Source organism: Achromobacter denitrificans NBRC 15125, from assembly GCF_001571365.1.
Classification (GTDB): domain Bacteria; phylum Pseudomonadota; class Gammaproteobacteria; order Burkholderiales; family Burkholderiaceae_B; genus Achromobacter; species Achromobacter denitrificans.
This window is the reverse complement of sequence record NZ_BCTQ01000001.1, coordinates 167,967-225,637: the sequence shown is the minus strand read 5'-3', so window position 1 is coordinate 225,637 and position 57,671 is coordinate 167,967. Positions and strand designations below refer to the sequence as shown.

Below are 57,671 nucleotides of genomic sequence, written 5' to 3'. Positions count from 1 at the left end.
GGCGATGCCGCCGGCGGCGCTGGAGGTCCAGCACTTTTCCGGGGGCGCGCTGGCCTTGCTGGCGGCGTCGGACCTGCTGGCCCTCATGCCGCAGAGCGCCTTGAACGGCGACATCGCGGAACTGCCGGTGTCGCTGGGCCGGCCGCTGCGGCGCTGCATGGCGCTGGTCACGCGCCATGGCGCGACCTGGTCGCCGCTGATGCAGGAATTCCGCGCGGCGGTCCTGGACCGCGCGCGGCAAGGCGCGGAGTCGTCCTGAGGCGCCGGTCCGGCTCTCTTTCGGCCTAGGGGAATTCCCTAGCGGCGGTCCGCGCAGGCCTGGCGGGGATCCAGCCGTGGCAACGCTTTCCAAGACGATTCTAAAAAAGGCAATACTTTTTTAAGAATATTGATATGGTTCGAATCCTCCCCGCTATCTAGAATCCGCCGCAAGTCGCGCTGCGCGCTGCCGCCGCGCGACGTCCGGGAACACGGCCAGGCACCGCACCGGGCCGCGGCACTACTAGACAAGGGGAATCAATGCTCTCGTACACATTGCGACGGCTGCTCATGACGTTGCCCGTCATGCTGTTCGTCGCGCTGTTCGTATTCGGCCTGCTGGACCTGGCGCCGGGCGATCCGGCGGCGCTGCTGGCCGGCGAAGACGCCACGCCGCAGGACATCGCGCGCATCCGCGCCACGCTGGGCCTGGACCAGCCGTTCCTGCACCGCTTCGGCGAATGGGGCTGGAGCGTGCTGCACGGGGACCTGGGCACGTCGCTGTTCACCGGGCTGCCGGTCAGCCACATGATCGGCCAGCGCCTGGTGCCGACTTTCTCGCTGATGGTGATGACGCTGATCGTGTCGGTGGTCGTGGCCATTCCGATCGGTGCGCTGGCGGCCTGGAAGCACAACCGCCTGCAGGACCGCGGCATCATGGTCCTGGCCGTATTCAGCTTCTCCGTGCCTTCCTTCGCGGTGGGCTATCTGCTGGCCTGGATCTTCGGCCTGCAGCTGCGCTGGTTCCCGGTGCAGGGCTACGCGCCGCTATCCGCCGGGTTCTGGGCGTCCGTGCACACCCTGGTGCTGCCGGCCCTGGCGCTGGGCAGCGTCTACGTGGCGCTGATCACTCGCATCACCCGGGCGACGCTGCTGGAAACGCTCAGCCAGGATTACGTGCGCACCGCGCGCGCCAAGGGCGTCGGCAACCGCGGCCTGCTGTTCCGCCATGCGCTGAAGAACGCGGCGGTGCCCATCATCACGGTGATCGGCAGCGGCGTGGCCCTGCTGATCAGCGGCACGGTCGTGACCGAAACCGTGTTCTCCATCCCCGGCCTGGGACGCCTCGTGGTCGACGCCATCCTGCGGCGCGACTACCCCGTCATCCAGGGCGTGATCCTGCTGTTCAGCTTCATGTACGTGCTGGTCAACCTTCTGGTCGATCTGCTTTACCGCGCCTTTGACCCGAGGATCAAGTACTGATGAATACCTATACCGGCTTTCTCAAGCGGCATCCCACCACTGCCGTGGGCGGCGCGCTGCTGCTCCTGCTGTTCCTGGTGGCGCTGTGCGCGCCCTGGCTGGGCACGGTGGATCCGACGGCGCTGTCTCCCATCCACCGCACCCGCTCGCCGAACGCGCAATTCTGGTTCGGCACGGACCTGCTGGGGCGCGACGTGTACTCGCGGGTGATCTACGGCGCGCGCGTTTCGCTGATCGTGGGCTTCACGGTGGCGGCGCTGTCCACGGTCATCGGCGTGCTGATCGGCCTGGCGGCCGGCTTCGTGCGCTGGGTGGACGCGGTGGTGATGCGGATCATGGACGGCTTCATGTCCATCCCGACCATCCTGCTGGCCATCGCGCTGATCGCGCTGACCCGCGCTTCCCTGCAGAACGTGATCATCGCCATCACCATCGCGGAGGTGCCCCGCGTGGTGCGGCTGGTGCGCGGGCTGGTGCTGTCGCTGCGCGAGCAGCCCTACGTGGAGGCGGCGGTGGCCGCGGGGGCCAGCCGCGTGCGCATCGTGCTGCGGCACATTTTCCCGAACACGCTGGCCGCCCTGATGGTGCAGGCCACCTATATCTGCGGCGTGGCGATCCTGGCCGAGGCCAGCCTGTCGTTCATCGGCGCGGGCGTGCCGCCGTCGGTGCCGTCGTGGGGCAACATCATGGCCGAAGGGCGCGCGCTGTGGCAGATCAAGCCGCACCTGATCGCCTTCCCGGCGGTGTTCCTGTCGATCACGATCCTGGCGATCAACATGCTGGGCGACGGACTGCGCGACGCGGTGGATCCGCGCATGGCCAAGAGGATCTGAACCATGGACACGACAATGAAACAGAACCGTCGAGTGCTGGAGGTCGAAGACCTGTCGATCTCCTTCGGCCGCGGCGACAACGCGTTTCGCGCGGTCAAGTCCCTCAGCCTGCACGTGGACCGCGGCGAGACGCTGGCCATCGTGGGCGAATCCGGCTCGGGCAAATCGGTGACCTCGCTGGCCGTCATGCGGCTGGTGGAGTTCGGCGGCGGCCGCATCGAGAGCGGGCGCATGACCTTCCATCGGGGCCCGGGCGAGGCCGTGGACCTGGTCGCGGCCTCCGAGGACAGCATGCGCGCCATGCGCGGCAACGACCTGGGCATGATCTTCCAGGAGCCCATGACCTCGCTCAATCCGGTGTTCACGGTGGGCAGCCAGATCGTCGAGGCGATCCGGCTGCATCAGCCCGGCGACGCGAAGTCGGCGCAGGCCGCCGCCAGGCGCATCCTGGACCAGGTCCGCATCCCGGACGCCGCCGCCATCATGGGGCGCTATCCGCACGAACTCTCGGGCGGCATGCGCCAGCGCGTGATGATCGCCATGGCGCTGTCCTGCAAGCCGGCGCTGCTCATCGCCGACGAACCCACCACGGCGCTGGACGTCACCATCCAGGCGCAGATCCTGCAGCTGATCCGCGAACTGCAGCACGAGATGGACATGGGCGTCATTTTCATCACGCACGATATGGGCGTGGTGGCGGAGGTGGCCGACCGCGTCATGGTCATGCGCAAGGGCGACGTGGTCGAGAACAACGACGTGCAGGGCCTGTTCCAGGCGCCGCAACATCCCTACACCCAGGCCTTGATGGCCGCCGTGCCCCGGCTGGGCGCCATGCGCGGCACCGCGCTGCCGGCGCGCTTTCCGCTGCTGTCGGGCGGCGGGGCGGAGCGGCCGCCCAAGCCGCCCGCCGTCGCCGCCAAGGACGAGGTGGTGCTGAGCGTGCGCGGCCTGGTGACGCGCTTCGACGTGCGCGGCGGCGTGTTTGCCCGCGTCAAGAAGCGGGTGCACGCCGTGGAGCAGGTGAGCTTCGACCTCCACGCGGGCGAGACCCTGTCGCTGGTGGGCGAGTCTGGCTGCGGCAAGACCTCGACGGGGCGTTCGCTGCTGCGGCTGGCCAAGACCACCCGGGGCACCATCGCGTTCCAGGGCAAGCCCGTGAGCCAGGACGATCCCGCCTCGCTGCTGGCCTTGCGCCGGAACATGCAGTTCGTGTTCCAGGACCCCTTCGCGTCGTTGAACCCGCGCATGCGGGTGGGCGATTGCGTGAAGGAGCCGATGCTGATCCACCGGCTGCACAGCGGCGAGCAGGCCGACCGGCGCGCGGCCGAACTGTTCGAGCGCGTGGGGCTGGATCCTTCCATGATGCGGCGCTGGCCGCACGAGTTCTCGGGCGGCCAGCGGCAACGCATCTGCATCGCGCGGGCGCTGTCGGTGGACCCCAAGGTGCTGATCGCCGACGAGTCCGTCTCCGCGCTGGACGTATCGATCCAGGCGCAGATCGTGAACCTGCTGATCGACCTGCAGCGCGACCTGGGCGTGAGCTACCTGTTCATTTCGCACGATATGGCGGTGGTGGAGCGCATCAGCCACCGGGTGGCGGTGATGTACCTGGGCCAGATCGTCGAAATCGGCCCGCGCCAGGCGATTTTCGAGAACCCGCAGCATGCCTATACCAAGAAGCTGATGCAGGCCGTGCCCATCGCGGATCCCGCGGCGCGGCGCCGCGGCCCGCTGGAACTCAGCGAACTTCCCAGCCCGGCGCGGGCGGTGGGCGACGAACCCGTCGTGCAGCCGCTGGTGCAGGTAGGCGAGGGGCATTTCGTGGCGCGGCACCGCATCGGCGGCGCGTACTGATTTTTTCCTTTTTATCCCGGAGATGAAAAATGGATCGTAGGAATTTCCTGTTGGCTTCGTCCGCTTCGGCGGCCGCCTGGGCCTTGCCCGGCCTGTCCTGGGCCGCGCCCGCGAAGACGTCGTTCCGCTGGGTTCCCCAGGCGGACCTGACCTTGCTGGACCCGATGTTCACCACGGTGGCCATGACCCAGGTGCACGCCCAGTTGGTGTTCGACACGCTCTACGGCCTGGACGAGCAGTACCAGCCCAGCCCCCAGATGGCCGCCGGCCACGTCAGCGAGAACGACGGCCTGCTGTGGAAAATCACGCTTCGCGACGGCCTGGCCTTCCACGACGGCGCGCCGGTGCGCGCGCAGGACGCGGTCGCCAGCATCCAGCGCTGGGCCAAGAAGGACCTGATGGGCCGTTCGCTGATGCAGGCGACCGAATCGCTGACCGCGACGGACGACAAGACCATCCAGTTCCAGCTCAAGAAGCCCTTTCCGCTGATCCTGCACGCGCTGGGCCGGCAGTCGGGCAACATGGCCTGCATCATGCCCGAGCGCCTGGCGAAGCTGCCGGAGACCGAGGCCGTCAAGGAAATGGTCGGCAGCGGCCCCTTCACCTTCGCCTCCGGCAAATGGGTCTCCGGCTCGCGCGTGGTGTACGAGAAGTTCGCCGGCTACGTGCCGCGCAAGGACGAGAAGAAGCCCGTGTTCACGGCCGGCCCCAAGCTGGCGCACGTGGACGAAGTGCACTGGCACATCATCCCGGACCGCGCGACCGCGATCGCGGCCCTGCAGGCCAATGAGGTCGACGGCGTGGAAATGGTGGACAGCGACTTCCTGCCCATCCTGAGCCAGGACCCCAACATCCGCCTGGTCAAGCGCAGCCTGCCCACCATCGGCGTGATGCGTTTCAACCACCTGCATGCCCCGTTCAACAACCCGGCGATCCGCCGCGCGGTGCTGAGCGCGGTCAACCAGACCGAGTACATGACGGCGATGAACGGCGCCGACTTTCCCGAATACTGGAGCGACCGTTGCGGCGTGTTCGTCCCGGGCTCGCCCATGGACAGCGACGCCGGCATGGAAACGCTCACCGGCAAGCGGGATATCGACGCGGCCCGCGCCGCGATCAAGGCGGCCGGCTACAACGGCGAGACCGTGGTGCTGCTGGATCCGGTGGATTTCCCGACCTGGCACGCCGCGGCCCTGGTCACCGCCGACCTGTTCAAGCGCCTCGGTTTCAAGGTGGACGTGCAGACCATGGACTGGGGCACCGCCGTGCAGCGCCGCAACAACCAGGAAGCGCCCACCGCGGGCGGCTGGAGCGTGGCGTTCACCGGCAACACCGGCCCCAACAACCTGGACCCGGCCGGCCACCTGGCGCTGCGGGGCAACGGCAAGCAGGCCTGGTTCGGCTGGCCCACCAGCGAACGCCTCGAACAATTGCGGCTGGACTGGTTCAACGCGGCCGACCTGGACGCCCAGAAGAAGATCTGCCGCGAGATCCAGTTGCAGGTATTCGAGGACGTGCCCTACATTCCGCTGGGCGCCAGCTACCCGGTCAGCGCGCTGCGCAGCAACTGGAAGGATTTCCAGCCGCAGATGTCGCTGTTCTACACCCTGCACAAAGCCTGACCGAGGATGTCCGTATGAGCAGCAAGGCTCCGAAAGTAGCCATTCTGGGCTTCCACCTGGAATCCAACGCGTTTTGCCCGCCCTCGGTCGAAGCCGACTTCCTGGCGCAGTGCTGGGAGGAGGGCGATGCGATCAGCGAGTTGGTGCGGGGGCCCAGCCGCCTGCCCAGCGAGGTGGCGGGGTTCTATGACCGCATGAACCAGCTCGGCGACTGGACCCCGGCGCCGCTGATCGTGATCGGCGCGCCGCCGGGCGGCCCGGCCGGCGCCAGCGTGTGGGCCACCTTCCTGGCCGAGGTGGAGCGGCGCCTGCGGGCGGCCCTGCCCGTGGACGCAGTGTACGTGGCCAACCATGGCGCCTCGTCCGCGGTGGGCGAGAACGATACCGAGGGCGTGCTGATGCGCCTGCTGCGAGAGATCGTCGGCCCCGACGTTCCCGTCGTGGCCACGCACGACCTGCACTGCAACGTCTCGGCCGAGACCGTGGCGGCGCTGGACGGCCTGATCGCCTATCGCACCAACCCGCACGTGGATCAGCGGGAGCGGGCGGCGGAAGCCGCGGACATGATCCACGAGATCCTGGGCGGAACCCGCATGGTCACCGCTTACGTGCGCCTGCCGCTGACGCCGCCGTCCGTCACGCTGTCGACGGCCAGCGGGCCCTACGCCGATCTGGTGGCGCTGGGCGCCTCGCTGACGCAGAAGCCGGAAGAAGGGCCGATCGCCAACGTGGCGGTGTGCGCGGGCTTCGTATTCTCCGACCTGCCGAAATGCGGCGTGACCATCACGGTCACCGCCCGCGGCGACCTGCAGGCGGCGCGCAGCAAGGCCTTGCAGGTGGCGCGCGCGGGCTGGGCCGATCGCGGCCGCTATGTGGCCAACACCGTCGAGGTGGCGCGCGCGGTCGAACTGGCGCGCGACGCGTCCCGGCCGCTGCTGTTCGCCGACGTGGCCGACAATCCGGGCGGCGGCGGGCGGGGCAACACCACCTGGTTGCTCAAGGCCTTCGACGAGGCGCGCATCCCGGGCGTGGTGCTGGGCGTGTTCGTCGACCCGCAGCTGGTGGAGCAGGCGACGGCGCTGGGCGCGGGCGCGGAATTCGAGGCGGTGTTCAACCGGGTCGAAACCGAGTACTCGCGGCGCTACGCGGCGCGGGCGCGGGTGCTGAAGCTGACCGACGGCGAAGGCATGGGCCGGCGCGGGATCCTGAAGGGGCGCAAGTTCTCGATGGGCGACACCTGCCTGCTGGAGCTGGTCGATTCGGGCATGAAGATCGTGGTGGGCAGCCTGCGCCGCCAACTGGCCGAACCCGCGATGCTGGAGATGCACGGCATCGACATCGCGCGGGCGGGGCACGTCATCGTCAAAAGCCGCGGCCATTACCGGGCGGGCTTCGACGAGTTCTTCCCGAACGAGTGCATCCACGACGTCGACAGCCCGGGCCTGACCACGCCGAACCTCAAGCAGATCTCGTTCAAGGGCCTGCCCCGGCCCGTCTGGCCGCTGGACGACGCGGCGGCCTGGCGCGAGCCCGACTGGGCGGCCGAACTGCGCGAGTAGCCCGACGGCACGGCTCGCCGCCGCCTGCCTAGCGGGCGGCGTCGGGCCCCACCGCCAGCCAGGCCGGGTCGGCGTAGGCGGCGTCGATGTGCGCCGTCAGCGCCTCGACGAAGCGGGTGACGCTGGGCGGCAGCTGGCGGCCGGCCATCGTCTGGATGTGCATATTGCGCTGGTGCAGATCGGCGTTGGACATGGGGATCGCGATCAGCTCGCCGCGCTCGGTCGAGGTCATGACCGTCAGGTCGCCGGAAAAGCTGATCGCGCCCCACTGCTGGCAACTGGTCTGGATCGCGCCCTGGTTATTGCAGGTCATCGCCACGTTGAGTTCGAACTTCTCGTGCATGCAGCACAGGTCGATGATGAAGCGTATGGTGCTGCCGGGGCCCATCAGCGCCACCGGATACTGGCCGATGTCCCGCATCGAGAGCGTCTTGCTGCCGGCCAGGGGATGATCCGGCGCCATCACGGCGAAGACCGGCATGCGGCGCGCATACTGCACGTGCACCCCCTGCGGCGGAGACAGGTTGTAGCTCATGCCGATATCGTCCTCGCCTTCGCGCACGCGCCGGTTGATTTCCGAGGATTGCAGGATATTGAGCTCGAATCGCAGCGCCGGTTCGAGCGCGCGCATTTCGCCGATCACGCGCGGCAGCAGCTCGCGCCCGAAGGCCTGGTTGGCCGAGATGCGGATGAGCTTCTGGCCGATCTCGCTCAGGTCGCGGATTTCGGCGCGGGCGCGTTCGGCCTCCAGCGAGGCGCGGCGCGCATAGGCCTTCAGCAGCTGGCCGGCTTCGGTCAGCACCATGCCGCGCGCGTGGCGGTCGAACAGCAGGGTCTGGTGTTCTTCTTCCAGCTTGCGCACCATTCGGCTGACCGCCGAGGGCGCCACGTGCAGCTTCTGCGCGGCGACGGTCAGCGAGCCGGAGTCCACGACTTCCAGGAAATAGCGCAGGGCAGTGTTGAGCATGGCGGCGAGTAGGTTTGCGGCGTGCCCATACTAACAGGGCCGCCCGGGCGGCAAGGCGCGTTGCGCCATGCCGGCGGCCCGAGGCGGGCTCAGCCGCCCGGCACCAGCGTTTCCATATGCTTGTTGAAGCGCTCGCCTTCCACCATCAGCCAGTCGCAGAACGTTTTCAAGAGCGGGTCGTGGCGCCGCTCTTCGCGGATGATGATGAAGTAGCCGGGCGACTGGACGGTGAGCGGCCCGAACGGCGCGACCAGCCGCCCGTCCTCGATGTCGCTGGCCACCAGCGATGAATAGCCGATGGTCATGCCCAGGCCGTCCAGCGCGGCTTGCAGCGCGAAGTACAGGTGCTCCAGTTCCAGCGATTCGGCCGGCACGACCCGGCTGTGCTGCACGCTGGCGAGCCAGTCGCTCCACGCGCTGCGCCGCGCATGGCAGTGCAGGAAAGTGTGGCGCGACAGATCGGTGATGCGCGCCAGCGGCAGCCGCTGCAGCAGGCCGGGGGCGCATACCGGAAAGAAACTCTCGTTGAGCACGCGGCGCTTGTAGAGGCCCGGCACCGGCTCGGCCTCGCGGCGTATCACCACGTCCAGGTTCGACGGGAGGCGGCGGTAGGGCTCCAGCCCGGTGGAAATCTCCACCTCCACCTCCGGGTATTGCTCGCGGAATCGCGCCAGGCGTGGGAACAGCCAGCGCATGGTGAACGTGGGCAAGGCGTTGACGCGCAGCACCTCGCGCGAGCGCAGGCTGCGCGAAGCCGAGGCGATGGCGTTGAGCGCGGGGCTGATGGTGTCCAGGTACAGCCGCCCCTGGTCCGTCAGCTCTATCTTCTTGCCCAGGCGCCGGAACAGCTTTACGCCCAGCCAGTCTTCCAGCGCCTTGATCTGGTGGCTGATCGCCCCATGCGTGACCGACAGCTCGTCGGCGGCCTGCGTAAAGCTCAACTGGCGGCCGGCGGATTCGAAGGCGCGGATGGAAGTCAGCGGCGGCAGTCTGGGTTTCATTGTGAAATTACCTCACAACAGTCGCGAGAAATGATGCCTGGCCCTTGCGCGTGCCCCATGCTGGAATACGCCCCATGGTTGCAGACCGGGGAATCGCGGCGACGGACGCCATGCCGCGAGACGCTGTGAATTTAACTCACTGGAGGGGCGCAGGCATGCTGCAGGGCAAGGTCGTACTGGATCTGACTTGGGTGCTGGGCGGGCCGTTTGCCGGCCAGCTGCTGGCCCAGCTGGGCGCCGAGGTCATCAAGGTGGAGCCGGTGGGCGGCGATTACGCGCGCTCGGTGCCGCCGGTATCCGACGCGCTGGATTCGCCGTTCTTTCTGTCGGTGAACCGAGGCAAGCGCAGCGTGGCGCTGGACCTGAAACATCCATTGGGCCGCCAGGCCTTCCAGGACCTGGTGCGCGAGGCCGATGCCGTGATCTATGGGTTCGCCTCGGATGTGCCGGCCCGCCTGGGGCTGGACCACGCTACGCTGGCGGCGATCAATCCGCGCATCGTGGTCGGCCAACTGATCGGGCTGGACGACCGGGGCGCCTATGCGGGCGCGCCGGCCTTCGACTTGATGCTGCAGGCCATGTCGGGCTTGATGAGCATCACGGGCGAGGCGGGCGGCAAGCCGGTGCGCGTGGGCTATCAGGTGGCGGACCTGGCGGGCGGGCTCTACCTGGCCCTGGGCGTGGCGGCGGGGCTGGTGCAGGCGCAGGCTTGCGGCGTGGGCGAGCGCGTCCAGGTGTCCCTGTTCGATGCGCAGGTGGCCATGCTGACGTGGCAGGCGCAAGGCTACCTGCAGGGCGGCCCCGCGCCGCGCGCGAGCGGGGCGCGCCACGCGATGATCGCTCCCAGCGATATCTACCGCAGTTCGGATGGCCGCTGGATCGCGCTGGCGCCCACCGGCGACGCATTCTGGCAGGCCTTGTGCTCGGCCATCGGGAGGCCGGAACTGGCGTCGGACGCCCGTTACGCCACACCGGCGGCGCGGGTGGCGAACGTGGACGCCCTGACCGGCGACCTGGCGGGCGCCATCAGCCGGCGCACTGCGCAGGAATGGCTGGACATCTTCGACGCGCAGCGCGTGCCCGCCGCGCTGGTGCTGGGCGTGGACGAAGCCTTGGCGCATCCCCTGGCGGCGTCTCGCGGCATGGTCGAGGCCGTGGCCCGCCCGCAAGGCGGAGAGTCGGTGCGCATGCTGGGCAACCCCTTCAAATTCGACGGCCAGCCTGTGCTGGGATATCCGCCGGCGCTGGGGCAGGATACCGAGGCGCTATTGCGCGGCATGGCCGGCTACGACGACGCCAGCCTGGCTGCGCTGCGGGAGGCGGGCGCCATACGGACCGGCGTGGAAGTTGCCGGAGCGGCGCGATGAATGCCGCCTTGGACGAGCGCGACGCGGGATTGAGCGACGAGGCGCTCGCGCTGCTGCGCGGCGTGGCGGCATTCGCGCGGGACGAGGTGGCGCCGCTCGCGGCGGCGGGCTGCGGCGCTCAGCCCTGGGCCGGCGGGTTGATCCGCCAGGCGTGCCGGCTGGGCCATGCGGGCATCGAGATCCCGGTCGAGCAAGGCGGGCTGGGCCTGCCTTACCGCATGCGAGCCAGGGTGGCCGAAGTCCTGGGGGCAACGGATTTCGCTTTCGCCTTCGCCTTCATCAACCAGCACAACGTGGCGCTGCGCATTGCGGAGCACGGCAGCGATGCGGCCCGCAAGCGCTACCTGCCGGGGCTGTTGGCCGGCGACCTGATCGGCGGCACCGCGATGTCGGAGCCGCGCGCGGGCAGCGATTTCGCCGCCATCGCCACGCGTGCGCGGCGACGCGACGGGGGCGGCTGGATCCTGGACGGCGAGAAGGCCTGGGTGGCCAACGCCGCTGGCGGCGAACTGGCGCTGGTGTTCGCGCAAACGGAGCCGGCCCGCGGGTCCGCAGGCATCGCCTGCTTCATCGTCGACCTGCGCGCGCCGCAGTGCGAGCGCGTCGCGGGCGAGCCGCTGGAAGGGCTGGGCGCGGCAGGCATCGGCGGCTTCCGCTTGACGGGATATCCGGCCGAAGACAGTGATGTCCTCTATGCGCCCGGACAGGGTTTCTCCATGGCGCTGGCCGGTGTCAACAAGGCGCGCACGCATATCGCGGCGATGGCCACGGGGCTGCTGGACAGCGCGCTGCGGGCGGCGGTGCGCCACGCCTCCTCCCGGCAGGCCTTCGGCCGTCCCATCATCGAGCAGCAGGGGCTGCGCTGGTCGCTGGCGGACGTGGCGTTGCGGCTGCAGGTCCTGCGGATGCTGACCGACCGGGCGGCCGGCCTGATCGACGCGGAGTCCGACGAGGCCGTGCCCGCCGCGGCCATGGCCAAGAAGTACGCCGGCGACGAATGCCTGGACGCGGTGTCCGCCTGCGTGCAGGTCCTGGGCGCGGGCGGGCTGTTGCCGGCCCAGGGCATGGCGCGGCGGCTGTTGGCGGCCAAGGCGCTCTGCTACGCGGATGGCACCACCGAAATGATGAACGAGCGCATCGCGGCCGGCTTGGCGTCGCGCTATGCCTCGGCGCCGTCGGCTGCAACGGCCGCCGGCGCCACCGAGAGGGAGACAGGCATGCCGTATCGGGCATTGAAGTTGGCGAAGGGCGAAGGGGGCGCGACGCTGGTCAGGTTGGAACGCATCGCCGAGGAGGAGTTGCCGGAGGGCGAGGTGCTGGTGGACGTGGCGTACTCGTCGCTCAACTACAAGGACGCGCTGGCGATCACCGGCCGGTCGCCCGTCGTGCGCAGCTTTCCCATGGTGCCGGGCATCGATTTCGCGGGCCGGGTGCGGCGCAGCGCCGACCCGCGCTTCAAGCCGGGCGACGCGGTGCTGCTCAATGGCTGGGGCCTGGGCGAAACGCGTTGGGGCGGCCTGGCGCAGGCCGCGCGAGTGCCCGCCGACTGGCTGCTGCCCCTGCCCGAGGGCATGGATGCGCGGCAGGCCATGGCCATCGGCACGGCGGGCTATACGGCGATGCTCTGCGTAATGGCGCTCGAACGCCACAACGCCACGCCCGACGGCGGCCCGGTGCTCGTCACGGGCGCCAATGGAGGGGTGGGCACCGTCGCCATCGCGTTGCTGGCGGGCAAGGGCTATACGGTAACGGCCAGCACCGGACGGCCGCAGGAAGCGGACTATCTGCGCAGCCTGGGCGCCAGCGGCATCCTGGATCGCGTCGCGCTCTCGGCGCCGGGCAAGCCTCTGCAGAAGGAGGCGTGGGCGGCGGCGGTGGATTGCGTCGGCAGCCACACGCTGGCCAATGTACTGGCCGGCATGCGCTACGGCGCCCCGGTGGCGGCTTGCGGACTGGCCCAGGGCATGGACCTGCCGGCGACAGTGGCGCCTTTCATCCTGCGCGGCGTGACGCTGGTCGGGGTGGATAGCGTCTACGCGCCAATGGCGCTGCGCGCCGAGGCGTGGAACAGACTGGCCCGGGAACTGCCGCGAGGCATGCTGGACGGCAACACCCGCGAACTGGGCTTGTCGGAGATCGAAGCGGCCGCGGCGCCGTTGCTGGAGGGCAGGATACGAGGCCGCATCGTCGTCGATGTGAACCGATAAGGGCCGCAGCATAGCGGCCCGCACACCACCAAAGGAGACTGGGCATGATGAAGCAACGATGGCGGTCCGTCATCGCGGCGGGGGCGCTTTTCGCCGCCGCCGGGGCGGCATGGGGGCAAGGGTATCCGGATAGGCCGTTGCGGTTGATCGTGCCGTTTCCGCCGGGCGGCTCGGTCGACTACGTGGCGCGCAACATCGCGCCGGTGCTGTCGCAGAAACTGGGGCAGACCGTGGTGGTGGACAACAAGGGCGGCGCGTCCGGCACCATCGGCACGGCGGAGCTGGCGCGCGCGCCGGCCGACGGCTACACCCTGATGCTGGCCTTCGACTCGCACGCGGTCAACGGCTCGCTCTACAAGAACCTGCAATACGACACCATCAAGTCGTTCGACTACATCAGCCTGATCGGCACCATGCCCGCCGTGCTGCTCACAGCCAAGAAGACCGGCATCACCACGCTGCAGCAGTTCCTCGACTATGCGCGGGCGCATCCTGGCCAGGTGAATTACGGCTCGTCCGGAGTGGGAGGCTCGAACCACCTCAACCTGGCGGCGCTGGCCGCGCGCACGGACATCAAGGTGACGCACGTGCCTTACCGCGGCGGCGGGCCGATGTTCAATGCGGTGCTGGGCGGCGAGGTGGACGTCGTGATCGCCAGCCTGCCCACGATCGTCGGCTTCGTGCAGGGCGGGCGGCTGAACGCCCTGGCCATCGGCACCGCCCAGCCCTCGCCGGCGCTGCCGGACGTGCCGCCCATCGCCGCGCTCGTGCCCGGCTTCGAGGCCTATTCCTGGGTGGGCATGCTGGCGCCCGCCGGCCTGCCGCCGGCGGTGCGAGAGCGCGTGCAGCAGGCGCTGCGCGACACCCTGGCGACGCCGCAGGTCAAGAACAGCATGGAGCAGGGCGGCTTCAACATCGTGTCCAGTTCCCCCGAGGAATTCCAGGAGCGCGTGCAGGCGGAATCGCAGCGCTGGGGGAAACTGATACGGGATACGGGAATCAAGATCGAGTAGCGGCGCCGCTCATCCCTTCAGGCCGATGCGCCGGGCGAGCTTGTGCAGGTTGCTGGGATCGACTTCCAGCGCTCGCGCCGCATTGGCCCAGTTGCCCTGGTTGGCGTCCAGGGCGCGGCGGATCGCCTGGCGCTGGCAGGCGTCGACGGCCGCGCGCAGCGACGGCGTCGCGCTCGCGGCGTCCGCGCCGGCATCCTCGTCTTCGAGCGGGGCGGACGGCATGTCGCCGTCGGACAAATCCAGCAGCTTGGCGCCCAGCGTCACGATCTCGTTGCGGCTGGCGCCATGGCTGACGGCCTTGATGGCGGCTCGGCTGATGACGTGTTCAAGTTCGCGCACGTTGCCGGGCCAGCGGTAGCGGCGCATCATTTCCTCGGCTTCCGGCGACAGCCTCAGGCTGCGCAATCCCAGGCGGGCCCGGTTCAGCTCCAGGTAGCGGCCGGCCAGCAGCAGCACGTCGTTGCCGCGGTCGCGCAGCGGCGGGATCGGGATCGGATAGACGGACAGGCGGTGATAGAGGTCGGCGCGGAAGTCGCCCGCGCGCACCAGGTCGCGCAGGCTGCGGTTGGTGGCGGCCACGATGCGCACGTCGACCCGGCGCGGGCGGTCGTCGCCCAGCCGCTGGATTTCGCCGTTCTGCAGGGTGCGCAGCAGCTTGGCCTGCACCAGGAGCGGCAGTTCGCCCACTTCGTCCAGGAACAGGGTGCCGCCGTTGGCGGCTTCGAAGCGCCCGGGGCGGTCGGTGACCGCGCCCGAGAACGCGCCCTTGGCATGGCCGAACAATTCGCTTTCGGCCAGGGATTCGGGCAACGCGGCGCAGTTCACGTGGACCAGCGGTTTGTCGCGGCGGCGCGACAGGCGGTGCACGCGATGCGCGAACAGCTCCTTGCCCACGCCGGTCTCGCCCAGCAGCAGGATGGGCAGCTCCGAATCCGCCACCACCTCGATCTCGTGCAGCAGCCGCCCGATGGATTCGCTTTGCCCCAGGATCTCGTTGCTGTCGGGCGCGGCGCTGTCCGCCGGCTCGGCCCCGCGCGCCACGCGCAGCGCGCGGATCTCGGCCTCCAGCCGCGTCGTCCGCAGCGCGGCTTCCAGCAGGACGATGTAGTCGCGCAGGTCGGATTGGGCGTCGCCGTCGAATGTGCCGACTTCCAGCGCGTCCAGCGTCAGCACGCCCCAGGGCCGCCCTTCGATGTGCAGGCTGGTGCCCATGCAGTCGTGCACCGGCAGGGGTTCGCCCGCCATGCCGTTGATCAGCCCGTCGTAGGGGTCCGGCAGGGTGCTGTCGTGATGGAAGCAGGTGACGCCGCGCCGCGCCAGGATGGCCGCCAGCCGGGGATGCTGCTGCACCGCGAAGCGGCGGCCGAGCGCATCCTGCGTCAGGCCGTCCACCGCGATGGGGCGCAGGTGGTCTTCCTCCAGCTGCAGCAGCGCCACGGCGCCGCAACGGAAATGCGTGCGCAGGCTGGAGACCAGCCGCTGCAGGCGGACGGCGGGGGGCAGGTCGACGACCAGATCGGCGAGCAGGAGGTTTTGCATGGGGTGAATTTTACCCTTGCCAGGTGAATATCACCCAGCCAGCGAAGGGTGATATTCACCCTTTAATTTGCAGGTGTTTGATAAATCACAACTTTTTCCTGGCACGGTTTTCGCTCTTATCCAGGTACCCGTCACGATCAATGGAGAAGACGATGAGCATGGTTGAGCAATCCCTGGGCCAACTGGCCCGCAGCATTCCCGGCGCCACCCAGGTGTTTCATGAGTATGAGCTGGACTTCTGCTGTGGCGGCAAGAAAAGCCTGGCCGCGGCCGCCGCCGAGCGCTCGCTGGACGTGGCGCAGATCGAAGCGCGCCTGACCGCGCTGGCGCAGAACCCCGCCCAGGAAACGGACTGGGGCCTGGCCTCGCCGGCGGAACTGATCGACCACATCCTGGAGCGCTACCACGAGGTGCACCGCCAGCAGCTGCCCGAACTGATCCGCCTGGCGCTGAAGGTGGAGCAGGTGCATGCCGACAGCCCGGATTGTCCGACCGGGCTGGCCGACCACCTGCGCGTCATGCAGCAGGAACTGGAAAGCCACATGCAGAAAGAAGAGCAGGTGCTGTTCCCGATGCTGGCCCGCGGGCACGGCGCCATGGCGACCATGCCCATCCGGGTCATGCGCATGGAGCACGACGACCACGGCGTGGCGCTGGAACGCCTGCTGGCGCTGACCAATGGCGTGACGCTGCCGCGCGCCGCCTGCAATACCTGGCGCGCGCTCTATCTGGGCATCCGGACCTTCAAGGAGGACCTGATGGCGCACATCCACCTGGAGAACAACATCCTGTTCGAGAACGCCGGCGGCTCCACCGAGCCCGCGCACGGCCTGCGGGCGGCGGGCTGAAGGCAGCGGGCGGGGCGGGGCGATCGGCCCCGCCGCCCGGGAGAGGAAATCCGGCATGAACATCGATAAATTCAAACAGCAACACGTGGACATCCTGGAGGGCATCGCCTCGCTGCGCCGCCTGGCGCACGCGGGCGTGGCCCGCAACGCCGCGCAGATCGCGCGCGGCATCGTGTCGATCAGCGCCATCATCAAGCTGCACCTGGCCGTCGAAGACCGCGCCCTGTATCCCGCGCTGGCGCGCTGCGCCGACGCGGATCTGGCGAGCACGGGCCGCGCCTTCCAGGACGAAATGGACGAGATCGCGCGCAGCTACGAGGACTTCGCCCGGCGCTGGAACAACGCGGGCAGCCTGGAACGGGACGAGGCCGGCTTCCGGGCCGACGCCAACGTGGTGCTGCGGCGGGTCCACGAGCGCATGCAGCGCGAAAACCGCGATCTCTACCCCCGCATCGAAGCGATGTAGCGCCCAGTTGCGTGGCCAAGCCACGCGGTGGCGACCACGCCTGGCCTGGCGGCCGATTGCCGGCCTGCGCGAGGCTCCTTTTGGGGGGAACAGGCCCTAGCGCGCTTCGGGCGGGATGCCTTCCAGACTGCGGAGCAAGGCCGCGTGGGCGGTCAGGTCGACGGGGCGATGCTTGCGCTCCGCGCTGGCGGGATACCGGCCCAGGAAGTTGCCGCCCTTGCGGTCGCTGGCCGGCCGCACCGGGCGCGGCGCGAAGCCGCCGCCGCAATTGGGGCAGACGTTGCCCAGCAGCCCCTCCGCGCAATCGGCGCAGAACGTGCATTCGAAACTGCATATCCTGGCCTGGGCCGATGCCGGCGGCAGCGCGGCGTCGCAGTGTTCGCAGGTGGGACGCAAGGCGAGCATGGCGGGCTCCTGGGGCGGGAATAGGCCAGAATAGGCGCTCGTGGCGCCGCCGGCCGCGCCGATCCGGACAAAAAAGGAATGAAAACGGCCATGCGCCGCGCGCATCGATGGCCGCGGCCGCCTGTACACTCGGAAAACCTTACGAGGCGACGGGGATTCTTGATGGCCGGAAGCAGCTTTTTCGCATTGTTCGACGACATCGCCACCATACTGGACGACGTATCCGTCATGACCAAGGTGGCCGCCAAGAAAACCGCCGGCGTGCTGGGCGACGACCTGGCGCTCAATGCGCAGCAGGTCACCGGCGTCCCCGTCAACCGCGAGCTGCCGGTGGTCTGGGCGGTTGCCAAGGGCTCCTTCGTCAACAAGCTGATCCTGGTGCCGGCGGCGCTGCTCATCAGCGCCTTCGCGCCCTGGGCCATCACGCCGCTATTGATGCTGGGCGGCGCCTTCCTCTGCTACGAGGGCGTCGAAAAGCTGGCCCACAAATACCTGTCGCACGGCGACTCCGCCGAAAACCACCACGCGGCGCGCGCCGACGCGCTGCAGGACCAGGCGGTCGACATGGTGGCCTTCGAGCGCGGCAAGATCAAAGGCGCGGTGCGCACCGATTTCATCCTGTCGGCGGAAATCATCGTCATCAGCCTGGGGGCGGTGGCGGACGCCGACTTCACCCGCCAGGTCATGGTGCTGTCCATCATCGCCATCGCCATGACGGTCGGCGTCTATGGGCTGGTGGCCGGCATCGTCAAGCTCGACGACCTGGGCCTGTACCTCAGCCGCAAGTCCTCGCAGGCGCTGGCCTGGCTGGGCCGGCGCATCGTGGGCGCCGCGCCCTACCTGATGAAAACGCTGTCCGTGGTGGGGACGGCCGCCATGTTCATGGTCGGCGGCGCCATTCTGACGCACGGCATCGCGCCCTTGTACGCCGCCATCGAAGGCGCCGCCGCGGCGGTGGGCGAGGGCGGCGTGGTGCCTGCACTGGTGTCCACCGTGCTCAACGCGTTGTTCGGCGTGGTGGCCGGGGCCGTGGTGCTGGGCGCGGTCGGCCTGGCCAAGCGGCTGCTGGGCAAGGGCTGAGCCCCGGCCTTCCGCCTGCCGGACCAGCCGCCCTAGGGAATCCCCTGCCTTGTTGTGTCGGATCACTGATGCCTAAAATTGGCGCCAATTTATGTGATCATTGTTTTGACCACCGGCACAGACCATGGCCCGCGACGCGGCCATGGAAACGAGGAAACCATGCAGTCCGACGCAGCACTCGCCATCCAACCCGACGCCGCCCGCGCCCGCGCCATCTACGACCTGGGGCACAGCACCGTCTTCGCCGCGCGCACCGATCCGCGCTTTTCCTATTGCATGTACGTGCCGCCGCACATCGACGCGGCCCGGCACCCGATGGAACTGGTCGTGATCATGCACGGCACGGGCCGGGCCTTCGTGGAGTACCGCGACGCGTTCGCCGAGTTCGCCCGCTGGAACGATTGCATCGTGCTCTGCCCGCTGTTCCCCGTCGGCCCGCTGGGCGACGGCAACCGCGACGGCTTCAAGCAGCTGCGCGAAGGGGAAATCCGCTATGACCATATCCTGCTGGACATGGTGGCGGAAGTGGGCGAGAAGTTCGGCCGCGATTTCGAGCAGTTCGCCCTGTTCGGCTATTCGGGCGGCGGCCAGTTCGTGAACCGCTTCGCATTGCTCCATCCGGAACGCCTGTGGGCGGTATCGATCGGCGCGCCGGGTTCGGTGACGCTGCTGGATCCCGAGCAGGACTGGTGGGTGGGCGTGCGCGACGCCGAAACCCGCTTCGGCAAGGGCATCGACGTGGACGCCCTGCGCCGCGTGGCCGTGCACATGGTGGTCGGCAAGGCCGACCTGGAAACCTGGGAAATCACCCATCGCGAAGGCGGCAAGTTCTTCATGCCGGGCGCCAACTCCGCCGGCCGGAATCGTCCGGAGCGGCTGGAATCGCTGCGCCGCTCGTTCGAGGCGGCGGGCGTGAACGTCACGCTCGACCTGGTGGACAACGTGCCGCACGACGGCCTGAAGTGCGTGGGCGAAGTCCAGGACTTCCTGGCGTCGGCGCTGGCCAGGCTGCGCAATGCGTAACACTGAATTCTTGAAGAGCCCGCGGCGCGGCAGCGTCCGCGCCGGGCGATAGGAGAGGGCCATGTTGCGTTTCGCGCTATCCCGTATCGTCATGGCCGTGCCCACGCTGCTGATCGTGGCGGTGGCCGTGTTCGTAATGATCCGGCTCATTCCCGGCGATCCGGCCCAGCTGCTGCTGGGCGATCTGGCCACGCCTGCCGCGCTGGCCGACCTGCGCGGCAGGCTGGGCCTGGACCAGACCTGGGCCACGCAGTTCGGCATCTGGTTCGGCAACATGCTGCACGGCGACCTGGGCGCCTCCATCAATACCGGCCAGCCCGTGCTGCCGCTGGTGTGGGACCGTTTCCTGATCAGCGGCCGCGTGGTGCTGGTGGCGGTGCTGTTTGCCGCGATGGTGGCGGTGCCGGCCGGCATGATCGCGGCCTGGAAGCAGAACAAGGCGCCCGACCTGTTCCTGGTGGGGACCGCCACGCTGCTGGTGTCCATCCCGACCTTCTGGCTGGGCCTGCTGCTGCTGATCTTCTTCGGCCTGAAGCTGCAATGGCTGCCGGTGGTGGGCTACGTATCCATCGGCGACGACTGGAAGGCCGGCCTGCTGTACCTGGTCATGCCGATCGCCACGCTGTTCCTGCACGAGATCGGCGTGCTGATGCGCATGGCCCGGGCCAGCACGCTGGAAGTGCTGCGGCTGGACTACATCACTCATGCGCGAGCCAAGGGCCTGTCCGAATTCGCCGTGCTGACGCGCCATGCCTTCCGCAACGCCTTCGGCCCCACCTGGACGCTGATCGGCCTGGTGCTGGGCAACCTGCTGGGCGGCATCGCCGTCGTGGAAACGGTGTTCACGATTCCCGGCCTGGGCCGTCTGCTCGTGGATTCGATCTTCGCCCGCGACTATCCCGTGATCCAGGGCTGCCTGCTGTTCGTGGGCGTGGTCTACGTGATCGTGAACCTGCTGATCGATCTCTGCTATCCCCTTTTCGACCCGAGAGTGACCGCCGAATGAAAAAGCGAATTCCGGCCAACGCGCTGCTGGGCGGCGCGATCGTGGCGCTGATGATCGTCGCGGCGATCATGGGCGCCTTCTGGACTCCCTATGACCCGCTCAAGATCAATTTTGCGGCCCGCCTGCGGCCGCCCGGCGGGGAATTCCTGCTGGGCACCGACGAGTTCGGCCGCGACGAACTGTCCCGCCTGCTGGCGGGGGCGTCGAGCAGCGTCTGGATCAGCCTGCTGACCGTCAGCTTCGCCATCGTGGCGGGCACGGCGATCGGCACCCTGACGGGCTTCGTGCGGGGCTGGACCGACCGCATCATCATGGCCTTCAACAACGCGCTGCTGGCCTTTCCCGGCCTGCTGCTGGCGCTCGGCCTGCTGGCCGTGGTGGGCGCCAACAAGTACGGCATCATCCTCGCGCTGGGGCTGGCCTACACGCCCTCGGTGACGCGCATCGTGCGGGGCACGGTGCTGTCCCTGCGCGAAAAGGAGTTCATCGAGTCTTCCCGCGTGTTGGGAAACTCCGAGCTCTACACCATGTTCCGCCACGTGCTGCCCAACTGCGTCGCGCCGTTGACGGTGCTGGCCACGTCCATGTTCGGCTGGGTGATCCTGGCGGAAAGCGCGCTGTCCTTCCTGGGCCTGGGCGTGCCGCCGCCCGCGCCCACCTGGGGCAATATGCTCGCGGCGGCGCGGCCGTTCATGGCGCAGGCATCCTATCTATCCATTCTTCCCGGCCTGGCCATCGCGCTCGCGCTGCTGGGGATCAACCTGCTGGGCGACGCGGTGCGAGACCGCTTCGATCCCCGCATGAGGGGCGTGTAATGAGCGCACTGGTATCCGTATCGAATCTGTCGCTGACGGTGGGCCCGGGCGGGCGCGAGATCGTCGGCGGGGTGTCCTTCGAGGTGGCGCCCGGCGAGATGGTCGGCATCGTGGGGGAATCCGGCAGCGGCAAGACTCAGGCGGCTCGCGCCATCATGGGCCTGACCCCGCAGCCTTTGGTGGCGGCGGGCGGCTCCATCCTGTTCGAGGGCATCGACGTCACCAAGGCGAGCCAGTCCGCCCTGCGCAAGTTGCGGGGCGCGCGCATCGGCATGGTGTTCCAGGAACCCATGACTTCGCTCAACCCTTCCATGCCCATCGGGCGCCAGCTGGACGAAGGCCTGAAGCTGCACCGCCGCGATCTGTCCGGGGCAGCGCGCCGCGAACGCATTCTGGAGATGCTGCGGCGCGTGGGCATCCGCGATCCCAAGGGCGCGACCGAGGCCTGGCCGCACGAGTTCTCGGGCGGCATGCGCCAGCGCATGATGCTGGCCTCGGTGATGCTGCTCGAACCCGCGCTCCTGATCGCCGACGAGCCCACCACCGCGCTGGACGCCGTGGTGCAGCGGGACGTGCTGGAACTGATGGTGGACCTGACCCGCGAGCACCATACGGCCGTGCTGATGATCAGCCACGACCTGCCGATGGTGGCGCGCTACACCGAGCGCATGGTGGTGATGCAGCACGGCAAGGTGCTGGAAACCGGCACCACGGCCGGCATCCTGGAACGGCCGCAGCATCCCTACACCCGCAAGCTGCTGGACGCCATGCCGCGCCGGCAGCCGGCGCGTCCGCAGACCAAGGAAGCGCCCATCGTCGAGGTCCGCAACCTGATCGTGGACTACGCGGGCCACCAGCGGCTGTTCTCCCGCACGGGCGCCAAGCGGGCGCTCAACGGCATCGACCTGCACGTCAAGCCGCGGGAAGTCGTGGCAGTGGTGGGAGGGTCCGGCTCGGGCAAGACGACGCTGGGCCGGGCCATCGCCGGGCTGCTGACGCCGACCTCGGGCCAGATCCTGTTCCGCGGCCAGCAGGTCGCGCGCCGTTCGCCCGCCTGGCGCGATTACCGGCTGAATTGCCAGATGGTGTTCCAGGATCCGTATTCCTCGCTGGACCCGCGCATGACCATCGGGCAGTTGGTGGGCGAGGGCCTGCGGATGCTGGACGACATGCCGGCGGCCGACAAGCGGCGGCGCGTGGACGAGGTGCTGGCCGAAGTGGGCCTGGGCTCCGAGTATGCCAAGCGCTTCCCGCACGAGTTGTCCGGCGGCCAGCGCCAGCGCGTGGCGATCGCGCGCGCCGTCGTCCGGCGGCCCGCCTTCGTGATCGCCGACGAGCCGGTTTCGGCGCTGGACGTGACGGTGCGGGCGCAGGTGCTGGACCTGTTCGCCGACCTGCAGGAGCGCCACGGCTTCTCCTGCCTGTTCATCAGCCACGACCTGGGCGTGGTGGAGCAGGTGGCCGACCGCGTGGTGGTCATGCGCGACGGCGGCATCGTGGAGCAGGGCTCCCGCGACGAAGTGTTCGACCGCCCGCGCGAGGACTACACCCGCAGCCTGCTGTCGGCGATCCCGGCGCTGGAATCCACCGACGCCGGCGGGGTCCGCCTGCGCTGGCGGCTGGAGGGGCAGGAGGCCTTGAGGGCCACCGCGTAAGCCCTGGGGCGAGGCGTCGCGCGCGCGCCTGCTGGCGCGGCGCGCACTTGCCCCTAAAATACGCGCTTCGGATTTGATTGACGGGAGGGGTCCATGCCGAAAGCGGCGGCGACACGGCCCGGCCTGGTTGATCGTATTGCCCATGATATTCAAGCGGGCGTATATGGTCCCGGCGCCTGGCTGAAACAGATCGACCTGCAGGAACGTTACGAGGCCAAGCGCCTGGACGTCCGGCGGGCGCTAGACCAATTGGCCGCGAAGCGGCTGATTGCGCACATTCCGAACCGGGGCTACCACGTCTACGCGATGGACCCGGACCTGCACCTGCAGATCCGGGATATCCGCATCCTGCTGGAGACCGGCGCGGCGGCGGACCTCATGCCCAACGTCACCGCCGCCAAGGTGCGGGCGTTGCGCGCCCTGGCCGAGCGCTTCGACAAATTGCTCCAGGATGGCACGCTGCTGGAGCAATATGAAGTCAACCTGGCTTTCCATGCTGGCATGTACGAGATGTGCAGCAACCGCGAGCTGGCCGCCCTGATCCAGGAAACCCGCGCTCGCGGGCCGGCCGCGCCCGCCAAGGAGTGGGTGACGCGTTCGCGCATCGAAACGTCCGCCCGCGAGCACTTCGACATGGTCGAGGCGCTGGAGGCGCGCGACGTGAAACGGCTGCAGAAAATCATCGCGGCCCACGTCGGCCAGGACATTTCCTGAAAGCCTGATACTCCGGCCATCGCGGCGGCTTCCTGAAAAGGGGCCGCCGCGATGCATTTGGGGCGCGTTTCAGGGATACCCCGTATGGCGGCGGGCGGCAGACCGTCCATAATTGCGAGATTATTTTGGCGCCAATATATGCGTGAATTTTGCGCCGCACGCCGGGGAGTTTTTTGCATGCACCACGTTTTCGTTCCCAGAGCGCTCGCGCTCAGCCTGGCGCTGGCTGCCGCCGCTCCGGTCCAGGCAGAACTGCTGACCGTCGCCCAACCCGCCGACATCCGCTCCACCAATCCTGGCGTCAACCGCGACAACACGACCGACGGCGTGGTGCTCAATATCGTCGAAGGCCTGGTCGGCTATCGCGAGAACGGCACCGTGGCGCCCTTGCTGGCCAAGTCGGTGGACTTGTCGGAAGACGGCCTGACCTACACCTTCAAGCTGCGCGACGGCGTGAAGTTCCATAACGGCGCCACGCTGACCTCGGCCGACGTGCTGTGGAACTGGGAGCGCTACATGGATCCGAAGACGGATTGGCGTTGCCGCAGCGATTTCGACGGCCGCAACGGGCTGAAAGTGACCGAGGTGTTCGCGCCCGACGCCCGGACCGTGGTGATGAAGCTGGACCGCAAGTCCGCGGTGTTCCTGGATTCGCTGGCGCGCACCGATTGCGGCATGACGGCCATCCTTTCCAAGGATTCCGTCGCGGCCGACGGTTCCTGGATCAAGCCGGTGGGCACCGGGCCCTTCACCCTCAAGGAATGGAAACGCGGCGAATACGCGCTGTTGTCCGCCTTCAAGGACTACGTCTCTCCCGCCGGCGACAAACCGGACGGCTATGTCGGCTCCAAACGGCCGCTGGTGGACGAGGTCAAGTTCCTGGTGGTGCCGGACCCCTCGACTTCGAAGGCGGGCATGGCCTCGGGCGCGATCGACGCCGGGCAGATCACCAGCACCGACGTCGCCGAACTGAAGAATTCGCGCAACCTGACCGTGTTCGGTCCGCACGACGCCACCAAGCACACGCTGTTGTTCCAGACGCAGGATCCGGTGCTGAAGAACGTGAAGCTGCGCCAGGCCATCGCGGCCTCGCTGGACATCCCGCAAGTGGTGGCCGCGGCCTCCGAAGGCCTGGGCCAGTTGAACAACTCCGCCGTGCACGCGGGGTCGGCCTACTATCAGGATTCGGAGAAGCGCACCTACAAGTACGACCCGGCGCGCGCGCAGCAATTGCTGAAGGAAGCCGGCTACAAGGGCGAGCCCATCGTCATCTACGCCAACAAGCGCGCCCACGTGCCGAGCTACCAGGTGGCGGTGATGGCCCAGGCCATGATGCAGGCGGTGGGCATCAACGCCAAGATCGAGGTGCTGGAGTGGGCCACGCAGCTGGACCGCTACAACACCGGCAAGTACCAGATCAGCTCCTTCACCTATTCCTCGCGCCTGGACCCGGCCCTGAGCTTCGAGCAGTTCGCCGGCGACAAGTCCAAGCAGCCGCGCAAGGTCTGGGATGATCCTGCGGCCCAGAAGCTGATCGACGAGAGCTTCCTGGAATCGGACCCCGCCAAGCGCCAGGCCCTGTTCGACCAACTGCACACCCTGATGCTGGAACAGACGCCGCTGCTGGTGCTGTACAACGGCGCGGATGCCTGGGCGCACAACAAACGCGTGGAAGGTTTCTCCGTGTGGGAGGGGAAGCCGCGAGTGTGGGAAACGAAGATTGTTGCCGGGAAGTAAGGATTCGGTTCTTTAGGCGCCGGCCGTGTCCGCGCAGCAAGCACTGCGTCAGTTTCCGAATGTGTGTATGCCCAAAACGACCGCGCGGGCGGTCGTTTTGGGCGGGCATATCAACCTCTCACATACATAGGTCCAGCGGCGTCACGGGCTCGACCTACGAAGAACCATCAGGGCGTTGCAACCCTCTCAACTTCCCAGGCCCGCGGCTTCTTGACTGCCCACGGCTGGTATCCCTTGATGTCCGAGCGGAAGGCGCCGATATCGAGGCCGTTGTACAGGGGGATGCTGGGAACGTCGGCGAGGAACAGCTTGTGCAGTTGGTCGAACGAGGACTGGCGCTTTGCCGACTCGGAATCAACCGAGGCTGCGTCGATGAGCTTCAGCGCTTCCGGATTGTCCCAAACCTTGCGCGGCTGCTTGGCCTTGTCGCCCGACATCATCTCGTAGCTCAGCGCCGCGTCGAGGCGGGCGGAGTAGGGGAAGGACATCATCTGGTACGTGCCGGCGTTGTAGCGGTCCAGCTGCGTGGCCCATTCCACCACCGACAGGCGCGCGTTGATGCCGGCCGATTGCAGCATGGCCTGGATGATCACGGCCGAGTTATACGACTGCGGATAGCGCTTGGTCGTCAGCAGCACCAGTTCCTGGCCCTTGTACCCGGCTTCCTGCAGCAGCTTCTGCGACTTGGCGACGTCGTAGCTCCAGCCCTGCTTCTGGGTGGCGTCGTAGTACGGCGACACCAGGGGCACGATGGAATTGTTGGGCTGAGCCAGGCCTTCGGTGACGGCGGCGGCCAGTTGCGTGTAGTCGATGGCGTGGGCCAGCGCCTGGCGCATCTTCGGGTGGGACAGCACCGGATCCTTGGTCTGCAGCAGCAGCGCCGTCATGCTCATCACGGGGGCGTAGGCCACCTTGATGTTCGGCGTCTTCTGCAGCACGGGGACGTCGTTGTTGGAGACGTCTTCGATGATGTCGATATCGCCGCGTTGCAGCGCGGCCTTGGCCGTGGAGTCGTCGGGAACGATCACGAACCGGACCTCGTCCACGAGCGGGCGCTTGGAACCGGTATAGCCGTCACGCGCGCCGCCACGGTTGGCATAGTTGGCGAACTTCTTCAGGCTTACATACTCGCCGCGCTTCCATTCGCCGAGCGAGAACGGGCCGGTGCCGATGGGCTTGTCCCAGCTGCCGTCGGCCTTGACGGAGTCTTTGTGCAGGATGCCGGCACCGCCGCAATCGGTGCGTGCCAGCGAGGCCAGGAACAGGGCGCTGGGCTTTTCCAGGTGATAGACGACGGTGTTCGCGTCCGGCGCTTCCACGCCCAGCACTTTCACGGTGCCGCGTCCGTCGAATTCGCTGGCGCAGCGCCAGCCCGACTTGGCCGCCGTGTAGTGCTGCCAGCTCCACAGCACGTCCGCCGAGGTCAGCGGCGCGCCATTGTGGAACTTCACGCCGTCGCGCAGCGTGAACGTGTAGGTCTTGCCATCCGGGCTGATGTCGACCGACTTGGCCAGCAGCGGGCGGACTTCCGCATCCTCGCCATAGGCCACCAGGCCTTCGACGATATGCAGCACGACCGCGTCGCTATTGCTGTCCCGGTTGACGCCGGGTTCGGTCGAACGGATGTCGGCCGTAAGCGAAATGCGCAGCGGCGCGGCGGCCTGCGCGGCGGCGGGCAGCGACAGGCCGCCCAGCGCCAGCGCCAGCGCGGCGCCCAGTAAATGGAGTTTCATGGCTACGTCTTCCTCGGGTTGCGCCAGCGCCCGCCGGTTCAGGCGGCGGCCAGCAGTTCGGGTTCGGCGTTCAGGCTGTACCGCGTGAAGCTGCGGTTCAGGGCGGGCAGGGGGGCGACTTCCATCAGGCCGGCGGCGGGCTCCATGATCACCATGGCGACCGTGGCCGACAGGTTGTCGTGGCTGCCGGGGCGCGGCGGACGGCACACCGAGTAAGGCGCGCCGAAGTCGTCGAACAGGGCGCGCTTGAGGTCTTCGCGCGTCAGTTGCTCGCGCTCGTTGAGCAGGCGGCGCACGCGCCAGTCGCGGTAGGCGCTCTCGGGCGTGCTGGCGCGGCCGGTGTCGCGCAGCTTGCCCAGGGCGACTTCGCTGACCCAGTGGTTGGCGTGGACGATCAGGTCGTCGCTGCCCGGATAGATGGGGAAGGCTTCGTCGGTCGTGCACTCGTAGTCCACGCCGAAGCCGGCGGCCATGCCGATCATGATGTTGTTCGAGCAGGACTTGGGCGTGGTCGCCACCGTCTTGATGGCGAGGGCGAAATGTTCCTGCTCCAGCACCTTGCGGCGGATCAGCGACAGCGGCACGCCGAGCTGGCGGAAGTCGCGGTCGGATTCCAGGTAGTTCGCGGTGATGGAGACGCCGGCGCTGTTGAGGCCGCTGCGCGCCAGGCCGCCCGCTTCGACGAAGGTCAGGATGTCGGGGCCGTTGTCGTTGCGCACGCGCAGCACGATGGCGGTCTCGGCGCACTCGGCGCGCCAATCCCAGTTCTGGCCATGGATGAGGCGGCCGTTGGCCGAGCGCGTGGGCAGGATCATGGCGCCGGTGCAGCCGTCGCCCGGCTCCAGTTCGGCCGCCTTCTTCTTTTCGGCGCGGGCCTTGGCGATGACTTCCGTGCGCGCGTTGACCATGACGATGTCTTCGAAGGACACGTCGGCGCCGGCGGCGATGCCGCGCATTTCTTCCAGGTAATGGGGCGCGAAGTTCTCGATCTCGCGGGCGAAGCCGGTGATGAGCTGGGTGCGCGCCATGGCGTCATAACCCAGGTCGACCAGGGTCTGGCCGTACATCGCGGCGCTCTTGCGCACGCGGTCGGCGGCTTGTTGGCCATAGGAGCGGCCGCGGGCTTCGGGCGAACCGGAAACCGATACGAAGGGGAATTGGGTGATCTGGGTCATGGACGGAAGGCGGCGCCGCGCGCCGCGGAATCGGGAAATAAAAATGAGTGCCAAAAAATGTTAGCTTATTTTGGCGCCAATATTGCTCAGGGTTTACCAGGGCAGGAGGGAGGGACGGACGTTGCGCGCCGGACGAGCTGGGTAGTCCCCATGGGCGCGGGCGCGCTCATTCGTTGCCGGGCTCGCGTCGCGCATGGGGAACAGGCGCCCCAGGCCTGGGCGGCCGGGGCGAGGAATTCCGACCCCGCGCCGGCTAGCGCGGCGCGGGGTCCTGCGCGCGCACGGGCGAACCCATGGCCTGGAACAGCGCCGCGGTTTCGGTCAGGCGGGCGTCGGCGTAATCGACTTCGCGCAAACGGGCGGCGACATAATGCTGCTCGGCCGCGTACTCGGTATAGGGCGGCAGCGCGCCCAGGCGGACGCGGCTGGCCGTGTTGCGGTACGACTGCTCCGCCGCCTGCCGCGACGACTCGGCGGAGGCCAGCGCCTGCCCGCCCGCGTCCAGCCGGGACAGCGTGTCGGCCACGTCGCGGAATGCCGTCAGCACGGTCTGCTTGTACTGCAGCAGGGACGCTTCGTAGCGCTCCTTGGCCGCGTTGCGCTCGGCCAGCAGCGCGCCGCCGTGGAAGATGGGCTGCGTCAGCGACGCCCCGATGGCCCAGATGGAGCCGGCGCCCGACAGCGCCGCCGGCCAGTTGAAGCCCGCCTGGCCCATGGAGGCCGACAGCGACAGGCTGGGGAACAGCTGCGCGGTTGCCGCGCCCACGTCGGCCGCGGCGGCCTGCACCACGGCATCGGCCAGCAGGATGTCCGGACGCGAGGCCAGCAGTTCGGACGGCACCACCACCGGCACCTGCTCGGGCACGGCCAGCATGTCGAAATCCAGGTCGGGCGGGGCCTGGTCGGGCGTGCGGCCCAGCAGCACGGCCAGCGCGTGGCGGGTGGCATGCCAGCGCGCGCGCAATCCGGGCAGCGAGGCTTCCAGCGAGGCCGCGTCCTGGTCCGCGTCGAGGGCGTCGTTCTGCGAGGCGGCGCCCAGCTCGTAGCGGCGCTGCGTATCGCGCGCCACCTGGCGCGCCAGCACCGCCTGTTTTTCGGTCAGGGCCACGCGCTGCGCGAGCGCGGAGGCGGCGATGGCGCCGGTGACGATGTTGCCGGCCAGCGAGCGCCGAGCGGATTCGAGCTGGAATGCCTGCTGCGCCACCTGGGCGGCCAGGGACAGGTTGGCGAAGCGCGCCGCGCCGAACAGGTCCAGGTCGTACTGGGCGTGGATCTGCCCGGTGAACACGTTGTAGCGGGCCGTCGGCTCGGGCAGGTTCGGCATCGTGAGCGCGCGCCTGCGCGAAGCGTCCGCGCCGGCGTCCACCGAGGGCAGCATGGACGAGTTCACCTGCCCGCGCAATTGTTCGCGCGCGCCTGCAAGATTGCGTTCCGCCGCCGCCAGGTCCGGGCTGTGGGCCAGACCTTCCTCCACCAGCGCGTCGAGCGCGGCGGAGCCATAGCGTTTCCACCATTCGGGCACCGGCCGGGCGCCCTGTTCGAAACGCTGCGCCACCCCCTGGGCCGAGGCGCCCGCGGCGGGCGTGGGGGCGACGCCGTATTGCGCGGGGGGCGCCACGGCGGGCGGCTTGCCGTCCGGGGCGAAGGCGCAGGCGCCCAGGGCAAGCGTCAGCGGAAGGGCGGCCAACCGAAAAGGACGGATCGGGAATCGGGTCATCGTCATCGGCTTCATGCTCCCCGCTCCGCGGTGTCGCCGGCGTTCGCGCCCGGCGGCACGCCTTCGGGTTCGTCGCGCTCGTCATGGCGGACGCGGAACCAGGCGGCGTAGAGCGCGGGCAGGAAGAACAGCGTCAGCACCGTGGCGCTGGTGATGCCGCCCATGAGGGCGGTGGCCATGGGGCCGAAGAAGTTGCTGCGCAACAGCGGGATCAGGGCCAGCACGGCGGCCGCGGCGGTCAGCGTGATGGGCCGGAAGCGCCGCACCGTGGCGCCGACGATGGCGTCCACGCGCTTGTGGCCTGCGCCGATGTCCTGCTCGATCTGGTCCACCAGGATGACCGAGTTCCGCATGATGATGCCGAACATGGCGATCACGCCCAGCATGGCGACGAAGCCGAACGGCTTGCCGAACATCAGCAGCGCGGCGACCACCCCGATGAGTCCCAGCGGGGCGGTCAACACCACCATCAGCACCCTGGCGAAGCTCTGCAGCTGCACCATCAGCAGCGTCAGCACCGCGACCGCCATCAGCGGCATCTGGGCGTTGATGGAGGATTGGCCCTTGCCGCTTTCCTCCACCGGCCCGCCCACCTCGATGCGGTAGCCGACGGGCAGCTCGGCGCGCACGGCGTCGAGCTTCGCATCGATGGCGCGGGTGACGTCGATGCCTTGGGCGCCGGCGGTCACGTCGGCCTGCACCGTGATGGTGGGCTGGCGGTCGCGTTCCCAGATGACGCCGTATTCCAGGTCGTAGCGGACATGGCCCAGGCTGCCCAGCGGCACCGGCCCATTGGGCGTGGGCATGGCGAGCGTCGCCAGGCGCGCCGGATCGATCCGTTCGTCCAGCGGCGCGCGCAGGCTCACGTTGATCAGCTTGTCGCGCTCGCGGTATTGCGTTACCGCGTAGCCGGACAGCGTCATGGCGAGGAAATCGGACACGTCGCTGGAGGCGATGCCCAGCTCGCGCGCCTTCTGCTGGTCGATCTCGAAGCGCACCGAGCGTTCGGAGGGCTCGTCCCAGTCGAATTGCACGTTCGTCGAGCGCTTGTCGGCGCGGACCTCGGCGGCCACGCGCTCGGCCACGGCGCGGACTTCGGCGATCTGGTCGCCGCTGACGCGGAACTGGACCTGGAAGCCCACGGGCGGCCCGTTTTCGAGGCGCGACAGGCGGGTGCGGATGGCCGGGAACTCCTCGCGCAGCATGGGCTGCAGCCACTGGGCCAGCTTTTCGCGGTCTTCCACGGAGTGGGCGGTGATCACCAGCTGGGCGAAGTTGGGGGTGGCGAGCTGCTGGTCCAGCGGCAGGTAGAAACGCGGCGCGCCCGTGCCCACGAAGCTGACCGAATGCTCGATCTCGGGGCGGCCTTCCAGCGTCTTTTCCAGCCGTTCCACCTGGCGCAGCGTGGCCGCGAACGAGGCGCCTTCCTGCAGGCGGACGTCCACCAGCAGTTCGCTGCGGTCGGAACTGGGGAAGAACTGCTGGGGCACCAGCCCGAAGCCTGCCATCGACACCGCGAACGTCACTATCGTGCCTCCCAGCACCAGGTAGCGGCGGTCCACGCACCACGCGACCCAGCCCCGCAGGCGCCGGTAGAAGCGGGTGTCGTAGATGTCGTGCTCGTGGCCGTCGGGCAGATGGGCCTCGCGCTTGCGCTCGGGCAGCATCCGGTAGCCCAGCAGCGGGATCAGCACCACGGCGGCGAACCAGGAGGTGATGAGCGCGATGGCGGACACCTGGAAGATCGAACGGGTGTACTCGCCCGTGCTCGACTTGGCCAGCGCGATCGGCAGGAAGCCCGCCACCGTGACCAGCGTGCCGGTCAGCATGGGGAAGGCGGTGCTGGTGTAGGCGAACGCGGCGGCGCGCGCCCGGCTCCAGCCCTGTTCCAGTTTCACGGCCATCATCTCGACGGCGATGATCGCGTCGTCCACCAGCAGGCCCAGGGCCAGCACCAGCGTGCCCAGCGACACCTTGTGCAGGCCGATGCCGAACATGTCCATGAACAGCGCCGTGACCGCCAGCACCACCGGAATGGAAATGACCACCACCATGCCGGTGCGCAGCCCCAGCGAGACCAGGCTCACGATCAGCACGATGCCGACCGCCTCCGCCACCGACCGCAGGAAGTCGTCGACCGAGTGCGATACCGCCCGCGGCATGCTGGAAACTTCCTTCAGCGTGAGGCCGGCGGGCAACTGGGCCTGCAGCTCGCCGAACTTGGCGGTCAGCGCCTTGCCCAGGTGCACCACGTCCCGGCCGGGCTGCATGGTGATGCCGATGCCCAGCGCCAGGCGGCCGCCCAGCCGCATCTGCTCCACGGGCGGATCCTCATAGCCGCGACGGATCGTGGCGATGTCGCCCAGCCGGACCGACTTGCCGTCGATCCGGATCAGGGTGTCCGCCAACGCCCGGCTGTTCGCGTACTGGCCCGTGGGGCGCACGAAGACGCGGTCGTCGGCGGTGGTCAGCGTGCCGGCGTTCGCCACGGCGTTCTGGCTGTTGATGGCCTGGGCGATCTGCTGGGGCGACACGCCCAGCCGGGTCAGCTGGGTATTGGTGATTTCGACGTAGACGTGTTCGGGCTGTTCGCCGAAGTAGTCCACCTTGCCCACGCCGGGCACGCGCAGCAGCACCGTGCGCAGTTTGTCGGCATAGTCGCGCAGCTGGGCTGGTGAAAAGCCGTCGCCCTGCAGTGTGTAGATGTTGGTGTAGACGTCGCCGAACTCGTCATTGAAGAACGGTCCTTGCACGCCCTGGGGCAGCGTTGCCGCGATGTCGCCGACCTTCTTGCGGACCTGGTACCACTGCTCGGCGACGGTATTGGCGGGCGCGGAGTCCTTCATGGTGTAGAAGATCAGGGACTCGCCCGGCCGGGAATAGCTGCGCATGAAGTCCGTGTTGGAGGCTTCCTGCAGCTTCTTGGCGATGCGGTCGGTGACCTGTTCCTGCACCTGCTGGGCGGTGGCGCCCGGCCAGAGCGTCTTGATGACCATGACGCGGAAGGTGAAGGGCGGGTCTTCCGACTGGGCCAGCTTGGAATAGGACAGCACGCCGAAGAGGGTCACCAGCGTGATGATGAAGATGACCAGCGGCTGGTGGCGCAAGGCCCATGCCGACAGGTTGAAGCGGCCTTCCTCGTGACGGTGCGCCGGGACGTCCGGATCGGCGCGGCTCATGAGGCGTGGTCCTCGGGATGCAGGGGAGGAACGGGGCGCACTTTTTCGCCGGCCGTCACCGTGTGCACGCCTTGCCACACCACGCGTTCGCCGTCCCGCAGGCCCTGGGCCAGGGTGACGGTGCGCGCGTCGTAGCGCAGCACTTCGACGCGGCGCAGTTCCAGGGTGTCGTCGCCGGCCTTCACGATCCAGACGGCGGGCCGCGGCCCGTCATGGAACAGCGCGGTGGCGGGGACCGTAAAGGTCGGCGATCCGTCGCCCGCGGGGTTCTCGAAGCTGATGTTGGCCGTCATGCCCAGCCGCACTTCGGGGGAGGGGGCCTCCAGGGTCAGCTTGGCGCGATAGGTGCGGCTGCGCGGGTCCGCGGCCGGCGAGATTTCGCGCAGCACGGCGCTGTACGCCTGGCCGGGCAGCGGCCCGAGCGTGACGCTGGCCCGCTGGCCGATAGTCAGGCCCGCCAGCACGCTTTCCGGCACGTCGCAGATGGCGTCGATGTCGCCGGACCAGGCCAGGTTGTAGACGGGCTCGCCCGCGGCCACGTTCTGTCCGGTGTCGGCCTGCTCCGCGGTGATCACGCCCGCGTGGTCCGCCTGCAGCGTCGTGTACTTGAGCTGGTCGGCCGACAGCGCGGCCTGCTGGGCAGCCTGGTCGCGCTGCGCCAGCGCCGCCGCGTAGGCATTGCGGGTCTGTTCCAGCTGGGTGGTGGCAATCAGGTTCTCGCGCGCCTGGGCGCGGTCGCGGTCCAGCTGCTGGCGCGCGTAGTCGAGCTGGTGCTGGGCCGCCGTCAGCTGCGCGCGGGCGCTGGCGGCGTTCTTGGTCGCGTCGGCCGGGTCCAGCCGGGCCACGACCTGCCCGGGCACGACGGCATCGCCCAGCCGGACGTTGCGTTCGATGATCTTGCCGCTCACGCGGAACGACAGCGGCGTGCTGTAGCGCGCCTGCACTTCGCCCGGCAGCGTCCAGGCCGGCAGGCGTTCGTCCGCCTGCGCGGGCATGGCCACGACGGGGCGCGGCCCCGGCGCGGGCGCTTCGCCGCGGCCGCAGCCGGCGATCGTCAGCACCAGCGCCGCGGCGGCCGGCAGCGACAGCATGCGGCGCCAGGGGCGGCGTCGGGAAGAGAGCGGCGCCGCGTCGGCGGCGGCGTTGCGGGCGACGGGACGCGCGCAAGGGCCAGGGCAATTCACGGAACACCTCGCGGCGCGGAAACAGGGGAAAGGGGCCGGATCGGCCCGATACGCCATGGATTCTAATACAGGTATGTATCTGGATTCAATGTTGAATCTGAAACGACACCCAGTGCTACACTCGCGCCATGTCAAAAGTCCGTCTTACGCGAGAGCAAAGCCGTGATCAGACGCGACAGCGTCTGCTCGACGCTGCGCAATCGATTTTTCTTGCCAAGGGGTTCGTGGCCGCCAGCGTCGAGGACATCGCCGAGCAGGCGGGGTACACGCGCGGGGCCTTCTATTCCAATTTCGCCAGCAAGTCCGAGTTGTTCCTGCAGTTGCTCAAGCGCGACCACGAAAGCGTGATGGCCGACATGCGCGCGATCTTCGAGGACGGCGAATCGCGGGCCCAGATGGAAGCCCGCGTGCTGGAGTATTACTCGACGCACTATCGCGAGAACGACTGTTTCCTGCTGTGGATGGAAGCCAAGCTGCAGGCCGCCCGCGACCCGGATTTCCGGGTGGGCTTCACCACCTGTCTGCGCGAATTGCGCGAGGCCACGACCGAATACATCCGCCAGTTTTCGGCGCGGGTGGGCACGCCGCTGCCCTTGCCGGCCGAGCAGCTGGCGCTGGGCCTGCTGGCCCTGTCGGACGGCATGCAATTCAGCTACGCCTTCGACCCCCAGGCCGTCACCCCGGAAATGACCGAGGCGGTGCTGGCGGGGTTTTTCCGCCGCGTGGTCTTCGGCGATTCCAGCCCGCGCTAGCGGGAAATCGCGGCCCCGCTAGGGCAGCAGTTCCGATATCTCGATCAGGTTGAGGTCCGGGTCCCGCAGGTAGACCGAGCGGATCTTGCCGGTCGCGCCGGTCCGCGGCACGGGGCCTTCGATGATGGCGGCGCCGGCTTCGCGCAGGCGGACGATCACCTCGTCCAGCGGGCGGTCGGCGATGAAACACAGGTCCAGCGCGCCCGGTACCGGCAGGTGGGCCTTGGGCTCGAATTCGCGGCCGCGCACGTGCAGGTTGATCTTCTGGTTGCCGAAGCGCAGCGCCTGCCGGCCTTCGCCGAAGGTTTCCAGGCGCATGCCCAGGATGCGGGTGTAGAAGTCCACCGTGGCGTCGGGGTCGGTGCAGGTCAGCACCAGGTGGTCGAGGTGATCGATCATGAAGCTCTCCGTATTGTCAGCCGGGCTCTGGCCGTGATAGTAATACCAGCGGCGCGCCGGCCGGGCTGAGGGGGCACGCGCTGCGATAACCCACCCCTCGGGCGAAAGGAGCGGCAGCATGTCTTCAGAAACCCGACCATCCACCATCAACCGTCCGGTGTTTTTTCCGGCGGCCATTTTTACGCTGCTGCTGGTCGGTTTCGCGATCCTGGCACCGAAATCCGCGCAAAGCCTGTTCGAGTCCGTGCAGGGCTGGATCCTGGGTAACGCCAGCTGGTTCTACATATTGGTCGTGGCCATCATCCTGCTGGCCGTGGTGTTTCTCGCTGTGAGCCGCTATGGCGACATCAAGCTCGGACCGGACCATAGCGAGCCCGACTACCGCAATTTCACCTGGTTCGCCATGCTGTTCTCCGCGGGCATGGGGATCGGGCTGATGTTCTTCGGCGTGGCCGAACCCGTCATGCACTTCATGTCGCCGCCGGTAGGGGAAGGCGGCACGGTAGCGGCGGCCCGCGAGGCCATGAAAATTACCTTCTTCCACTGGGGGCTGCACGCCTGGGCCATTTACGCGGTGGTAGCGCTGATCCTGGCTTTCTTCAGCTATCGGCATGGCTTGCCCTTGACGCTGCGTTCGGCGCTGTATCCCCTGATCGGGAACCGCATCCATGGGCCCATCGGGCATGCCGTCGACATTTTCGCCATCATCGGCACGGTGCTGGGCGTAGCGACGTCCCTGGGGCTGGGCGTGGCGCAGATCAACAGCGGCCTCAATCATCTGTTCGACACGCCCGTCGGCGTGCCCACGCAGATCGTCCTGATCATCGTGACCTGCGGCCTGGCGACCCTGTCGGTGGCCAGCGGCCTGGATAAGGGCATCCGCATCCTGTCCGAAACCAATCTGGTGCTGGCCGCGGTGCTGCTGCTGTTCGTGCTGGTGGTCGGGCCCACGGTGTTCCTGTTCCAGACTTTCGTCCAGAACACCGGCGCCTATCTGTCCGACATCGTTAACAAGACCTTCAACCTCTATGCCTATGAACCCACCGACTGGATCGGCGGCTGGACGCTGTTCTACTGGGGATGGTGGATAGCCTGGTCGCCCTTCGTCGGCTTATTCATTGCGCGCATCTCTCGCGGCCGCACGATCCGGGAGTTCGTGACCGGCGTCCTGCTCGTGCCGGCGGGCTTCACCTTGTTCTGGATGACGGTGTTCGGCGATGCGGCCATCCACATGATCCTGGTCGACAAAGTGCAGGGTTTTGCCGAAGTCGTGGAGGCCGATTCGTCGCTGGCGCTGTTCGCCTTCCTGGAGCAATTGCCTTGGAGCAGCGTGCTGTCGGTCATCGCGATCGCAATGGTGGCGGTCTTCTTCGTCACTTCGGCGGACTCGGGGGCACTGGTGGTGGACCTGCTGGCCTCGGGCGGATCGGACCGCACGCCGGTGTGGCAGCGGATTTTCTGGTCCTTGTTGATGGGCGCCGTGGCGATCGCCCTGCTGCTGGCCGACGGCCTGACGGCCCTCCAGACCGCGACCATCGCCAGCGCGCTGCCGTTCTCGGTCATCCTGCTGCTTTCCTTGTGGGGCCTGTTCAAGGCGCTCAAGCTGGACGCGACCAAGCGCGGCATACGCTACCAGTCGCTGACCCTGTCGCGCCCCACGCGCGGCGGCCAGTCCTGGGAGCGCCGCCTGCGCAACATGGTCATGATGCCGCGCCGCGCCCACGTGCTGCGCTTCATCGCGGACGTGGTGCGGCCGGCGCTGGAGGACGTGGCCGAGGAACTGCGCCGCCAGGGCTATGCCGTGGCCGTGCGCGAGGATGAAGACGAGGGGGCCGTGACCCTGGAGGTCTCGCATGGGGACTACCTGGACTTCTGGTACGCGGTGCGGCCCGAAGCCTTCGTGCGGCCGAGCCTGACGCCGGAAGAGGCGGCCGACGAAGAAGAGCGCAAGTATTTCCGCGCCGAGGTCCATCTGCGCGAGGGCGGGCAGGACTACGACATCATGGGCTGGAGCCGCGACGCCGTCATCGGCGACATCCTCGACCAATACGAGCGCCACCGCCATTACCTGCACATGGTGCGCTAGGCGCGCTGTCCGCTCCATCGGCCGCCGGGATTCCCGGCGGCTTTTTTTCGTCTCGTCGCCGGCCGATAGGCCGCCGCTATCCGGGGGATTGTGTAAGCCTTTTTGACGAAATCGCCGAGATCGTGGATTATCCAAGAATATTCTTTGATAAATAGCGAGCGAATGATGAAGTCGAATTCAGGAGCATGGACGGCAGGGGCCGTCGCGCTGGCGGTGGCGCTGGCGGGGGGCGGGCTGTACTGGAAGTACGGCGGCGCGCCGAAGAACGGCGGCTGGTCCATGGCGCCGGCCAAGGTCGCCGTCGCGGCCGCCGAGCAGGCGGACTTCCCCGTCGCCCTGGGCGGCATCGGTTCGCTGGAGGCCACGCGTCAGGTGCTGGTGGCGGCCGAGGTGGACGGCCGGGTGGCCCAGATCCTGTTCACGCCGGGCGAGCGGGTCCGCGCCGGCCAGTTGCTGGTGCAGTTGAACGACGCGCCCGAGCAGGGCGAACTGGCGCGGCTGCAGGCCCAGGCCCGCAACGCCCGCGCCTTGCTGGAACGCACGCGCCGCCTGCTGCCGCAACAGGCGGCCACGCGCGAGCAGCTGGACCAGGCCCAGGCGGACTACGACCAGGCGGCGGGAGACATCAAGCGCATGCAGGCGCTGATCGAGCAGAAGCGCATCAAGGCGCCGTTCGACGGCGTGCTCGGCGTGCGCCGGGTGAACCTGGGCCAGTTCGCCCGGGCGGGCGATCCGCTGGTGTCCCTGACCGACGGCTCCGCCATGTACGCCAACATTACGTTGCCCGAGCAGGCCCTGGGGGCACTGCGCGTGGGCCAGCCCGTGGCCGTGACGGTGGACGCCCATGCCGGACGCGTCTTCGCCGGCCAGGTCACCACGGTGGAACCGCAGGTGGACCCAGGCTCGCGCACCGTGCGCGTGCAGGCCACCCTGCCCAATGCCGACGGCGCGCTGGCGGCCGGCATGTTCGCGCACGGCGAGGTCGGACTGCCCGCCCGGCCGGACGTGATCACGGTGCCCGAAACCGCGGTCAGCTACAGCGCCTACGGCGATTCCGTCTACGTGCTGACGCCGCCCAAGCCGGGGCAGGAAGGCGCCCCGCCGACCGTCAGGCAGGCCTATGTGAAGACCGCGGAGCGCGCGCGCGGACGGGTCGTCGTGACCGAAGGCCTGCAGGCCGGAGACCGCGTGGTGACCTCGGGCCAACTGCGCCTGCACAACGGCGCGGCGGTGGAGGTAAGCGCCGAGGACACCGTCGCGCTGGACGGCTTGCGGCAAGCCGTGGCGCAGGCACGGTGAGGGCGCGGGAGCGAACATGAAATTCACCGATCTCTTCGTGCGCAGGCCGGTGCTGGCCCTGGTCGTCAGCACCCTGATCCTGCTTCTGGGCATCAAGGCCTTGAGCGGCCTGCCGGTGCGGCAGTATCCCTTGACCGAAAGCACCACCATCACGATCACCACGCAGTATCCGGGCGCCTCGCCCGACCTGATGCAGGGCTTCGTCACCCAGCCGATCGCGCAGTCCGTGGCCACCGTGGAGGGCATCGACTACCTGTCCTCGTCCTCCACCCAGGGCCGCAGCGTCATCACGGTGCGGATGAAGCTGAACGCCGATTCGAACAAGGCCATGACCGAGGTGATGGCCAAGGTGAACGAGGTCAAGTACCGCCTGCCGCAGGACGTCTACGATCCGGTGCTGGTGAAGTCCGCCGGAGAGGCCACCGCGGTGGCCTACGTGGGATTCTCCAGCTCGACCCTGTCCCTGGCCGCGCTCACCGACTACCTGTCGCGCGTGGTGCAGCCGCAGCTTTCGTCCATCGACGGCGTGGCCAGCGTGGAACTGTACGGCGGGCAGAAGCTGGCCATGCGGGTCTGGCTGGATCCCAACCGGATGGCGGCGCGCGGCATTTCCGCGGGCGAGCTGGCCGACGCGCTGCGCGAGAACAACGTGCAGGCCGCGCCGGGACAGGCCAAGGGCCTGTACGTCGTATCCAACATCCAGGTCAACACCGACCTGGTCAACGTGGCGGAGTTCCGCGACATGGTGGTCAAGCGCGAGGGCGACGCCATCGTGCGGCTGGGCGACGTGGCCACGGTGGAACTGGGCGCGGCGTCGACGGACTCCAGCGGCCTCATGGACGGCGAGCCGGCGGTGTACTTCGGCCTGAACGCCACGCCGGTGGGCAACCCGCTGGTCATCGTGAAACGCCTGAACGAACTGCTGCCCAACATCAAGCAGAACCTGCCTCCGGGCACCAGCGTGCAGGTGCCGTTCGAACTGGCGCGCTTCATCAGCGCGTCCATCGACGGCGTGGTGCGCACGCTGATCGAGGCCATCGCCATCGTGGTGGCCGTCATTTTCCTGTGCCTGGGCTCCCTGCGCGCGGTGCTGATCCCGGTGGTGACCATCCCCCTGTCCATGCTGGGCGGGGCGGCGATCATGGCCCTGTTCGGCTTCAGCGTGAACCTGCTGACCCTGCTGGCCATGGTGCTGGCGATCGGCCTGGTGGTCGACGACGCCATCGTGGTGGTGGAAAACGTGCATCGCCACATCGAGGAGGGCAAGTCGCCCGTGCGGGCGGCGCTCATCGGAGCGCGCGAGGTCGCGGGGCCGGTGATCGCGATGACGATCACGCTGGCGGCGGTCTATGCGCCCATCGGCCTCATGGGCGGCCTTACCGGTTCGCTGTTCAAGGAGTTCGCGTTCACGTTGGCCGGGGCCGTGGTCGTATCTGGCGTCATCGCGCTGACCCTGTCGCCCGTGATGAGCTCCTTCCTGCTGGACAACCGCGTGTCCGAAAGCTGGATGGCGCGCCGGGCCGAGCATTTCTTCGGCCGCCTGGGCGACGCCTACGGCCGGGTGCTGGACGTGTCGCTGCATCACCGCTGGGTGACCGGCCTGGTGGCCGTGGCGGTGCTGATCAGCCTGCCGTTCCTGTACAACGCCGCCCAGCGCGAACTGGCGCCCGTCGAGGACCAGTCCACCGTGCTGACGGCGATCAAGTCTCCGCAACAGGCCAACATCGACTACGTGGAGAAGTTCGGCAAGAAGTGGGACGACGTGATGAAGACCCTGCCCGAGCAGAACGGCCGCTGGCTGATCAACGGCTCCGACGGCGTGTCCAACAGCATCGGCGGCGTGGACTTCGTCTCCTGGGAGCATCGCAAGCGCTCGGCCGACGAAATCCAGGCCGACATGCAGTCGATGGCCAACCAGGTGGAAGGCAGCAACATCTTCGCCTTCCAGCTGCCGTCCCTGCCGGGTTCCACCGGCGGGCTGCCGGTGCAGATGGTCGTCATGAGCGCCTCGGACTATCCCGTCGTCTACGAGGCCATGGAAGGGCTGAAGAAGGCCGCGCGCGAAAGCGGCCTGTTCATGGTGGTCGACAGCGACCTGGACTACAACAATCCGGTGGTGCGGCTGAAGGTGGACCGGGCCAAGGCCAACAGCCTGGGCGTCACCATGAAAGCCATCGGCGACACGCTGGCCGTGCTGGTGGGCGAGAACTACGTGAACCGCTTCGGCATGGACGGCCGGTCCTATGACGTGATCCCGCAGAGCCTGCGCGAACAGCGCATCTCGCCGGAATCGCTGGCGCGCTACTACGTCAAGAGCGCCAGCGGCGCGCAGGTGCCGCTGTCGAACATCGTGAGCGTGTCCATGGGCGTCGAACCCAACTCGCTCACGCAGTTCAACCAGCTCAACGCCGCCACGTTCCAGGCGATTCCCATGCCGGGCGTCACCATGGGCGATGCCGTCCAGTTCCTGACGCGCCAGGCGCAGACGCTGCCCGCGGGCTTCAGCTACGACTGGCAGTCGGACGCGCGCCAGTTCACCCAGGAGGGTTCGGCGCTGATGATCACCTTCATCTTCGCCATCATCGTGATCTACCTGGTGCTGGCCGCCCAGTACGAGAGCCTGCGGGATCCGTTCATCATCCTGGTGAGCGTGCCCATGTCCATCTGCGGCGCGCTGATCCCGCTGGCGCTGGGCATGGCCACGGTCAACATCTATACGCAGATCGGGCTGGTGACGCTGATCGGCCTGATCAGCAAACACGGCATCCTGATGGTGGAATTCGCCAACGAAATGCAGGTCAGCCACGGGCTGGACCGGCGCGCCGCCATGGAGCAGGCCGCCCGCATCCGCCTGCGTCCCATCCTGATGACGACCGCCGCCATGGTCATGGGCCTGATTCCGCTTCTGTTCGCGACCGGCGCGGGCGCGCACAGCCGCTACAGCCTGGGCCTGGTCATCGTGGTCGGCCTGCTGGTGGGCACGCTGTTCACGCTGTTCGTGCTGCCCACCGTCTATACCGTATTCGCCCGCGACCACCGGGCGGCGAACGATACGCCGCGCGCCCGGGAACTTGCGCTGGCCCAGGCCGAGGACGCCGCGGTGCCGGGCGCCGCCGCCTAGCCGAAGGAAACGATCATGAAGAATTCCCGATTTTCCATACGCCTGCGTCGCGGCGCGGCCGTGCTGCTGGCCGCGCTGGCCACCGCAGGCTGCGCCGTCGGCCCCGACTACCGGAAGCCCCAGGCCGCGCCGGTGGCGCTGGCCAGCCCCGAGCAGGCCCTGTTCTCCACCGACCGGCTGCAGCGCGACTGGTGGAAGCAATTGCAGGATCCCCAGCTGGACCGGCTGATCGATCTGGCGCTGTCCCGCAACCTAGACATCCGCATCGCGCAGGCGCGGTTGGCGGAGTCGCGGGCGGTGCTGGATGAAAAAGAGCTGGATCAACTGCCGGCGGTCACGTTGGGAGGCGGCTATGAACGCAGCCTGTCCCAAGCCAATGCCGGCGCCACCGGCCAGCGCAACCTGGCGCAGAGTTACCGTGCGGGCTTCGACGCCACCTGGGAACTGGACCTGTTCGGCCGGCTGCGCCGGGCGGCGGAAGGCGCGGCCGCGCGCAGCGAGGCGCAGGCCGCGGACCTGGCCCAGGCCCGCATCGTGGTGGCCGCCGAAGTGGCGCGCAACTATTTCGAGCTGCGCGGCGCGGAGCAGCGCCTGGCCGTGGCGCGCGCCAACCTGGAGAGCCAGCGGGACAGCCTGCGCGTGATCCAGGCCATGGTGTCCGCCGGCCGCGGCGACGAGGGCGACCTGGCCAGCGCCCGCGCCGAACTGGAGACGGTGCAGGCGAGCGTGCCGGTGCAGATAGCCGCCCGGCGCCTGGCGCAGTACCGGATCGCGGTGCTGGCGGGCCTGCGGCCCGTGGAGCTGGGCGAGCTGGACGCGGGCAAGGCGCTGGCGCCGCTGGATACCCGTCTGCCGATCGGCGACGTGAGCGCCTTGTTGTCGCGCCGTCCGGACGTGCTGGCGGCCGAACGCGGCATGGCCGCCGCCAATGCCGACGTGGGCGTGGCGACCGCGGAGCTGTATCCACGCATAGACCTGGGCGGGTTCCTGGGCTTCGTCGCCTTGCGCGGCGCGGATTTCGGTTCGTCGGCCAGCCGCGCGTTCAGCGTGGCGGCCACTGCCAACTGGCCGGCCTTCCATCTGCCCACGGCGCTGGCGCGCAAGCGCGGCGCGGTGGCGCGCGCCGACGGCGCCGTCGCCAGCTACGAGCAGACGGTGCTGCGCGCGGTCGAGGAACTGGAAGCGGCGCTGACGGAATACGGGCAGACGCAGCAGCGCCTGGGCAGCCTGGCGCAGGCCGCCGCGCATAGCGGCAGGGCGGCGGAACTGGCGCAACTGCGCTACCGCGAAGGCAGTACCCCTTATTTGACGGTGCTGGACGCGCAGCGTACGCTTTTGCGCGCCCAGGACGCCGTGGCGATCGCCGAGACGGAGTCCTACACCCGCCTGATCGCGCTCTACAAGGCGCTGGGGGGCGGATGGGAGGCGCCGTCGACGGCGCCGCGGGCCGCTGCTGGCTGACCGGCCGGCGCGGTTCGTGGCACCATAGGCAAACATCCGGAGAATCCCCATCCATGTCTGACAGTCCGTCCCATCCCGTCGTCTGGGAGCATCAACCCGCGGACCGCGTGCTCATGACCTTGAAGACGCGCGGCCCGCAGTCCGTTGCCGTCATCGCCCGCGCCATGGACGTGACGGCCGAGGCCGTGCGCCAGCAGATGGCCCGCTTGCATGCGGAGGGGCTGGTGGATTCCGAAAGCCATAGCGCGGGCCGGGGACGGCCCACCCAGATCTGGTTCCTGACCGACGCCGGGCACGGCCGTTTCCCGGACACGCATGCCGAAATGACGGTGCAGATGCTGGGCGCCATCCGCCAGGTGTTCGGCGAGGATGGCGTCGAAAAGCTGATCCAGGCGCGCGAGGCCGCCATGCTCGGCAGCTATCGCCAGGCCATGCAGGGCGCCCGCAGCCTGAAGGAACGGCTGGAGCGGCTGGTGGAAGTCCGTTGCGCCGAAGGCTACATGGCCGAGCTGCGCAAGGATGGCCGCGACTTCCTCTTCATCGAGAACCATTGCCCGATCTGTTCCGCGGCAAAAGCCTGTATGGGTTTCTGCCGCAGCGAACTGGAACTCTTCCACAAGGTGCTCGGAGACGAGGTCCGGGTCCGGCGAGAAGAGCACATCCTCACGGGCGCTCGCCGCTGCGCCTATCGCATCGACAAGGGCGGCTGAGCCGTCACGAGCCGGGCTGCTCCCAGCCGCCCAATGCCTTGTAGAGTTCCACCGCGTTGACCAGACGGCGTTGCTGCAGCCGGATGAATTCCTGCTCGGACTCGAACAGGCTGCGCTGCGCTTCCAGCATTTCCAGATAGCTTGCCACGCCGCGTTCGTAGCGCCTTTCGGTCAGGCGCTGGCGGTCGCGGTCGGCATCGCGCACCTTGCGCTGGGCGTCGATCTGGGCGCGTAGCGTATCGCGCGCCGACAGCGCGTCGGCGACCTCGCGGAAGGCCTGCTGGATGCTGCCTTCGTATTGCGCCACCGCGATGTCCTTGCGCGCTTCGGCCAGCGACAGGTTGGCGCTGTTGCGGCCCGCGTTGAAGATAGGCAGCGTCAGCTTGGGCGCGAAGATCCAGGTGCCGGTGCCTGAGCCGAACAGGTCGGAGAAACTGCTGGCCGTGGTGCCGACGTCGGTCGTCAATTGCACCGACGGGAAGAACGCGGCGCGCGCCGCGCCGATGTCGGCGTTGGCGGCCCGCAGCGTGTCTTCCGCCTGGCGCAGATCCGGGCGCCGGGCCAGGAGGGCCGAGGGCAGGCCCGCCGCCAGGGGCGTGAGGCTCTGGCTTTCCAGCGCGACCGCGTCGGGGTCGGGCGGCAGGGCGAGGTCTCCCGCCAGCAGGCCCAGCGTGTTCACGGCCTGGCGGTACTCCCGGCTCAGCTCGGCATGTGTCGCGCGCGAGGATTCCACCAGCATCTGCGCGGTGCGCAGCCCCACGGCCGTCTCCAGCCCCGCGTCGTAGCGGCGCTGGGTCAGCTTGAGCGAGGCTTCGCGCAGCGCCAGCGTGCTCTCGGTCAGGCGCAGTTGCTCGGCCAGCGAGCGCTGGTTGAAGTAAGCCGCGGCCGTCTCCGACACCAGCGACAGCGTGGCGGCGCGGTGTGCTTCCTCGCTGGCGAGGTAGCGCGACAGCGCGGCGTCGCTCAGGCTTTTCACGCGGCCGAAGAAATCCAGCTCGAACGCGGCGATGCCGACCGCCGCGCGGTAGCGGTCCGAGACCGGCATGCGGGACTGGCCCGGCTCCGCGCCGCGGCCGCGGCTGAATTCGCCGGTGCCGTCGATGGACGGCAGCCGGTCGGCCTGCTGCACGCCATACAGCGCGCGGGCTTCCTGGATGCGCAGCGCCGCCACCCGCAGATTGCGGTTGTTGGCCAGCGCGGCCTCGATCCAGGCCTGTAGCGCCGGATCGTTGAAGTAGGCGCGCCAATCCTGAGGCGGGGCGACCTGGCCGTCGGCTGGCGGCACGCCGTAGGCGGCCGGCACCGGCGCGGCCGGGCGTTCGTAGGTGGGGGCCAGCGAGCAGCCGGCCAGGGCCAGCGCCAGCAGGGGCATTGCCACGACCTTCATGGCGAGATCTCCAGCGTTTCGCGGTCTTCGGGACGCGCGGGGCGGGCGCGCATGCCCAGCACGCGGCCCACGATGAGGAAGAAAAGGGGCACGAGGAAGACGGCCAGCACCGTGGCGGTGATGATGCCGCCCAGCACGCCCGTGCCGATCGCGGCCTGGGCGCCGGACGCCGCCCCGGTGGCCAGCGCCAGCGGCAGCACGCCCACGCCGAAGGCCAGCGACGTCATTACGATGGGCCGCAGCCGCAGCCGCGCGGCTTCCAGCGTGGCCGACACCAGGCCCTGGCCGTCGCGCACCAGGTCCTTGGCCACCTCGACGATCAGGATGGCGTTCTTGGCCGACAGGCCGATGGTGGCGATCAAGCCCACCTTGAAGTAGATGTCGTTCGGCATGCCGCGCAGGCTCACGCCCAGCAGGGCGCCGATCACGCCCAGCGGCACCACCAGGATCACCGCCAGGGGGATGGACCAGCTTTCGTACAGCGCGGCCAGCGCCAGGAACACCACCAGCACCGAGAGGGCGAACAGCACGGGCGCCTGGCTGCCGGACAGGCGTTCCTCATAGGACTGGCCCGACCAATCGAAGCCGATGCCGCGCGGCAGGTCCGCCGCGAGCGTCTCCATCGCGCGCATGGCCTCTCCGCTGCTGTGTCCGGGAGCCGCCGACCCGTTGAGGGTGAACGAGGGGAAGCCGTTGTAGCGGTTCAGCTGCGGCGGGCCCATGGACCACTCCAGCGTGGCGAAGGCGGACAGCGGCACCATCTGGCCCTGCACGTTGCGCACGTGCAGGCGCGACACGTCGTCCACGTCGACGCGGCTCTTGCCGTCGGCCTGCACCGTCACGCGGCGGACCTGGCCGTTGAGCATGAAATCGCCGATGTAGTCCGAGCCGTACATCACCGCCAGCGCCGTGTTGATCTCGTCCATGGGCACGCCCATGGCCTGGGCCTTGTCGCGGTCCACGCGCAGCGCCAGCTGAGGCGCGTCCTCCTGGCCCGCGAACACCACGTCCGCCAGGGCCGGGTGGGCGGCCGCCGCCGCCAGCAGCTGCTGGCGGGCGCCGGCCAGGGCGTCGTGGCCCAGGCCGGCGCGGTCCTGCAGGCGGAAGTCGAAGCCCGAGGTGGAGCCCAGGTCCGGCAGCGGAGGCGAATTCAACGCGTGCACCATGACGTTCTTGCGGGCGGCGAAGGCGGCGTTGACGCGCTCGACCACGGCGTCCACATGCTGGTCGGCGCCGCGGCGCTGCTTCCAGTCCTTGAGCGTCACGAAGAACATGGCCGAGTTCGGGCCGCTGCCGTACTCGCTGAAACCGTTGACCGAATACACGTACGCCACCGGCTCGTTCTCCATCATGTAGCGTTCGACGTCCTTCACGACCGCCATGGTCTCCGCCTGCGGGGCGCCCTGGGGCAGGATGACCATGGCCATGAAGCTCCCCTGGTCCTCTTCGGGCAGGAACGACGACGGCAGCCGGGCGAACAGCAGCGCCGCCACGCCGATCACCGCCAGGTAGGCCAGGCCGAAGCGCGCCGGCCGGGCGAGCACGCCCGATACCCGCGCCGTGTAGCGCGCGGTCAGGCGCGCGAAGGCCCGGTTGAACCAGCCGAAGAAGCCGCGCTTCTCGTGATGCCCGGCGTCGATCGGCCGGAGCATGCTGGCGCACAGCGCCGGCGTCAGCGACAGCGCGAGGAACGCCGAGAAGGCGATCGATACCGCCAGCGTCACGGCGAACTGGCGGTAGATGTTGCCCACCGCGCCGTCGAAGAACGCCATCGGAACGAACACCGATACCAGCACGACGGTGATGCCGACGATGGCGCCGCTGATCTGGCGCATGGCCTTCACCGTGGCCTCGCGCGGGGCCAGGCCTTCCTCGGCCATGATGCGCTCGACGTTCTCGACCACGACGATGGCGTCGTCCACCAGGATGCCGATGGCCAGCACCATGCCGAACATCGTCAGCACGTTGATGGAATAGCCCAGTCCCAGCATCGCGCCCAGCGTGCCCAGGAGCGCCACCGGCACCACCAGGGTGGGAATCAGCGTCGCGCGGAAGTTCTGCATGAACAGGTACATCACGCAGAACACCAGGGCCACGGCTTCCAGCAGCGTCATCAGCACCTTCCGGATCGAGATCTCGACGAAGGTGGATGTCTCGTACGGGATGTCCCAGGTCACGCCCGGCGGGAAGTACTGGGCCAGCTCCTGCATGGTCGCGCGGATGCGCCGGGTGGTCTCCACCGCGTTGGAACCCGGCGCCAGCTTGATGCCCAGCCCGGTGGCGGTCATGCCGTTCACGCGCGACAGGTACATATAGTCGGTGCCGCCGAGCTCGACCCGGGCCACGTCCTTCAGGCGCAGCGTGGCGCCGCCGGGCTGGGCGCGCAGCGGAATGTTGGCGAACTGCTCGGGCGTCTGCAGGGTTTCGCCCGCGACGATGCTGGCGTTCAGCGGCGCGTCCTTGGGCACGGCCTGGTTGCCGAGTTCGCCGATGGTCACGCGCGCGTTGTGGCTGCGCAGGGCCGCGACGATATCGCCCGGCGTCAGCGACAGGGCGGTCAGCTTGGCCGGATCGGGCCAGATGCGCATGGCCGCCTCGGCGCCGAAGGACTGCACCTTGCCCACGCCTTCCACCCGGCGCAGGGCCTGCAGCACGTTCGAGGCGGCCAGCTCGCCCAGCTGGATATCGTCCAGGGCGCCGTCCGACTTGAGCGACACCACCAGCTGGATGTTGTCGGCCGCCTTTTCCACGCGCACGCCGTCGCGCCGCACCGCTTCCGGCAGGCGGGGCTCCACGGCCTTCAGCCGGTTCTGCACTTCCACGGCCGCGAGGTCGGGGTTGGTGCCCTGCTTGAAGGTGAGGTTGATGCTTGCCCAGCCGGTCGAGTCGCTGGACGACGAGGTGTACATCAGCCCGGGAGCGCCGTTCATCTCGCGTTCGATGATGGCGGTCACCGCCTCTTCGACCACCTTGGCCGAGGCGCCCGGGTAGCTGGCGCCCACGTTGACCACGGGCGGCGCGATGTCGGGATACTGGGCCACCGGCAGGGCGCGGATGGACAGGATGCCGACCAGCACGATCAGCAGGGAGATCACCCACGCGAAAACAGGGCGATCGATAAAGAAACGCGCCATGGCGACTTATCCTTGTTGGCCGGAGGCGGGCAGCGGCTGCCCGGCAGGAGCGGCCGTCTCCGGGGGCGCGGCGCGCGGCGCGGGCCGTTCCACCGCCTTGATCTTCTGGCCGGCCGCCAGTTGGGCGGCGTTCTCGACCACGATGCGCTCGCCGCCTTCCAGGCCCTGCGTGACGATCCAGTTGGGCCCTTGCAGGCGGTGGGCGACGACGGCGACCTTGCGCAGTTCGCCGTCGTCGCCGGCGGCCAGCACGTGGGCGCCCTCGGCGTTGCGCAGCAAGGCGTTGCGCGGCACCAGGTAGCTGTCGCGGTTGATGGCCTGCTCCAGCTGCACCCGCACGTACATGCCGGGCAGCAGGTCGCGGTCGGGGTTGTCGAACAGCGCCCGCATCGTCACGTTGTCCGTGCCGGGATCGACGGCCAGGTCCGCGAAGGACAGCGTGCCCGCGCGCCCGTACTCGGACCCGTCGGGCAGCAGGAGCCGCACGCGCACCTGGTCCGGCGACATGCCTTGCAGGGCGCCCGCGCGGATCTGCTTCTGCAACTGCACGACCTCCGCCGCCGGCTGCGCGAAGTTCACGTAGATGGGATCGATCTGCTGAACTACCGTCAAGGGCGTGGCCTGGCCCTCGCCCACGAGCGCGCCCTCGGTCACCAGCGCGCGGCGCGCGCGGCCCTCGATGGGCGAGGTGACGCGGGCGTAGTCCAGCTTCAATTTGGCGCTTTGCAGGTTGGCGCGGGCCAGCGCCACTTCCGCGCGGGCCTGGCGTTCCTGCGCCACGCTCTCTGCATGGTCGCGTTCGCTGATGGCCCGGTCGGACACCAGGTCCGCGTAGCGGCGCAGCTTGTCGGCCGCGGCCGAGAGGTTGGCCTGCGCGCGCGCCAGATTCGCGGCCTCGGAATCGTAGGAGGCCTGCAACGGCGCCGGATCGATCTGGAACAGGGCGGCGCCGCGCGCCACGTCCTGTCCTTCTTCGTAGAGGCGCGCGGTGACGATGCCGGCCACGCGGGCGCGCACTTCGGCTTCGCGGTACGGCTCCAGGCGGCCGGGCAGTTCTGTCCTGACGCTGGTGGGCGTGGCCGCGGCGACGATGACGCCGATTTCGGCGGGCGCCTGCGCGGTGTCTTCGGGCGAGGGCTTGGAACAACCCGTAATAAGAATTGATACGGAAATAAGGGCGAGTGTAGGCAGGGAGACTCGGTGCTTCATTTTTAAAATTGTTGCGATGCGCCCGCGGAGGGCAAGAGTGCGGAAAGGCGCCAACTTTCCAGGTGGGAGGCGAGTCTAGCATTTAATCCGTCACGATTGATTAATTACTTTGTTGGAAAGTATGCTGGCGGCTTCACACTTATTCACAATGGAAATGGAGGCCGCCTGAAACAGCGGCCGCCTTTTTTTAGGGGAGGTTTCCGCATGGCCCGCAAGACGAAAGAAGAGTCCCAACGCACCCGCAGCCGCATCCTGGATGCCGCCGAGCGCGTGTTCCTGTCCAAGGGCGTCGCCGGCACCACCATGAGCGACATTGCCGATTACGCAGGGGTTTCCCGGGGCGCCGTCTACGGCCATTACAAGAACAAGATCGACGTCTGTATCGCCATGTGCGACCGCGCGCTGGGCGAAGCAGCGCCGCTGACCCACGTATCCACCGAAGGCGAGGCGCTGGAGTCGCTCTACGATTCGATGCGCCAATACATCCAGATCTACGCGGAAGAAGGCTCGGTGCAGCGCGTGCTGGAAATCCTCTACCTGAAGTGCGAGCGCAGCGACGAAAACGCGCCGCTCCTGCGCCGGCGCGACCTCTGGGAGCGGCATGCCCTGCGCACGTCCGAGAAACTGCTGCGCGCCGCCGTCAAGCGCGAAGACCTGCCGCGCGCGCTGGACATCCGGCTCTCCAACATCTACCTGCATTCGCTGGTCGACGGCGTGTTCGACAGCCTGTGCTGGTCCGACCGCCTCAAGGGCGACCTCTGGCCGCGCGTCGACCGCATGCTGCGCGCCGCCATCGACACCCTCCGGCTTTCCTCGCACCTGCTGACGCCGCAGGCCGCCTGATTCCCGCGAACCGCCGATCCTCATGCGGGCCGCCCCTCGGCCGGGCGCCCCTATGCCGGGCGCCCCTCAGCCGGGCGCCCCTACAATCTCGGCATGACCCTCAAGCAACTCGAAGCCTTCTACTGGGCCGCCACCTGCGTCAGTTTCGCCGTGGCGGCCGAGCGCCTGCACCTGTCAGTCTCGTCGCTGTCCAAGCGCATCACCGAGCTTGAGGACGCCCTGGGCCAGCCGCTGTTCGACCGCAGCGGACACAAGGCCGTCCTGACCGACGCGGGCCAGCGCCTGCTGCCCCAGGCCCGCGAACTGCTGGCCGCCGCCGAGCGGGTGCGGGCCTCGCTGGCCGAAAGCCCGGGGCTGCGCGGGCGCTGCCGCTTCGGCGTGGGCGAACTGACCGCGCTGACCTGGCTGCCCCGCCTGATCCGGGGCGTGCGCGCCGCCTACCCGGACCTGGTGCTGGAACCTTATGTGGACATCGGCCAGGTGCTGGAGCAGCGCGTGGCCGACGGCGAACTGGATTTCGCGGTTATCGCGGGCCGCTCGTCGCGGCCTGGCATCGCGTCCGTGCCCATCGGGCAGGCCGGCTTTTCGTGGGCCGCTTCGCCCGCCGTGCTGGACGGCGCCACCCGCATGGCCCCCGCGCTGCTGGAACGGCTGCCGCTGGTGACGCTGCCGGCGGGGGCGGGCACCACGCGCATCATCGACGACTGGATCGCGGGCCGCGATGCCGGCGGCGAGCGCCTGTGCTGCAACAACTGGGGCGCGGTGGTCGGCCTCCTGATCGAGGGCACCGGCGTCGGGCTGCTGCCCAGCCATTGGGCTCGGACGCTGCAGGCCGAGGGCAGCCTGCGCGTGCTGGATTGCGATCCCGCGCTGGCGGCCTTGCCGTACTCCTTCCAGTACCGTCGCGACGACAACCGGCCGCTGGTCGGCAAGCTGCGCGACGAGGTCCAGGCCGCCGTGGACTTCTCGGCGCCCTGCCGGATTCCCTGAGCGGCCGTCCGCAAGGCGGCCGCCGCCCGGAGATATTTAGCCGTCCGACAGCTGCCGCTCTATACAATCGCCGCGCGCCTGGCGCAGAATCCAACAAGAACGTGCGCGACGGGGATGGGCCCGGCGCTGCGGCACGACTCGGGTCTGTTCCTCCATGCCGGGCGGCGTGCCGGCGGCGCGCGGGGAAGCAGGCCGACCTGAATCGACGGAGATATTCATGCGTAAACTTTGCCTCGCCATGGCCATGGCGGGAATGCTGGCCAGCGGATTGGCGCAAGCCCAGTCCACCCTGCGTATCGGCCTCCAGGACGACCCCGACGTGCTGGACCCGGTCCGGGCCCGCACTTTCGTCGGCCGCATCGTCTTTGCCTCGCTGTGCGACAAACTGGTGGACATCACGCCGGACCTCAAGATCGTGCCGCAACTGGCGCAATCCTGGACCATCAGCCCCGACAACAAGGTCCTGACGTTCAAGTTGCGCACGGACGCCGTGTTCCATGACGGCACGCCGGTGAACGCCGCCGCCGTCAAGGCCAACCTGGACCGCGCCCGCACCCAGGCCGACAGCAACCGCAAGAGCGAACTGGCCACGGTCGCCAGCGTGGAGGCGCCGGACGCCGAAACCGTCGTGCTGAACCTGTCCGAACCCGATGCCTCGCTGCTGTCGCAGCTGTCGGACCGCGCCGGGATGATGATGTCGCCCGCCACCTTCGACAAGGATCCGGGCGGCAAGCCCGTGTGCTCGGGCCCCTACCAATTCAAGGAGCGCGTGCAGAACGATCGCATCGTGCTTGAGAAGTTTCCCAAATACTGGGATGCGGCCAATTACCACTTCGACCGCCTCGTCTTCACCCCCATTCCCGACACCACCGTGCGCCTGAACAACCTGCGCGCGGGCGACCTGGACATCATCGAGCGCGTGGCGCCGAGCGACGCCAAGGCCGTCAAGGACGACAAGAACCTGCGCCTGGCGCCGGTGACGGGCCTGGGCTTCCAGTCGATTTCGGTCAACCTCGCCAACGGCGCGCGCGCCGACAATCCGCTGGCCAAGGACAAGCGCGTGCGCCAGGCGCTGGATCTGGCCATCGACCGCGACGTGCTGAACCAGGTGGTGGGCGAAGGCATGTTCCAGCCGGCCTACCAGCCGTTCCCGCCGGCCAGCTTCGCCTACAACACCGCCTTCGAGCACAAGGGCCGCGATCCCAAGAAGGCGCAGGCCCTGCTGAAGGAAGCCGGCTTCGACCGCGTCAAGTTCGAGATCACCTTCGGCAACAACACGACCATGCAGCAGGTGTTCGAGCTGGTGCAGGCCATGGGCGCCGAGGCGGGCTTCGACATCACCCTGCGTCCGGTGGAATTCGCCTCGCTGCAATCGTCGCTCGCGCGCGGCGATTTCCAGGTGGGCCAGAGCGGCTGGTCCGGCCGGGTCGACCCCAGCGGCAACATCCACCAGTACGTCAGCTGCAAGGGCAACCTGAACGACGGCAAGTTCTGCGACCCCGCCGTGGACAAGCTGCTCAACGACGCCCGGGGCGAATCCGACGAGGCCAAGCGCCGGGCGATGTATGACCAGGTGCTGACGGCCATGCAGGACCAGCGCCCCATCGTCTACCTGTTCTACCTGCCGTGGACCTTCGGCGTGCAGAAGAAGCTGGAAGGCTTCGTGCCTTATCCCGACGGCCTCATCCGGCTCAAGGGCGTAACCGTCGCGAAAAAATAAATCAGGCACGGTGTCAGGCACTCGGGGAACGCCGTCGCGGATTGACGTCCGCCTCGGCGGGGTGCCAGGCACTTCGTCTCTCTATCGCGGTCCTTCCTGGTGTCGGACATCTTTTGTGAGGTAGAACGTGGATATGCCATCCAGCGCGCTGCATGCGCAAGTGAACAACAACAGCCCCTGCGTAGGGCGTCCCATTGGGGACGCCACGGGTCCGGCTTCGCCGGTCCGCAGGCGTCGCCCCCTTCAGGGGGCCCGCGCAGCGGGCAGGGGGTGAGCCATGTTCACGACTCGCCCTGAAATTCTCGGCACCTTCGGTGTCGTGACCTCCACCCATTGGCTGGCCAGCGCGGCCGGCATGTCGCTCCTGGAGCGCGGCGGCAATGCGTTTGACGCCTGCGTTGCTTCGGCTTTCGTGCTGCAGGTGGTTGAGCCCCATCTTGTGGGCCCGGCCGGTGAAGTGCCCGCGGTGTTCTACTCCGCCCGCACTGGCCGCGTCGAGGTCCTGTGCGGCCAGGGCACGACGCCCGCCGCCGCCACGCTGGAGCGATACCGCGCCGAGGGGTTGAAGCTCATCCCCGGCAACGGCCTGCTGGCCACGGTCATCCCGGGCGCCTTCGACGCCTGGATGCTGCTGCTGCGCGACCACGGCACGATGCGCGTGCGCGACGTGCTCGAACCCGCTATCTATTACGCGGAGCACGGCCACGCGCTGATGCCGCGCATCTCCAACACCATCGCCGGCCTGAAGGACTTTTTCGAGACCCATTGGCCCACGACCGCCCAGGTGTACGTGCCGGGAGGCAAGGTCCCGGAAGCCCGCAAGCTGTTCCGCAACCCGGCGCTGGCCCGCACCTGGACCCGCGTGCTGAAGCAGGCGGAAGACGCGGGCGCCGACCGCGACCGCCAGATCGAGGCGGCCCGCGACGCGTTCTACCGCGGCTTCGTGGCCGAGGAAATCGACCGCTACGCGCGCAACACCGAGGTCATGGACGAGAGCGGCTCGGCGCACCGCGGCATCATTACCGCGGACGACCTGGCGGGCTGGTCGGCCAGCTACGACAAGCCGGTCACCTACGACTATCACGGCTACACCGTGGCCAAGGCCGGCCCGTGGAGCCAGGGGCCGGTCTTCCTGCAGACCCTGGCGCTGCTCAAGAAAATGGACCTGGCGGGCGTCGGCCCGACCAGCGCGGAATTCGTGCACCGGGTCACGGAAGCCATGAAGCTGGCCTTCGCCGACCGCGAAGCCTATTACGGCGACCCGGCCTTCGTCGACGTGCCGCTGGCGCACCTGCTGTCCGACGCCTACAACGATGAGCGTCGCGCGCTGATCGGCGCCGCCGCCTCGCAGGACCTGCTGCCCGGGCAGGTGCCCGGCTTCGAGGCGCAGGTCGCGCGCGTCATGGACACGCTGCAACGCCTGTCGCCGGTCTCCGCGCCCGGCAGCGCCACCAACGAGCCCACGATGGCCGACATGCGCGCGTCCGCCAAGCGGGGCGACACCACCCACGTTGACGTCGTCGACCGCTGGGGCAACATGATTTCGGCCACGCCCTCGGGCGGCTGGTTCCAGTCCTCGCCCGTCATCCCCGAACTGGGCTTCGGGCTGAACACGCGCGCGCAGATGTTCTGGCTGGAAGAAGGGCTGCCCGGCACGCTGGCGCCGGGCAAGCGTCCGCGCACCACGCTCACGCCGTCCCTGGCGCTGCGGGACGGCAAGCCCTATCTGGCCTTCGGCACGCCCGGCGGCGACCAGCAGGAGCAGTGGCAACTGCTGTTCTTCCTGCGCCATGTGCATCACGGGCTGAACCTGCAGGAGGCGATCGACCTGCCCATGTCCCACACCATGCATTTCCCCACGTCCTTCTATCCGCGGGACCGCAAGCCGGGGCATCTGGCGGTGGAGGCCAGCTTCGGGCTGGAGGTCATCGAGGCGCTGCGCCAGCGCGGCCACCATATCGAAGAAGTGCCGGAATGGTCGGTGGGCCGCCTGACCGCCGCATCGCGCGACGCCGACGGGCTGCTGCATGCGGCCGCCACGCCGCGCCTGATGCAGGCCTACGCGATCGGCCGCTGATCCGTCGCAAGCCGGCCCGGGGGGCGTGTTGCGGGGCTTTGCCGGCATGGGGTATGTTTGACCCATGACGCCATCCCAGCAGCCCCCCTCGGCAGGGGCCCGGTCCCTGACGGGGCAAGAACCGCTTTTCATCGTCCTCAATACCGGATCGGGGCGCGGCGACGCGCAAACACTGCAGGACACCGTCCGCCGCATTCTCGACGAAGCCGGAAGGCGCTACGAACTGATCCCCGTGGAAGATCCGTCGCGGCTGGTCGAATCGGCCCGGGCCGCGGTCCGGCGCGCGCAGGAGGAGCAGGGCGTCGTCATCGCGGCGGGCGGCGATGGCACGCTCAACGCGGTGGCCGGCACGGTACTGGGCCAGGGCGTGCCTTTCGGCATCCTGCCCCAGGGCACCTTCAATTACTTCGGCCGCAGCTACGGCATTTCCCAGGACACGGAAACGGCCTTGCGCGGCTTTCTGCAAGGCCAGCCCAGGCCGGTGCAGGTCGGCCAGCTCAATGGCCGGCTGTTCCTGGTGAATGCCAGCCTGGGCCTCTATCCCCAGCTGCTCGAAGACCGCGAGGCCTACAAACAGAAGTACGGCCGCAGCCGCCTGGTCGCGCTGTGGTCGGGCCTGGTCACGCTGCTGCGCGCGCCGCGCCAGCTTAGCCTGATGCTCGATTACGAGGGCAAGGCCCGCACCCTGCGGTCGCCCACCCTGGTGGTTGGCAACAACAAGCTCCAGCTGGAACACGTCGGCATCCCCTCCGAAGAGCTCGGCCATGGCCGGCTGATCGCCATGGCCGCAAGGCCGGTCGGCACCCTGGCGCTGTACGGCCTGCTGCTGCGCGGCCTGGCCAGCCGGCTGGGCGACGCCGAGCATGTCGTCAGCTTCGCCTTCGACCGCCTGACCGTGGGCGTGCGCGGACGCCGACGGGTCAAGGTGGCGATGGACGGCGAGATATCCTGGATGGACACCCCGCTGGAATTCAAGGTGGCCGCCGAACGGCTGCCGCTGGTGGTGCCGGCGGACCCGCAATATCTGGACCGTTCATGACGCGCATTCTGCATATCTCCGACACGCACTTCGGCACGGAACGCAAACCCGTGGTCGAAGCCGCGCTGGACCTGGCCCGCACGCTCGCGCCGGACCTGGTCGTGCTCAGCGGCGACATCACCCAGCGCGCGCGGCGCGGCCAGTTCGCCGCCGCCCGCAAGTTCATCGAGCGCCTGTCGCTGCCGGTGCTGGCCGTGCCGGGCAACCACGATATCCCGCTGTTCAACGTATTCGCGCGCGCGCTCAATCCCTACGGCAACTACAAACGCGCGCTGGGCGCCGTGCTGGAGCCGGTGTTCGAGAACGACGGCCTGCTGGCCATCGGCGTGAACACCACGCGGCCGCGCCGCCGCAAGGACGGCGAAATCTCGGGCGGGCAGGTCGCCCGCGTCGCCCAGCGCCTGCGCCAGGCCCGGCCGGGGCAATTGCGCATCGTGGTCGCGCACCACCCGGTGCGGGCCAAGGTGGAGTCCGACCTGTCCAATCTGCTGATCGGGCGCGAACAGGCGCTGCAGGCCTGGACCCAGGCCGGGGTCGACCTGGTCCTGGGCGGCCACATCCATCTGCCCTACGTGTTGCCGCTGGATCCGGCGGCGCCGGCCAAGGGCTGGGTCGTCCAGGCCGGCACGGCCTGCTCGCGCCGGGTGCGCGGCAACGTTCCCAACTCGGTCAACGTCATTGCCTGCGGAGAGGACGGCTGCCATGTCGAGCGTTGGGACTACGCCGTCGGGACGCATGCGTTCGCCCCGGTCGACAAGACGCTGGTCGCGCTGTAGCGTGGGCGGGGGCGTGAAATTCCTCATGGGCGCCTGCAAATGACCGACGTCTACGCGGCGTGGGCCGCGGACCACGCCTTGCTGCTGTTCATCGCGCTGCCGTTCCTGAGCGGCGCGGGAGCCTTGCTGTTCGCGCGCGGCTGCCTGCGCTGGTCCCCCCGTCGCCGCGCCGCGTGTTTCGCGCTGGGCACCTGCGCTTCGTTCGCGCTCTTCTTCGTCCTGGCCTACGCGGTCGGGCGCCCGGGCGCGGTGGTGGCGTTCGACCGGGCCCTGGCCGCGGCGCTGAGCATGTCCATGTCGATGCCGCTCCTGTGGCTGCTGTCCTGGTTCACCTACCTGGGCGACCGGACCTTCCTCACGATCATCGCCGTGCTGATGACGCTGTTCCTGCTCTGGGGCCGGCAATGGCGGCTGGCGGTATTCTGCGCCGTCGCCACCGGGTTGGGGGGAGCGCTCAACTGGTTGCTCAAGCACAGTTTCGAGCGGGTGCGCCCCGATCACGACCACG

At 68.6% G+C, this 57,671-nt stretch carries 44 protein-coding genes and 1 pseudogene (2 of these 45 cut by a window edge); 32 read left to right on the top strand and 13 right to left on the bottom strand.

What is annotated here, in order from left to right:
- The 6 genes from ADE01S_RS01000 to ADE01S_RS00975 form a co-directional block, all read left to right on the top strand.
- Positions 1–259: the 3' portion of a LysR family transcriptional regulator gene (locus tag ADE01S_RS01000; RefSeq protein ID WP_062679591.1), read on the top strand. It extends 647 nt beyond the left edge of the window; 259 of the gene's 906 nt are visible here — the last part of the coding sequence; its start codon lies beyond the left edge, outside the window; the stop codon is at positions 257–259.
- 260 nt (positions 260–519) lie between these two features.
- Positions 520–1,461 (top strand): ABC transporter permease, encoded by a 942-nt coding sequence (locus ADE01S_RS00995; RefSeq protein WP_062679590.1) that lies wholly within the window; start codon positions 520–522, stop codon positions 1,459–1,461.
- Complete coding sequence (locus tag ADE01S_RS00990; protein ID WP_062679589.1) at positions 1,461–2,294, top strand: ABC transporter permease; 834 nt, start codon at positions 1,461–1,463, stop codon at positions 2,292–2,294. Before ADE01S_RS00995 ends, ADE01S_RS00990 begins: the two co-directional genes overlap by 1 nt.
- A 3-nt stretch (positions 2,295–2,297) precedes the next feature.
- Positions 2,298–4,148 (top strand): dipeptide ABC transporter ATP-binding protein, encoded by a 1,851-nt coding sequence (locus ADE01S_RS00985; RefSeq protein ID WP_062679588.1) that lies wholly within the window; start codon positions 2,298–2,300, stop codon positions 4,146–4,148.
- A 29-nt stretch (positions 4,149–4,177) separates the two neighbouring features.
- On the top strand, positions 4,178–5,770 hold the full coding sequence (locus tag ADE01S_RS00980; RefSeq protein WP_062679587.1) for an ABC transporter substrate-binding protein: 1,593 nt from the start codon (positions 4,178–4,180) through the stop codon (positions 5,768–5,770).
- Between the two features lie 14 nt (positions 5,771–5,784).
- Positions 5,785–7,329, top strand: coding sequence for a M81 family metallopeptidase (locus ADE01S_RS00975; protein ID WP_062679586.1), 1,545 nt, complete (start codon positions 5,785–5,787; stop codon positions 7,327–7,329).
- A gap of 28 nt (positions 7,330–7,357) precedes the next feature.
- On the opposite strand, the gene ADE01S_RS00970 is transcribed toward ADE01S_RS00975, so the two are convergent.
- Together ADE01S_RS00970 and gcvA are read right to left on the bottom strand one after the other, a co-directional pair.
- A complete protein-coding gene (locus ADE01S_RS00970; protein WP_062679585.1) occupies positions 7,358–8,296 on the bottom strand; it encodes a LysR family transcriptional regulator in 939 nt (312 codons plus the stop codon).
- A gap of 89 nt (positions 8,297–8,385) precedes the next feature.
- Entirely contained in the window at positions 8,386–9,297 is a 912-nt protein-coding gene (gene gcvA, locus ADE01S_RS00965; protein ID WP_062679584.1) for a transcriptional regulator GcvA, read from the bottom strand.
- 155 nt (positions 9,298–9,452) lie between these two features.
- Here gcvA and ADE01S_RS00960 point away from each other — a divergent pair, with 155 nt between their 5' ends.
- The 4 genes and pseudogenes from ADE01S_RS00960 (at position 9,453) to ADE01S_RS00950 (ending at position 13,884) form a co-directional block, all read left to right on the top strand.
- Complete coding sequence (locus tag ADE01S_RS00960; RefSeq protein ID WP_062679583.1) at positions 9,453–10,664, top strand: CaiB/BaiF CoA transferase family protein; 1,212 nt, start codon at positions 9,453–9,455, stop codon at positions 10,662–10,664.
- Positions 10,661–11,803: pseudogene (locus tag ADE01S_RS32005) on the top strand (acyl-CoA dehydrogenase family protein); the annotation flags it as partial. The gene ADE01S_RS00960 and the pseudogene ADE01S_RS32005, both read left to right, overlap by 4 nt.
- Positions 11,804–11,881: 78 nt before the next feature.
- Positions 11,882–12,871, top strand: a complete 990-nt coding sequence (gene acuI, locus ADE01S_RS32000; protein ID WP_062679864.1) for an acrylyl-CoA reductase (NADPH) — start codon at positions 11,882–11,884, stop codon at positions 12,869–12,871.
- Between the two features lie 44 nt (positions 12,872–12,915).
- The gene (locus ADE01S_RS00950; RefSeq protein ID WP_062679582.1) at positions 12,916–13,884 is read left to right on the top strand and encodes a tripartite tricarboxylate transporter substrate binding protein; all 969 of its coding nucleotides are present in this window, start codon (positions 12,916–12,918) and stop codon (positions 13,882–13,884) included.
- A 9-nt stretch (positions 13,885–13,893) separates the two neighbouring features.
- On the opposite strand, the gene norR is transcribed toward ADE01S_RS00950, so the two are convergent.
- The gene (gene norR / locus ADE01S_RS00945; protein ID WP_062679581.1) at positions 13,894–15,423 is read right to left on the bottom strand and encodes a nitric oxide reductase transcriptional regulator NorR; all 1,530 of its coding nucleotides are present in this window, start codon (positions 15,421–15,423) and stop codon (positions 13,894–13,896) included.
- Positions 15,424–15,575: 152 nt separating this feature from the next.
- On the opposite strand from norR, the gene ytfE reads away from it, so the two are divergent.
- Complete coding sequence (ytfE, locus tag ADE01S_RS00940; RefSeq protein ID WP_062679580.1) at positions 15,576–16,271, top strand: iron-sulfur cluster repair protein YtfE; 696 nt, start codon at positions 15,576–15,578, stop codon at positions 16,269–16,271.
- A 55-nt stretch (positions 16,272–16,326) separates the two neighbouring features.
- Positions 16,327–16,737 (top strand): hemerythrin domain-containing protein, encoded by a 411-nt coding sequence (locus ADE01S_RS00935; protein ID WP_062679579.1) that lies wholly within the window; start codon positions 16,327–16,329, stop codon positions 16,735–16,737.
- 96 nt (positions 16,738–16,833) lie between these two features.
- On the opposite strand, the gene ADE01S_RS00930 is transcribed toward ADE01S_RS00935, so the two are convergent.
- A complete protein-coding gene (locus ADE01S_RS00930) occupies positions 16,834–17,142 on the bottom strand; it encodes a DUF1272 domain-containing protein (RefSeq protein ID WP_062679578.1) in 309 nt (102 codons plus the stop codon).
- A 162-nt stretch (positions 17,143–17,304) separates the two neighbouring features.
- Here ADE01S_RS00930 and ADE01S_RS00925 point away from each other — a divergent pair, with 162 nt between their 5' ends.
- The 7 genes from ADE01S_RS00925 to ADE01S_RS00895 all read left to right on the top strand — a co-directional run bounded on the left by ADE01S_RS00925 (position 17,305) and on the right by ADE01S_RS00895 (position 25,172).
- The gene (locus tag ADE01S_RS00925) at positions 17,305–18,222 is read left to right on the top strand and encodes a DUF808 domain-containing protein (RefSeq protein WP_062679577.1); all 918 of its coding nucleotides are present in this window, start codon (positions 17,305–17,307) and stop codon (positions 18,220–18,222) included.
- Positions 18,223–18,381: 159 nt separating this feature from the next.
- Positions 18,382–19,245, top strand: a complete 864-nt coding sequence (locus ADE01S_RS00920) for an alpha/beta hydrolase family protein (protein ID WP_062679576.1) — start codon at positions 18,382–18,384, stop codon at positions 19,243–19,245.
- Between the two features lie 61 nt (positions 19,246–19,306).
- Complete coding sequence (locus tag ADE01S_RS00915) at positions 19,307–20,251, top strand: ABC transporter permease (RefSeq protein ID WP_062679575.1); 945 nt, start codon at positions 19,307–19,309, stop codon at positions 20,249–20,251.
- Complete coding sequence (locus tag ADE01S_RS00910; protein WP_062679574.1) at positions 20,248–21,066, top strand: ABC transporter permease; 819 nt, start codon at positions 20,248–20,250, stop codon at positions 21,064–21,066. Before ADE01S_RS00915 ends, ADE01S_RS00910 begins: the two co-directional genes overlap by 4 nt.
- Positions 21,066–22,721: an ABC transporter ATP-binding protein gene (locus tag ADE01S_RS00905; protein ID WP_062679573.1), complete on the top strand. Its 1,656-nt coding sequence runs from the start codon at positions 21,066–21,068 to the stop codon at positions 22,719–22,721. Before ADE01S_RS00910 ends, ADE01S_RS00905 begins: the two co-directional genes overlap by 1 nt.
- A gap of 93 nt (positions 22,722–22,814) precedes the next feature.
- Positions 22,815–23,435, top strand: coding sequence for a GntR family transcriptional regulator (locus tag ADE01S_RS00900; RefSeq protein ID WP_062679572.1), 621 nt, complete (start codon positions 22,815–22,817; stop codon positions 23,433–23,435).
- Positions 23,436–23,612: 177 nt separating this feature from the next.
- Positions 23,613–25,172: an ABC transporter substrate-binding protein gene (locus tag ADE01S_RS00895; RefSeq protein ID WP_062679571.1), complete on the top strand. Its 1,560-nt coding sequence runs from the start codon at positions 23,613–23,615 to the stop codon at positions 25,170–25,172.
- Positions 25,173–25,339: 167 nt separating this feature from the next.
- Here ADE01S_RS00895 and ADE01S_RS00890 read toward each other — a convergent pair whose 3' ends face one another.
- The 5 genes from ADE01S_RS00890 to ADE01S_RS00870 all read right to left on the bottom strand — a co-directional run bounded on the left by ADE01S_RS00890 (position 25,340) and on the right by ADE01S_RS00870 (position 34,067).
- A complete protein-coding gene (locus ADE01S_RS00890) occupies positions 25,340–26,905 on the bottom strand; it encodes an ABC transporter substrate-binding protein (protein WP_062679570.1) in 1,566 nt (521 codons plus the stop codon).
- Between the two features lie 38 nt (positions 26,906–26,943).
- Positions 26,944–28,080, bottom strand: a complete 1,137-nt coding sequence (locus ADE01S_RS00885; RefSeq protein WP_062679569.1) for a C45 family autoproteolytic acyltransferase/hydrolase — start codon at positions 28,078–28,080, stop codon at positions 26,944–26,946.
- Positions 28,081–28,333: 253 nt separating this feature from the next.
- Positions 28,334–29,812 carry an efflux transporter outer membrane subunit gene (locus ADE01S_RS00880; protein ID WP_370511550.1) on the bottom strand — a complete coding sequence of 493 codons (1,479 nt, stop codon included), beginning with the start codon at positions 29,810–29,812 and terminating at the stop codon, positions 28,334–28,336.
- Positions 29,809–32,976: an efflux RND transporter permease subunit gene (locus tag ADE01S_RS00875; protein WP_062679568.1), complete on the bottom strand. Its 3,168-nt coding sequence runs from the start codon at positions 32,974–32,976 to the stop codon at positions 29,809–29,811. Before ADE01S_RS00875 ends, ADE01S_RS00880 begins: the two co-directional genes overlap by 4 nt.
- Entirely contained in the window at positions 32,973–34,067 is a 1,095-nt protein-coding gene (locus ADE01S_RS00870; RefSeq protein WP_062679567.1) for an efflux RND transporter periplasmic adaptor subunit, read from the bottom strand. Before ADE01S_RS00870 ends, ADE01S_RS00875 begins: the two co-directional genes overlap by 4 nt.
- Before the next feature lie 221 nt (positions 34,068–34,288).
- Here ADE01S_RS00870 and ADE01S_RS00865 point away from each other — a divergent pair, with 221 nt between their 5' ends.
- Positions 34,289–34,912 carry a TetR/AcrR family transcriptional regulator gene (locus ADE01S_RS00865; RefSeq protein ID WP_062679566.1) on the top strand — a complete coding sequence of 208 codons (624 nt, stop codon included), beginning with the start codon at positions 34,289–34,291 and terminating at the stop codon, positions 34,910–34,912.
- Positions 34,913–34,930: 18 nt separating this feature from the next.
- On the opposite strand, the gene ADE01S_RS00860 is transcribed toward ADE01S_RS00865, so the two are convergent.
- The gene (locus ADE01S_RS00860; RefSeq protein ID WP_062679565.1) at positions 34,931–35,311 is read right to left on the bottom strand and encodes a VOC family protein; all 381 of its coding nucleotides are present in this window, start codon (positions 35,309–35,311) and stop codon (positions 34,931–34,933) included.
- 118 nt (positions 35,312–35,429) lie between these two features.
- On the opposite strand from ADE01S_RS00860, the gene ADE01S_RS00855 reads away from it, so the two are divergent.
- From ADE01S_RS00855 to ADE01S_RS00835, 5 genes are all read left to right on the top strand, one after another.
- On the top strand, positions 35,430–37,397 hold the full coding sequence (locus tag ADE01S_RS00855) for a BCCT family transporter (protein WP_062679564.1): 1,968 nt from the start codon (positions 35,430–35,432) through the stop codon (positions 37,395–37,397).
- A gap of 165 nt (positions 37,398–37,562) precedes the next feature.
- Complete coding sequence (locus ADE01S_RS00850; RefSeq protein ID WP_062679862.1) at positions 37,563–38,696, top strand: efflux RND transporter periplasmic adaptor subunit; 1,134 nt, start codon at positions 37,563–37,565, stop codon at positions 38,694–38,696.
- 16 nt (positions 38,697–38,712) lie between these two features.
- A complete protein-coding gene (locus tag ADE01S_RS00845; protein ID WP_062679563.1) occupies positions 38,713–41,817 on the top strand; it encodes a MexW/MexI family multidrug efflux RND transporter permease subunit in 3,105 nt (1,034 codons plus the stop codon).
- Between the two features lie 15 nt (positions 41,818–41,832).
- Entirely contained in the window at positions 41,833–43,278 is a 1,446-nt protein-coding gene (locus ADE01S_RS00840; protein ID WP_062679562.1) for an efflux transporter outer membrane subunit, read from the top strand.
- A gap of 53 nt (positions 43,279–43,331) precedes the next feature.
- Positions 43,332–43,988 carry a helix-turn-helix transcriptional regulator gene (locus ADE01S_RS00835; protein ID WP_062679561.1) on the top strand — a complete coding sequence of 219 codons (657 nt, stop codon included), beginning with the start codon at positions 43,332–43,334 and terminating at the stop codon, positions 43,986–43,988.
- Between the two features lie 4 nt (positions 43,989–43,992).
- Here ADE01S_RS00835 and oprZ read toward each other — a convergent pair whose 3' ends face one another.
- The 3 genes from oprZ to ADE01S_RS00820 are packed head-to-tail and all read right to left on the bottom strand — an operon-like array spanning position 43,993 to position 49,718.
- Positions 43,993–45,375, bottom strand: coding sequence for a multidrug efflux RND transporter outer membrane subunit OprZ (oprZ, locus tag ADE01S_RS00830; RefSeq protein ID WP_062679560.1), 1,383 nt, complete (start codon positions 45,373–45,375; stop codon positions 43,993–43,995).
- Positions 45,372–48,509, bottom strand: a complete 3,138-nt coding sequence (locus ADE01S_RS00825; protein ID WP_062679559.1) for a multidrug efflux RND transporter permease subunit — start codon at positions 48,507–48,509, stop codon at positions 45,372–45,374. The genes oprZ and ADE01S_RS00825 overlap by 4 nt, the downstream gene beginning before the upstream one ends.
- 6 nt (positions 48,510–48,515) lie before the next feature.
- Positions 48,516–49,718, bottom strand: coding sequence for a MexX/AxyX family multidrug efflux RND transporter periplasmic adaptor subunit (locus tag ADE01S_RS00820; protein WP_062679558.1), 1,203 nt, complete (start codon positions 49,716–49,718; stop codon positions 48,516–48,518).
- 204 nt (positions 49,719–49,922) lie between these two features.
- Here ADE01S_RS00820 and axyZ point away from each other — a divergent pair, with 204 nt between their 5' ends.
- The 7 genes from axyZ to ADE01S_RS00785 all read left to right on the top strand — a co-directional run.
- Positions 49,923–50,561, top strand: coding sequence for a multidrug efflux transcriptional repressor AxyZ (gene axyZ, locus ADE01S_RS00815; protein WP_062679557.1), 639 nt, complete (start codon positions 49,923–49,925; stop codon positions 50,559–50,561).
- A gap of 93 nt (positions 50,562–50,654) precedes the next feature.
- Complete coding sequence (locus tag ADE01S_RS00810) at positions 50,655–51,551, top strand: LysR family transcriptional regulator (RefSeq protein ID WP_062679556.1); 897 nt, start codon at positions 50,655–50,657, stop codon at positions 51,549–51,551.
- Between the two features lie 217 nt (positions 51,552–51,768).
- Positions 51,769–53,271: an ABC transporter substrate-binding protein gene (locus tag ADE01S_RS00805; protein WP_062679555.1), complete on the top strand. Its 1,503-nt coding sequence runs from the start codon at positions 51,769–51,771 to the stop codon at positions 53,269–53,271.
- 277 nt (positions 53,272–53,548) lie between these two features.
- A complete protein-coding gene (locus tag ADE01S_RS00800) occupies positions 53,549–55,348 on the top strand; it encodes a gamma-glutamyltransferase family protein (protein WP_062679554.1) in 1,800 nt (599 codons plus the stop codon).
- Between the two features lie 64 nt (positions 55,349–55,412).
- The gene (locus ADE01S_RS00795) at positions 55,413–56,387 is read left to right on the top strand and encodes a diacylglycerol/lipid kinase family protein (protein WP_062679553.1); all 975 of its coding nucleotides are present in this window, start codon (positions 55,413–55,415) and stop codon (positions 56,385–56,387) included.
- A complete protein-coding gene (locus ADE01S_RS00790; protein ID WP_062679552.1) occupies positions 56,384–57,163 on the top strand; it encodes a metallophosphoesterase family protein in 780 nt (259 codons plus the stop codon). Before ADE01S_RS00795 ends, ADE01S_RS00790 begins: the two co-directional genes overlap by 4 nt.
- A 39-nt stretch (positions 57,164–57,202) precedes the next feature.
- Positions 57,203–57,671, top strand: partial view of a phosphatase PAP2 family protein gene (locus ADE01S_RS00785; protein ID WP_062679551.1) — the 5' portion only. The gene runs 299 nt beyond the window's last position; only the first 469 of its 768 coding nucleotides appear in the window; the start codon lies at positions 57,203–57,205; its stop codon lies off the right edge, out of view.

Bases quoted from the DNA above. Each gene is read 5' to 3' on its own strand.
- ADE01S_RS00890 (WP_062679570.1), bottom strand. From the start codon at position 26,905: ATGAAACTCCATTTACTGGGCGCCGCGCTGGCGCTGGCGCTGGGCGGC.
- gcvA (WP_062679584.1), bottom strand. From the start codon at position 9,297: ATGAAACCCAGACTGCCGCCGCTGACTTCCATCCGCGCCTTCGAATCC.
- ADE01S_RS00880 (WP_370511550.1), bottom strand. From the start codon at position 29,812: ATGAAGCCGATGACGATGACCCGATTCCCGATCCGTCCTTTTCGGTTG.
- ADE01S_RS00950 (WP_062679582.1), top strand. From the start codon at position 12,916: ATGATGAAGCAACGATGGCGGTCCGTCATCGCGGCGGGGGCGCTTTTC.
- ADE01S_RS00910 (WP_062679574.1), top strand. From the start codon at position 20,248: ATGAAAAAGCGAATTCCGGCCAACGCGCTGCTGGGCGGCGCGATCGTG.
- ADE01S_RS00985 (WP_062679588.1), top strand. From the start codon at position 2,298: ATGGACACGACAATGAAACAGAACCGTCGAGTGCTGGAGGTCGAAGAC.
- ADE01S_RS00935 (WP_062679579.1), top strand. From the start codon at position 16,327: ATGAACATCGATAAATTCAAACAGCAACACGTGGACATCCTGGAGGGC.
- oprZ (WP_062679560.1), bottom strand. From the start codon at position 45,375: ATGAAGGTCGTGGCAATGCCCCTGCTGGCGCTGGCCCTGGCCGGCTGC.
- ADE01S_RS00855 (WP_062679564.1), top strand. From the start codon at position 35,430: ATGTCTTCAGAAACCCGACCATCCACCATCAACCGTCCGGTGTTTTTT.
- ADE01S_RS00980 (WP_062679587.1), top strand. From the start codon at position 4,178: ATGGATCGTAGGAATTTCCTGTTGGCTTCGTCCGCTTCGGCGGCCGCC.
- ADE01S_RS00990 (WP_062679589.1), top strand. From the start codon at position 1,461: ATGAATACCTATACCGGCTTTCTCAAGCGGCATCCCACCACTGCCGTG.
- ADE01S_RS00835 (WP_062679561.1), top strand. From the start codon at position 43,332: ATGTCTGACAGTCCGTCCCATCCCGTCGTCTGGGAGCATCAACCCGCG.
- ADE01S_RS00970 (WP_062679585.1), bottom strand. From the start codon at position 8,296: ATGCTCAACACTGCCCTGCGCTATTTCCTGGAAGTCGTGGACTCCGGC.
- ADE01S_RS00805 (WP_062679555.1), top strand. From the start codon at position 51,769: ATGCGTAAACTTTGCCTCGCCATGGCCATGGCGGGAATGCTGGCCAGC.
- ADE01S_RS00800 (WP_062679554.1), top strand. From the start codon at position 53,549: ATGTTCACGACTCGCCCTGAAATTCTCGGCACCTTCGGTGTCGTGACC.
- ADE01S_RS00895 (WP_062679571.1), top strand. From the start codon at position 23,613: ATGCACCACGTTTTCGTTCCCAGAGCGCTCGCGCTCAGCCTGGCGCTG.
- ADE01S_RS00925 (WP_062679577.1), top strand. From the start codon at position 17,305: ATGGCCGGAAGCAGCTTTTTCGCATTGTTCGACGACATCGCCACCATA.
- ADE01S_RS00790 (WP_062679552.1), top strand. From the start codon at position 56,384: ATGACGCGCATTCTGCATATCTCCGACACGCACTTCGGCACGGAACGC.
- ADE01S_RS00865 (WP_062679566.1), top strand. From the start codon at position 34,289: ATGTCAAAAGTCCGTCTTACGCGAGAGCAAAGCCGTGATCAGACGCGA.
- ADE01S_RS00875 (WP_062679568.1), bottom strand. From the start codon at position 32,976: ATGAGCCGCGCCGATCCGGACGTCCCGGCGCACCGTCACGAGGAAGGC.
- ADE01S_RS00840 (WP_062679562.1), top strand. From the start codon at position 41,833: ATGAAGAATTCCCGATTTTCCATACGCCTGCGTCGCGGCGCGGCCGTG.
- ADE01S_RS00920 (WP_062679576.1), top strand. From the start codon at position 18,382: ATGCAGTCCGACGCAGCACTCGCCATCCAACCCGACGCCGCCCGCGCC.
- ADE01S_RS00995 (WP_062679590.1), top strand. From the start codon at position 520: ATGCTCTCGTACACATTGCGACGGCTGCTCATGACGTTGCCCGTCATG.
- acuI (WP_062679864.1), top strand. From the start codon at position 11,882: ATGCCGTATCGGGCATTGAAGTTGGCGAAGGGCGAAGGGGGCGCGACG.
- ADE01S_RS00930 (WP_062679578.1), bottom strand. From the start codon at position 17,142: ATGCTCGCCTTGCGTCCCACCTGCGAACACTGCGACGCCGCGCTGCCG.
- ADE01S_RS00825 (WP_062679559.1), bottom strand. From the start codon at position 48,509: ATGGCGCGTTTCTTTATCGATCGCCCTGTTTTCGCGTGGGTGATCTCC.
- ADE01S_RS00870 (WP_062679567.1), bottom strand. From the start codon at position 34,067: ATGCTGTCGCTGCCGGCCGCCGCGGCGCTGGTGCTGACGATCGCCGGC.
- ADE01S_RS00820 (WP_062679558.1), bottom strand. From the start codon at position 49,718: ATGAAGCACCGAGTCTCCCTGCCTACACTCGCCCTTATTTCCGTATCA.
- ADE01S_RS00915 (WP_062679575.1), top strand. From the start codon at position 19,307: ATGTTGCGTTTCGCGCTATCCCGTATCGTCATGGCCGTGCCCACGCTG.
- ytfE (WP_062679580.1), top strand. From the start codon at position 15,576: ATGAGCATGGTTGAGCAATCCCTGGGCCAACTGGCCCGCAGCATTCCC.
- ADE01S_RS00960 (WP_062679583.1), top strand. From the start codon at position 9,453: ATGCTGCAGGGCAAGGTCGTACTGGATCTGACTTGGGTGCTGGGCGGG.
- ADE01S_RS00845 (WP_062679563.1), top strand. From the start codon at position 38,713: ATGAAATTCACCGATCTCTTCGTGCGCAGGCCGGTGCTGGCCCTGGTC.
- ADE01S_RS00900 (WP_062679572.1), top strand. From the start codon at position 22,815: ATGCCGAAAGCGGCGGCGACACGGCCCGGCCTGGTTGATCGTATTGCC.
- norR (WP_062679581.1), bottom strand. From the start codon at position 15,423: ATGCAAAACCTCCTGCTCGCCGATCTGGTCGTCGACCTGCCCCCCGCC.
- ADE01S_RS00860 (WP_062679565.1), bottom strand. From the start codon at position 35,311: ATGATCGATCACCTCGACCACCTGGTGCTGACCTGCACCGACCCCGAC.
- ADE01S_RS00975 (WP_062679586.1), top strand. From the start codon at position 5,785: ATGAGCAGCAAGGCTCCGAAAGTAGCCATTCTGGGCTTCCACCTGGAA.
- ADE01S_RS00810 (WP_062679556.1), top strand. From the start codon at position 50,655: ATGACCCTCAAGCAACTCGAAGCCTTCTACTGGGCCGCCACCTGCGTC.
- axyZ (WP_062679557.1), top strand. From the start codon at position 49,923: ATGGCCCGCAAGACGAAAGAAGAGTCCCAACGCACCCGCAGCCGCATC.
- ADE01S_RS00850 (WP_062679862.1), top strand. From the start codon at position 37,563: ATGAAGTCGAATTCAGGAGCATGGACGGCAGGGGCCGTCGCGCTGGCG.
- ADE01S_RS00795 (WP_062679553.1), top strand. From the start codon at position 55,413: ATGACGCCATCCCAGCAGCCCCCCTCGGCAGGGGCCCGGTCCCTGACG.
- ADE01S_RS00885 (WP_062679569.1), bottom strand. From the start codon at position 28,080: ATGACCCAGATCACCCAATTCCCCTTCGTATCGGTTTCCGGTTCGCCC.
- ADE01S_RS00905 (WP_062679573.1), top strand. From the start codon at position 21,066: ATGAGCGCACTGGTATCCGTATCGAATCTGTCGCTGACGGTGGGCCCG.